The 57,671-nt window shown below is 33.7% G+C and carries 51 protein-coding genes and 1 tRNA gene (1 of these 52 running past the window's edge); 47 read left to right on the top strand and 5 right to left on the bottom strand.

What is annotated here, in order from left to right; all coding sequences use genetic code 11:
- A partial coding sequence (locus BMZ74_RS04825; protein WP_425432338.1) for a transposase occupies positions 1-149 on the bottom strand: 149 nt, incomplete at its 3' end.
- Between the two features lie 208 nt (positions 150-357).
- Here BMZ74_RS04825 and BMZ74_RS04830 point away from each other — a divergent pair.
- The 19 genes from BMZ74_RS04830 (at position 358) to BMZ74_RS04920 (ending at position 22,602) form a co-directional block, all read left to right on the top strand.
- Positions 358-843 (top strand): glucose PTS transporter subunit EIIB, encoded by a 486-nt coding sequence (locus tag BMZ74_RS04830; RefSeq protein WP_245750821.1) that lies wholly within the window; start codon positions 358-360, stop codon positions 841-843.
- A gap of 419 nt (positions 844-1,262) precedes the next feature.
- Entirely contained in the window at positions 1,263-2,120 is an 858-nt protein-coding gene (locus tag BMZ74_RS04835; protein ID WP_089860584.1) for a PRD domain-containing protein, read from the top strand.
- Positions 2,121-2,315: 195 nt separating this feature from the next.
- On the top strand, positions 2,316-3,740 hold the full coding sequence (locus tag BMZ74_RS04840; RefSeq protein ID WP_089860587.1) for a PTS transporter subunit EIIC: 1,425 nt from the start codon (positions 2,316-2,318) through the stop codon (positions 3,738-3,740).
- A 73-nt stretch (positions 3,741-3,813) separates the two neighbouring features.
- Positions 3,814-4,293 carry a PTS sugar transporter subunit IIA gene (locus tag BMZ74_RS04845; protein WP_089860592.1) on the top strand — a complete coding sequence of 160 codons (480 nt, stop codon included), beginning with the start codon at positions 3,814-3,816 and terminating at the stop codon, positions 4,291-4,293.
- A gap of 195 nt (positions 4,294-4,488) precedes the next feature.
- Positions 4,489-5,625, top strand: a complete 1,137-nt coding sequence (proB, locus tag BMZ74_RS04850) for a glutamate 5-kinase (RefSeq protein WP_089860594.1) — start codon at positions 4,489-4,491, stop codon at positions 5,623-5,625.
- The gene (locus BMZ74_RS04855; RefSeq protein WP_089860597.1) at positions 5,615-6,871 is read left to right on the top strand and encodes a glutamate-5-semialdehyde dehydrogenase; all 1,257 of its coding nucleotides are present in this window, start codon (positions 5,615-5,617) and stop codon (positions 6,869-6,871) included. Before proB ends, BMZ74_RS04855 begins: the two co-directional genes overlap by 11 nt.
- A 25-nt stretch (positions 6,872-6,896) precedes the next feature.
- Positions 6,897-7,694, top strand: coding sequence for a pyrroline-5-carboxylate reductase (proC, locus tag BMZ74_RS04860; protein ID WP_089860599.1), 798 nt, complete (start codon positions 6,897-6,899; stop codon positions 7,692-7,694).
- Entirely contained in the window at positions 7,695-8,180 is a 486-nt protein-coding gene (gene tsaE, locus BMZ74_RS04865; protein WP_089860601.1) for a tRNA (adenosine(37)-N6)-threonylcarbamoyltransferase complex ATPase subunit type 1 TsaE, read from the top strand.
- On the top strand, positions 8,161-8,937 hold the full coding sequence (tsaB, locus tag BMZ74_RS04870; protein ID WP_089860603.1) for a tRNA (adenosine(37)-N6)-threonylcarbamoyltransferase complex dimerization subunit type 1 TsaB: 777 nt from the start codon (positions 8,161-8,163) through the stop codon (positions 8,935-8,937). Before tsaE ends, tsaB begins: the two co-directional genes overlap by 20 nt.
- Before the next feature lies 1 nt (position 8,938).
- A complete protein-coding gene (gene tsaD, locus BMZ74_RS04875; protein WP_089860605.1) occupies positions 8,939-9,976 on the top strand; it encodes a tRNA (adenosine(37)-N6)-threonylcarbamoyltransferase complex transferase subunit TsaD in 1,038 nt (345 codons plus the stop codon).
- An 18-nt stretch (positions 9,977-9,994) separates the two neighbouring features.
- Positions 9,995-11,383, top strand: a complete 1,389-nt coding sequence (locus BMZ74_RS04880; RefSeq protein ID WP_089860606.1) for a DUF512 domain-containing protein — start codon at positions 9,995-9,997, stop codon at positions 11,381-11,383.
- Positions 11,384-11,687: 304 nt separating this feature from the next.
- Complete coding sequence (locus BMZ74_RS04885; protein WP_089860608.1) at positions 11,688-11,978, top strand: co-chaperone GroES; 291 nt, start codon at positions 11,688-11,690, stop codon at positions 11,976-11,978.
- A 135-nt stretch (positions 11,979-12,113) separates the two neighbouring features.
- Positions 12,114-13,766, top strand: coding sequence for a chaperonin GroEL (groL, locus tag BMZ74_RS04890; RefSeq protein ID WP_089860610.1), 1,653 nt, complete (start codon positions 12,114-12,116; stop codon positions 13,764-13,766).
- A gap of 448 nt (positions 13,767-14,214) precedes the next feature.
- Positions 14,215-15,024, top strand: coding sequence for a pyruvate, water dikinase regulatory protein (locus BMZ74_RS04895; protein WP_089860611.1), 810 nt, complete (start codon positions 14,215-14,217; stop codon positions 15,022-15,024).
- A 19-nt stretch (positions 15,025-15,043) separates the two neighbouring features.
- Positions 15,044-17,665, top strand: a complete 2,622-nt coding sequence (gene ppdK, locus BMZ74_RS04900; protein ID WP_089860613.1) for a pyruvate, phosphate dikinase — start codon at positions 15,044-15,046, stop codon at positions 17,663-17,665.
- A 148-nt stretch (positions 17,666-17,813) separates the two neighbouring features.
- Positions 17,814-19,352, top strand: coding sequence for a glutamine-hydrolyzing GMP synthase (gene guaA / locus BMZ74_RS04905; protein WP_089860615.1), 1,539 nt, complete (start codon positions 17,814-17,816; stop codon positions 19,350-19,352).
- A gap of 22 nt (positions 19,353-19,374) precedes the next feature.
- Positions 19,375-19,680, top strand: a complete 306-nt coding sequence (locus BMZ74_RS04910) for a YerC/YecD family TrpR-related protein (protein ID WP_089860617.1) — start codon at positions 19,375-19,377, stop codon at positions 19,678-19,680.
- A gap of 45 nt (positions 19,681-19,725) precedes the next feature.
- Positions 19,726-20,976 carry a hypothetical protein gene (locus tag BMZ74_RS04915; RefSeq protein ID WP_089860619.1) on the top strand — a complete coding sequence of 417 codons (1,251 nt, stop codon included), beginning with the start codon at positions 19,726-19,728 and terminating at the stop codon, positions 20,974-20,976.
- A gap of 231 nt (positions 20,977-21,207) precedes the next feature.
- Positions 21,208-22,602 carry an NAD(P)/FAD-dependent oxidoreductase gene (locus BMZ74_RS04920; protein WP_089860621.1) on the top strand — a complete coding sequence of 465 codons (1,395 nt, stop codon included), beginning with the start codon at positions 21,208-21,210 and terminating at the stop codon, positions 22,600-22,602.
- A 94-nt stretch (positions 22,603-22,696) separates the two neighbouring features.
- Here the strand turns inward: BMZ74_RS04920 and BMZ74_RS04925 are convergent.
- Positions 22,697-22,773 (bottom strand) — tRNA-Pro (locus tag BMZ74_RS04925).
- A 208-nt stretch (positions 22,774-22,981) separates the two neighbouring features.
- Here BMZ74_RS04925 and BMZ74_RS04930 point away from each other — a divergent pair.
- The 9 genes from BMZ74_RS04930 (at position 22,982) to hslO (ending at position 33,677) form a co-directional block, all read left to right on the top strand.
- On the top strand, positions 22,982-23,443 hold the full coding sequence (locus tag BMZ74_RS04930) for a redoxin domain-containing protein (protein WP_089860623.1): 462 nt from the start codon (positions 22,982-22,984) through the stop codon (positions 23,441-23,443).
- A gap of 283 nt (positions 23,444-23,726) precedes the next feature.
- Positions 23,727-24,206, top strand: a complete 480-nt coding sequence (locus BMZ74_RS04935) for a DUF456 domain-containing protein (protein WP_089860625.1) — start codon at positions 23,727-23,729, stop codon at positions 24,204-24,206.
- Positions 24,207-24,227: 21 nt separating this feature from the next.
- Entirely contained in the window at positions 24,228-26,207 is a 1,980-nt protein-coding gene (locus tag BMZ74_RS04940; RefSeq protein ID WP_089860627.1) for a hypothetical protein, read from the top strand.
- 2 nt (positions 26,208-26,209) lie between these two features.
- A complete protein-coding gene (locus tag BMZ74_RS04945) occupies positions 26,210-28,435 on the top strand; it encodes an ATP-dependent helicase (protein ID WP_089860628.1) in 2,226 nt (741 codons plus the stop codon).
- On the top strand, positions 28,436-29,233 hold the full coding sequence (locus BMZ74_RS04950; RefSeq protein WP_089860630.1) for a PD-(D/E)XK nuclease family protein: 798 nt from the start codon (positions 28,436-28,438) through the stop codon (positions 29,231-29,233).
- A 31-nt stretch (positions 29,234-29,264) separates the two neighbouring features.
- Positions 29,265-31,598 (top strand): single-stranded-DNA-specific exonuclease RecJ, encoded by a 2,334-nt coding sequence (recJ, locus tag BMZ74_RS04955; protein ID WP_089860632.1) that lies wholly within the window; start codon positions 29,265-29,267, stop codon positions 31,596-31,598.
- A 23-nt stretch (positions 31,599-31,621) separates the two neighbouring features.
- Positions 31,622-32,338: a 2-phosphosulfolactate phosphatase gene (locus BMZ74_RS04960; RefSeq protein ID WP_089860633.1), complete on the top strand. Its 717-nt coding sequence runs from the start codon at positions 31,622-31,624 to the stop codon at positions 32,336-32,338.
- Positions 32,339-32,343: 5 nt separating this feature from the next.
- The gene (locus BMZ74_RS04965; RefSeq protein WP_089860635.1) at positions 32,344-32,628 is read left to right on the top strand and encodes a hypothetical protein; all 285 of its coding nucleotides are present in this window, start codon (positions 32,344-32,346) and stop codon (positions 32,626-32,628) included.
- A 161-nt stretch (positions 32,629-32,789) separates the two neighbouring features.
- On the top strand, positions 32,790-33,677 hold the full coding sequence (gene hslO, locus BMZ74_RS04970) for an Hsp33 family molecular chaperone HslO (RefSeq protein ID WP_089860637.1): 888 nt from the start codon (positions 32,790-32,792) through the stop codon (positions 33,675-33,677).
- Here the strand turns inward: hslO and hflX are convergent.
- Positions 33,674-34,912 carry a GTPase HflX gene (gene hflX, locus BMZ74_RS04975; RefSeq protein ID WP_089860639.1) on the bottom strand — a complete coding sequence of 413 codons (1,239 nt, stop codon included), beginning with the start codon at positions 34,910-34,912 and terminating at the stop codon, positions 33,674-33,676. The genes hslO and hflX overlap by 4 nt on opposite strands.
- A 186-nt stretch (positions 34,913-35,098) precedes the next feature.
- On the opposite strand from hflX, the gene BMZ74_RS04980 reads away from it, so the two are divergent.
- The 14 genes from BMZ74_RS04980 (at position 35,099) to BMZ74_RS05045 (ending at position 51,957) form a co-directional block, all read left to right on the top strand.
- Positions 35,099-35,350 (top strand): (2Fe-2S) ferredoxin domain-containing protein, encoded by a 252-nt coding sequence (locus tag BMZ74_RS04980; RefSeq protein WP_089860641.1) that lies wholly within the window; start codon positions 35,099-35,101, stop codon positions 35,348-35,350.
- A complete protein-coding gene (locus BMZ74_RS04985; protein WP_245750823.1) occupies positions 35,343-37,064 on the top strand; it encodes a [Fe-Fe] hydrogenase large subunit C-terminal domain-containing protein in 1,722 nt (573 codons plus the stop codon). The genes BMZ74_RS04980 and BMZ74_RS04985 overlap by 8 nt, the downstream gene beginning before the upstream one ends.
- Positions 37,065-38,219, top strand: a complete 1,155-nt coding sequence (locus BMZ74_RS04990) for a PP2C family protein-serine/threonine phosphatase (RefSeq protein WP_089860643.1) — start codon at positions 37,065-37,067, stop codon at positions 38,217-38,219.
- A 67-nt stretch (positions 38,220-38,286) separates the two neighbouring features.
- On the top strand, positions 38,287-38,526 hold the full coding sequence (locus BMZ74_RS04995) for an NAD(P)H-dependent oxidoreductase subunit E (protein ID WP_089860645.1): 240 nt from the start codon (positions 38,287-38,289) through the stop codon (positions 38,524-38,526).
- A gap of 12 nt (positions 38,527-38,538) precedes the next feature.
- Positions 38,539-39,984, top strand: coding sequence for a monomeric [FeFe] hydrogenase (locus BMZ74_RS05000; RefSeq protein WP_089860647.1), 1,446 nt, complete (start codon positions 38,539-38,541; stop codon positions 39,982-39,984).
- Between the two features lie 166 nt (positions 39,985-40,150).
- On the top strand, positions 40,151-40,594 hold the full coding sequence (locus tag BMZ74_RS05005) for a GIY-YIG nuclease family protein (RefSeq protein WP_089860649.1): 444 nt from the start codon (positions 40,151-40,153) through the stop codon (positions 40,592-40,594).
- A gap of 57 nt (positions 40,595-40,651) precedes the next feature.
- Positions 40,652-42,805 (top strand): DNA helicase PcrA, encoded by a 2,154-nt coding sequence (gene pcrA, locus BMZ74_RS05010; RefSeq protein ID WP_089860651.1) that lies wholly within the window; start codon positions 40,652-40,654, stop codon positions 42,803-42,805.
- 13 nt (positions 42,806-42,818) lie between these two features.
- Entirely contained in the window at positions 42,819-44,837 is a 2,019-nt protein-coding gene (ligA, locus tag BMZ74_RS05015; protein ID WP_089860653.1) for an NAD-dependent DNA ligase LigA, read from the top strand.
- Positions 44,838-45,020: 183 nt separating this feature from the next.
- Complete coding sequence (gene gatC, locus BMZ74_RS05020; RefSeq protein WP_089860655.1) at positions 45,021-45,308, top strand: Asp-tRNA(Asn)/Glu-tRNA(Gln) amidotransferase subunit GatC; 288 nt, start codon at positions 45,021-45,023, stop codon at positions 45,306-45,308.
- A gap of 25 nt (positions 45,309-45,333) precedes the next feature.
- Positions 45,334-46,776, top strand: a complete 1,443-nt coding sequence (gene gatA, locus BMZ74_RS05025) for an Asp-tRNA(Asn)/Glu-tRNA(Gln) amidotransferase subunit GatA (protein ID WP_089860657.1) — start codon at positions 45,334-45,336, stop codon at positions 46,774-46,776.
- A gap of 20 nt (positions 46,777-46,796) precedes the next feature.
- Entirely contained in the window at positions 46,797-48,242 is a 1,446-nt protein-coding gene (gene gatB, locus BMZ74_RS05030) for an Asp-tRNA(Asn)/Glu-tRNA(Gln) amidotransferase subunit GatB (RefSeq protein WP_089860659.1), read from the top strand.
- Between the two features lie 111 nt (positions 48,243-48,353).
- Positions 48,354-48,974: an NUDIX hydrolase gene (locus tag BMZ74_RS05035; RefSeq protein ID WP_089860661.1), complete on the top strand. Its 621-nt coding sequence runs from the start codon at positions 48,354-48,356 to the stop codon at positions 48,972-48,974.
- 70 nt (positions 48,975-49,044) lie between these two features.
- The gene (locus tag BMZ74_RS05040) at positions 49,045-49,374 is read left to right on the top strand and encodes an ArsR/SmtB family transcription factor (protein WP_089860663.1); all 330 of its coding nucleotides are present in this window, start codon (positions 49,045-49,047) and stop codon (positions 49,372-49,374) included.
- A gap of 60 nt (positions 49,375-49,434) precedes the next feature.
- Positions 49,435-51,957, top strand: a complete 2,523-nt coding sequence (locus tag BMZ74_RS05045) for a CoA-disulfide reductase (protein WP_089860665.1) — start codon at positions 49,435-49,437, stop codon at positions 51,955-51,957.
- Between the two features lie 79 nt (positions 51,958-52,036).
- On the opposite strand, the gene BMZ74_RS05050 is transcribed toward BMZ74_RS05045, so the two are convergent.
- Positions 52,037-53,404: an MATE family efflux transporter gene (locus tag BMZ74_RS05050; RefSeq protein WP_089860667.1), complete on the bottom strand. Its 1,368-nt coding sequence runs from the start codon at positions 53,402-53,404 to the stop codon at positions 52,037-52,039.
- 97 nt (positions 53,405-53,501) lie between these two features.
- Positions 53,502-54,428 (bottom strand): AEC family transporter, encoded by a 927-nt coding sequence (locus tag BMZ74_RS05055; RefSeq protein WP_177181366.1) that lies wholly within the window; start codon positions 54,426-54,428, stop codon positions 53,502-53,504.
- 304 nt (positions 54,429-54,732) lie between these two features.
- Between BMZ74_RS05055 and rlmD the strand changes: the two genes are divergently transcribed.
- From rlmD to BMZ74_RS05080, 5 genes are all read left to right on the top strand, one after another.
- Positions 54,733-56,088, top strand: coding sequence for a 23S rRNA (uracil(1939)-C(5))-methyltransferase RlmD (gene rlmD, locus BMZ74_RS05060; protein WP_089860670.1), 1,356 nt, complete (start codon positions 54,733-54,735; stop codon positions 56,086-56,088).
- Between the two features lie 22 nt (positions 56,089-56,110).
- A complete protein-coding gene (locus BMZ74_RS05065) occupies positions 56,111-56,896 on the top strand; it encodes a nitroreductase family protein (protein ID WP_089860672.1) in 786 nt (261 codons plus the stop codon).
- A 145-nt stretch (positions 56,897-57,041) separates the two neighbouring features.
- Complete coding sequence (locus BMZ74_RS05070) at positions 57,042-57,245, top strand: CsbD family protein (RefSeq protein WP_089860674.1); 204 nt, start codon at positions 57,042-57,044, stop codon at positions 57,243-57,245.
- A 47-nt stretch (positions 57,246-57,292) separates the two neighbouring features.
- Positions 57,293-57,448, top strand: a complete 156-nt coding sequence (locus BMZ74_RS05075) for a DUF1328 domain-containing protein (protein WP_089860675.1) — start codon at positions 57,293-57,295, stop codon at positions 57,446-57,448.
- Positions 57,449-57,609: 161 nt separating this feature from the next.
- Positions 57,610-57,671, top strand: partial view of a hypothetical protein gene (locus BMZ74_RS05080; protein WP_089860677.1) — the beginning only. The gene runs 211 nt beyond the window's last position; 62 of the gene's 273 nt are visible here — the first part of the coding sequence; the start codon lies at positions 57,610-57,612; the stop codon falls past the right edge of the window.

Genomic DNA, 57,671 nt, shown 5'->3' on the forward strand with positions numbered 1-57,671 from the left:
TATTTAGTCTGGAAGTTACGAGAATAATTACCATTGCGGTTGTTGCCAGAGTTTTTACCAGTAACTTCATATTTATCGTAATTTAGAAATTCGGTTAATTCAGACTTAAGCAATTTTTCGAGAAAATTTTTGATCAAATCATTAATCATGTCATCAAAATTCACTTGACCATTGTTGGGTTTTTCAGGTATACTTTTCATGAGGAGTCCTCCTAGTGGTTTGATTTTTTATTTTCGTCGATAAATATATTCAACCACTTAAAGAAGGATTCCTCTTTTTTTATTTTAAAAAAATATCGATATTTAATTTACACAACTTATTGTACATTACTGTCTTTCATTAGTAGTTACTTATATTTTGGGAATTCAACATGGTTTTGGATTTTCAGCTGGAGCAATTGATTATTTCTTAAACTATGGTTTGGCAACAAAACCATTATTAATTATTCCAATTGGAGTAGTTTTCTTTGTTATTTATTACTTGTTATTTCGTTTTGTAATAGAAAAATTTGATATAGCTACTCCTGGTAGGCTTGAATCTGAAGTAGCAGCTGGTGAAACAGAAATGAGTATTATGCCAGAATCACAGCAGAATACTAAATCTGGTGGATCTAAATCACAAGAATATATTAAAGCTCTGGGAGGAGCAGCTAATATTAAACAGATTGAAGCCTGTATTACAAGATTGCGGCTTGAACTTAATGATACTGAGCAAATAGACGAATCAGCTCTTCAGAGACTCGGTGCAACTGGTGTTTTAAAAGCAAATAAAAATAATGCCCAGGTTGTAGTTGGAACTAAGGCTGAAATGATTGCTGACAGTATTAAAAAAGAATTAAAATAGAATTATTTTAATGATTAACTGGTCGAAATATTTCGACCAGTTAATTTAATAATTATAAAAATTTGATTTTTGGGAAATAATCTAAATTGTTTTATTATGTTCCCGGGATATTGACTGGTCTTGGCCTATCAAAAGTTGGCAATGTCAATTAAACAATAGTTAAATTGATTTTTTTATCTATTAAAAGACTTGCAAAATCAAATTAAGACTGGTATTATTAATTAAGTAGTAAATATAATATTAATTTTATAAGAGTGTAACTGTTAAATCAGGCATGATCTGGGAGAAGATAAATTTTAAGTAACAGCAAATAGCTGTGAATTTGTTATCTTTTGCTGGATTTTTTGTTTTTTAATTATATTTAGCAATTAAATAGTTTTAAAAAAGGAGTGGATTAGCTTAGTTTAAAGGAGGAAATTATGGTTGCAGCTGTGAAATTTGAAATTAAAAAAATATTTAATAATAATGTAATTTTAGCAGTAAATCTAAAATCAGATCAAGAATCAATTTTCATTGGCAAAGGAATTGGCTTTTCCCGTCAACAAGGTGATTTAATTGCAAAAGATAAATTTGAATTTGAAAAAGAATTTAGTCCTGTACAGGGGGAAAAAAGAGATAATTATTTTCAGCTTTTAGCTGAAGTTGATAGTGAGATAATTGCTATAACTGAAGAAATAATTACAATGGTTTCAGCTGAGCTGGGAGAAGAGTTGGATCAGCATATTCGAATTGGCCTTGCTGACCATATTGCCTTTTCTTTAAAAAGATTCAAAGAAGGAATTGAAGTAGCTAATCCTTTTTTAGCCGAAACAAGAACTCTTTATAGTCAGGAATATAAATTAGCTGCTCAGGCAGTAGAGATGTTAGAAAAGCATTTTAAACTATCTATTCCTGAAAGTGAGGTTGGCTTTATTACTCTTCATATTCATGGTGCTAGAAACCAGCATGGTGTTTCTAAGACATTAAAAAATACAACTTTAATTAAAAAACTGGTCATGGAAGTAGAAAAAAATTTGGGATCTCAGCTTAGTTATGATAGTTTAAATTATGCTCGTCTAGTTAATCATCTTCGTTTTGCTCTGGAAAGGATAGAGGGTCAGTCTGATAATCCTAATCCGTTGTTAGAAAATATAAAAGAAAGTTTTGCTTTTTCATTTCACCTGGCTGAAAAATTGGCTGTTATTATTGAAACTGAATTTAACTGTCAAGTTCCAGAAGCTGAAAAAGGCTATCTTGCTTTGCATTTACATCGTTTAAAAAGAGATTTAAAAGTTTAAGATTTTAATACAAAACTAAATATAACAGATAGGCGTGTTACTGTTAAATCAGGCAAAAGCTGGTTAGATAATTACCTTTAATCATTAACTGATCAAGGAGGAAATTATTTAAGCAGCTTTTTATAATGTTTATTTTATAAAGTTGGCTGTTCAGCAAATGATTTAACTTTTAATTTATGCGAGGAGGGATCTTTTATGAAAGGATTTAAAAAACTACAGAAAATTGGGAAAGCATTGATGACGCCAGTTTCTGTGCTGCCAGCAGCAGGGATTTTAGTTGCAGTTGGAAGGCTTTTACAGAGCCATACTGGTATTTATGCAAATATTGGTCAGGTAATGTTTAATAGCGGTATAGCTATCTTTGATCATTTACCACTAATTTTTGCACTTGGTGTTGCAATAGGATTTGCAGGAGATGCTGTTGCTGCTCTGGCAGCAGGAGTTGGTTATACAGTTTTTGCAAATGTATTAAATATTATGGCTGATTTAATTAGTATTTCCCAGCAAACCGGAGGCAATATTGAATCAATAAACACTGGAGTATTCGGTGGTATTGTAATTGGGATTATTGCTGCTCAACTTTACAAACGTTTTCATACTACTGAATTGCCCCCTTATCTAGGCTTTTTTGCAGGAAAACGTTTGGTACCTATTGTAACAGCTTTAGGCGCTCTATTGGCCGGGGTTGTTTTATCTTTTATCTGGCCTCCTATCCAGATAAAAATTAATGAATTTGCTCGATTTGCAATGAATTCATCACTGGGACCAGCACTTTATGCAGCTGGGAAGAGGGCTTTAATTCCTGTTGGTCTGCATCATGTTTATTATCCACCATTTTTATATGAATTTGGTCGCTTCACTACTGCTTCAGGTCAGGTGTTAAGAGGAGAAACAGCTCGCTTTTTTGCAGGTGATCCAACAGCAGGACGTTTTATGGCAGCAGAATTTCCGATTATGCTATTTGCTTTACCAGCTGCCTGTCTGGCTATGTATCTCAGGGCAGAAAATAAAGTTAAAGTTGCAGGGATGTTAACAACAGCTGCTGTCACTTCTTTTTTAACAGGAATTACAGAACCGATTGAGTTTTCTTTTATTTTTGTTGCTCCACCGCTTTATGTTTTTCATATAATTGGAGCTTTTATTTCAGGATTATTAACTAACTTTTTTAATATTAGAATTGGTTATACTTTCTCAGCCAGTGCAATTGATTATGTATTAAGTTTATCTAATTTAGGTAATCCAGCTGCTTTCTGGTTGATAGTTGGTCCAGTTATGGCTGTACTTTATTTTACAGTTTTTTATGTAACAATCCCTTTATTTAATTTCCAGACTCCAGGTCGGGAAACAGACACTGGTGAGAGAAAAGAAAATAAGCAGACTGATCAGCTTACAAAAAGACCAGCTAAGATTCTTGCAGCTTTAGGTGGTAGTGAAAATTTAGAAAGTGTTGACGCCTGTATTACCAGGTTGAGATTAGAAGTAGTTGACAATACTAAGATAAATGAAAAGCAGCTTAAAGAACTAGGGGCTTCAGGTGTTATGAAATCTGGTAGTAGTGTACAGGTTGTTTTTGGTCCGGAATCAGATGCTTTAAAAGATAAGATAAAGCAAATTATGTAAGGATTAATTATTTTAAACTGAGACTGGCTAATAAAAAAGAAATATATTATAATAACTTTAAGGAGGAGATAGAATGTTTAATATTTTTAAGAAAAAAGAAGAATATATTACTGCTCCAATTAAAGGGCAGGTAAATGAACTACAGGAGGTGCCTGATGAAGCTTTTGCCCAGAAGATGCTGGGAGATGGTTTTGCAATTACCCCTGAAGAAAATGTAATTAAAGCGCCCTGTGCTGGAGAGATTGTACAGATTTTTTCCACTGGGCATGCTGTTGGCATAAAAAGTAAAAATGGTCTTGAAGTTCTGGTTCATATTGGTATCGATACGGTTAAACTTGATGGAAAAGGATTTACTAAATTGGTGGAAAATGGTGATAAAGTAGAAGTTGGCACTCCTTTGATTGAAATTGATCTTGATTTTATTAAAGAAAATGCACCATCTATCTCTACTCCAGTTATTATCACTAATATGGAAAAGGTTGATAGCCTTGAATTAGTTAAAAAATCTGTAGTAGAAGCAGGCGAAAATGTTTTAAAAGTTCAATTAGCTTAAATTTATAATCAATTTAATAAATCATATAAAAGCAGAACTGCTTAAATTAATTACTGGGGAAATAACTATTTTGTTGATAGTTGTTTCCCTTTTTATCTTGCTTAAAATTTGTTATAATAACTTAAAGCAATTTAATTTAAATAATTATACATAAGATTTAGAAAGAATTTGTAGTAGATTAGGATGATTTTAAATATGAAATATAAAAGAATTGTTGTTAAAGTAGGTAGCAGTACTTTAAGTAATAAAAATGCAAAATTGAATTTTACTAAAATTGATAGTCTGGCCAGGCAATTAGTTGATTTAAAAAATAAAGGTTATGAAGTTATCTTAGTTAGTTCAGGAGCAATTGCAGCTGGAATGGGGGAACTAGGCTATCAAACTAAGCCAACTGCAATCCCAGAGCAACAAGCCTGTGCAGCTGTTGGGCAAGGTCTTTTAATTGGTATCTATAATAAGTTTTTTCGTGAATATGGAGCTAAATGTGCTCAAATTTTGCTAACTTCTAGTGATTTAGAAAATCGAAATCGTTATTTAAATTCATTTAATACTTTAATTACTTTATTAGAAAAAGATGTTATTCCTGTTATTAATGAAAATGATACTATAGTTACTAATGAAATAAAAGTTGGTGATAATGATACTCTTGCCGCCAGGGTGGCTGGCCTGATTGAAGCAGATCTTTTAATTAATTTATCAGATGTAAAAGGGCTTTATAATGCTAATCCAGAAAAAGCTGCTGGGGAGCTAAAATTAATTAATAAGGTTACCGATATTACAGACGAAATAGAGGCTATGGCAGGGGGAAAAGGCAGTTTTGTTGGTACAGGAGGAATGGCAACCAAAATAGAAGCAGCTAAAATAGCAGTTAATTCTGGAATTGATATGGTAATTGGATCTGGTAAAGAAAAAAATTCGCTTTTGAAATTAATTAAGATGGCAGAAAGGAATGAATTTAACTTAGGAACAACTTTTTTAGCTCAACCAGATCGACTTTCTAAACGAAAGCAATGGTTAAATTTTAATCTTCATTCCCAGGGTAAAATCTTAGTTGATCATGGGGCTGCAGCTGCGTTAGTTTGCAGGGGTAAAAGTTTGTTACCTGGTGGGATTAAAGAAATTAAGGGCAAATTTAAAAGTGGAGATTTGGTTAGTATTTATCATTTAAAGGAGCAAATTGCTAAGGGTATTGTTAACTATAATTCAGCTGAAATTGATCAGATCAAGGGTTTACATTCTGATGAAATAGAAACTGTGCTGGGCTATTTTAATAAAAGTGAAGTTGTTCATCGGGATAATATGGTAGTAGGAGGAGATAAAAATGAGTATTAGAGAAGAACTAATTTCCCAGGCGGCGGCAGCTAAAAAAGCAGCTCGAATAATGGCTAAAGCTGATAGTGATCTTAAAAATCAAGCTTTAAATTTAATTGCAGATAAACTAATGGAAAGACAGCAAGAAATTATTGAGATCAATAAACAGGATATGAAAGCCGCCCGTCAAAATGAGATTGGTAAAGCCCTGCTGGACAGGCTTAAATTAACTCCAGCTAGAATTAGTTCTATGGCAGCTGGGTTAAGAGAAGTTGCTGGACAGGCTGATCCAATTGGAGAAGTTCCTGAGATGTGGAAACGGCCTAATGGACTGCAGATTGGTAAAATTAGGGTTCCTCTCGGGGTAATTGGAATTATTTATGAAGCACGTCCCAATGTAACTGTTGATGTAGCTGGTTTATGCTTAAAATCAGGTAATACAGTTATTTTACGGGGCGGTTCAAATGCGTTTAAGTCAAATCAAATCTTAGCCAATATTATTCAGTCAGGTTTAAATCAGGCTGGTTTGCCCGAAGAATGTGTGCAGCTGATTCAGACAACAGATCGTAAGGCTGTTGAAATATTATTTACTTTAAATGATTATTTAGATGTTTTAATTCCCCGGGGTGGTGCTGGTTTAATTCAGCGGGTAGTAAATGAATCTAAGATACCGGTTATTGAAACTGGGGTTGGCAATTGTCATGTTTATGTTAATCAGGCAGCGGATTTAGCTAAGGCTAAAAAAATAGTTTTTAATGCTAAATATTCTCGTCCTTCTGTTTGTAATTCTGCTGAAACTTTGCTGGTTGATCAGGCAGTAGCAGCAAAATTTTTACCTGAAATAGCAAACATTTTTAAAAAGCATCAGGTAGAACTGCGTGGTTGTGAACTGAGCCGGAAAATTGTACCTGATTTACACGCCGCAACAGCAGCAGACTATGCAACTGAATTTTTAGATTATATTATGGCTGTTAAAGTAGTTGAAGACTATCAAGCTGCAGTTGACCATATTTATCAGTATGGTACTGGTCATTCTGAAGCAATTATTACTGAAAATTATACCACGGCGCGTGCTTTTTTAGCTGATATTGATGCTGCAGCAGTTTATGTTAATGCTTCTACTCGTTTTACTGATGGTGGTCAATTTGGTCTGGGCGCAGAAACAGGAATTAGTACACAAAAGCTTCATGCTAGAGGGCCAATGGGTTTAAAGGAATTAACTACAACTAAGTATATAATTATGGGTGATGGTCAGATTCGCGAATAAGTTTAAGAGAAGGGGGTTATTATTAATGAAGCTGGCAATTATTGGATTAGGTAATATGGGGCAGGCAATTTTAGCTGGAATTGCAGAAAAAGAAGTAGTTCCCCTGGATAAAATTATTGTAGCAGATAAAAGAACCACTGTTCAGAATAAATTACAAACAAAATATTCAAATCTTCAATTTACTACTGATAATAAAAAAGCAGCTCAGGCTGATTACATTATTTTGGCTGTTAAACCTCAGGTAATTAGATCTGTTTTAGAAGAAATTAGGGAAGTTAATAATAAACAAATTATAATTTCTATTGCAGCTGGGGTTAAAATGAAACTTTTGAACCGCTATTTAGGGGAAGAAGCTAAAATTATTCGAGTAATGCCTAATACACCTGCTTTAGTTGGAGCTGGGATGAGTGTTTTAAACTTTTCAGCTTCTGTTTTAGCAGAAGAAAAAGATTTTGTTCAGTCAATCTTTGCTGCATTAGGCTTAAGTAAAGAAGCTTCAGAAGAAGATATGGATGCAGTAACTGGTCTTAGTGGTAGTGGACCTGCTTTTGTCTACCTTTTTATTGAAGCACTTGCTGATGCTGGTGTTTTAAAAGGACTTAATCGAGAAACTGCCCTTCAGTTAGCTGCACAGACAGTTAAAGGTAGTGCTGAAATGGTTTTAAAAACAGATAAGCATCCAGCTGAGCTTAAAGATATGGTAACTTCACCAGCAGGTACCACAATTGCAGGAGTTGCTGCCTTAGAAGCAGCTGGTTTTAGATCAGCTGTTATAGAAGCAGTAACTAAAGCGACAGAACGTTCTGAGGAGTTGGGCAAATAAATGGATGAGCTTGAACTTTCTTTTATTAGTAATTCCCCTGTAGAAAGTCAGCAGTTGGCAGAAGAGATTGCCAATTATTTGACAGCACCTCTATTGATTCTTTGCGCTGGAGATTTGGGAACAGGTAAAACATTATTTACTAAATCTCTAGCAGCAGGATTGGGGTACCAAGGAAAAGTTAGTAGTCCAACTTTTAATTTAGTTCAGGAATATCAAGGTTCTCCTGAATTGATTCATATGGATTTATATAGACTGCAGTCAGAAGCTGAACTAGCTACAATTGGGTTTGAAGATTATCTAAATAGAAATGCTATTATTTTAATTGAATGGCCGGAAATTGCTTTTAATTTAATTCCGGCTGATTTTATTTATTTAAAATTGGAAAAATTAGCAGTTGGGCAGAGAAAAATTAGTTTTCAGGCAGAAGGAGAAAGCTGCCAAAACTTGGTAGAAAGGTTGAAAAATAATGTTAACTTTGGCAATTGATACAGCAACAGAAGTTTTAGGATTGGCACTGCTTAATCAGCAGCAGCTAGTCATTGAACATAATTTACATTTACCAAGGCAGCATAGTGAAAAATTGCTGCCTTTAATTGAGTCTATGTTTGAATTAACTGAGTTTGAAGTTGCAGATTTAAGCGGAATTGGAGTAACTGTTGGGCCTGGTTCATTTACCGGGCTAAGAATTGGAATTACTACGGTTAAATTACTGGCACGAATTTTTAAAATACCCGTTAAGGGTGTTTCAAGCCTTGAACTTCTGGCAGCAGCTGTAGAGGGTGAGTATTTACTACCTTTATTTGATGCCAGACGTAAAAGAGTCTATACTGCACTTTATCAAAGACAATTAGGTAAAGTAGCTGAACGACAACAGGCTATTTCAGCCAGTAATAATCTTATCTTTAATTCGCGAAAAGCGATAATTAAACCAGCTGGAATTGAAATTACTAAACTACCAGAAATTTTAGCTGATTACCGGCAGTTTAAATTAACTTTGTTAGGAGAGCCAAAAATTGCAGTGAAAGAAGTTTTGACAGCGGCTGGTTTTAGAGTTGAATTTGCTAATTTAGAAAATGACTTTCCTAGAGCAGCTGTACTAGCAAGATTAGCAGCTCAATATTTAGCAATGGATCAGTCAGATGATATTTATCAGCTTAAACCAGCTTATTTAAAGCAGCCCCAGGCTGAAATTAATTGGCAGCAGAAGTATGGTAAAAAAACTGATTTGGCAGGAGGCAATTAAAATGCAGTTTACTCAAAAAATAAAAAATGAAACAGAGGATATCTTAATTTTGGCTCTGGAGAGTTCTTGTGATGAAACAGCAGCTTCTGTTAATTTAAATGGAACAGAAGTTTTATCAAATGTAGTTTCTTCCCAGGTTAAACTGCATCAAAAATTTGGTGGGGTAGTTCCAGAAATTGCTTCCCGTAAACATTTAGAACTAATTTTACCAGTAATTGATCAGGCATTAGTAGAAGCTGGAGTTGAATTTAGTGATCTTGATGCAGTAGCGGCTACTTATGGTCCGGGGTTGGTAGGTGGATTATTAGTTGGTCTTACAGCTGCTAAAACAATTGCTCTGGCTTTAAAAATACCTTTAATTGGGGTTAATCATATAGCTGGGCATATTTACGCTAACTTTATTGCTAACCCAGACATTGAAAAACCTCTTATTTGTTTGACAGTTTCCGGTGGTCATACAGATTTGCTTTATTTTGCCAGCAGAAGGGGCTATAAAATTTTAGGCTCTACTCAGGATGATGCAGCCGGAGAAGCTTTCGATAAAATTTCTCGTTTTATGGGATTGGGCTATCCTGGTGGACCAGCAATAGAAAAAGCTGCCCAGTCTGGTGATCCATCTGCAGTTGACTTTCCCCGGGCTGATCTAGGCGATAGTTTTAATTTTAGTTTTAGTGGCTTAAAAACAGCTGTAATGAATTATATAAATAATCAACAGCAAAAAGGTAATTTAGTTAATAAAGCAGATTTAGCAGCTAGTTTTCAGGCTGCTGTTATTGACAGTTTGAGCAGTAATTTAATGGCTGCTGTTAAAAAGTATAATGCTAAAAGTATTGTTTTATCAGGTGGGGTAGCTGCTAATCAACAGCTGAGAAAATCAATTAGTAAACAAACAACTGAACTAGGTTTAAAATTATATTATCCGCCATTAGACTTATGTACTGATAACGCAGCTATGATTGGTGCAGTTGCTTATTATCAATATTTAGAAAAAGACTTTGCTGAACTTAGCTTGAGTGCTGATCCAGCTCTTAAATTATAAATTATCAGGTGATTAAGTATGAAAAACAAAAAAACTGGTTCTCGTGAACGCACACGGGAAGAGATACTTTTAAAAACAGTACAAAATGATAATATACTACCAATTACTTCAATCTGCAAATTGAACTGTATTTTTTGCAGTCATAAAAACAATCACCATTCTATAAAAAGCTATAGTTTTGGTCATTTAGAATTTGAATTAATTAAAACTATGATTGAATTTTTAGACCCCGAGCAACCTGTTTATATTGGTGAATCAGCCAGCAAAATTATTGAAGGAGAGCCATTTGCCCATCCTAAAATCTGGCAGATCTTAAAAGAATTAAGAAAAAGATGGCCTAATTTAGAAATTAAAATAACTACTAGTGGTTCATTTCTCACTCCAGATAGGGTTAGTCAATTAGCTGAGCTAGGACCACTAGCTTTAAATATTTCCTTAAATGCTCCCGCTCCTGCTGAACGGGTTTTTTTAATGAATGATTCCCGACCAGATAATGTTTTTAAATTGATTAAAAAACTTACTGAGCACAAATTGCAATTTGAAGCCAGTATAGTTTCAATGCATCATCTAAAAGGACTTGATTACTTAAAAGAAGTTTTTGATTTTTTAGCAGATTATCCTCCCCAAGTTTTGCGTGTTTTCTTGGCTGGTTTTAGTATTTATGCTGATCCAGACTTGTTGGTAGACAAAGCAGCTTATCAGCAGTTGAATTCTTTTATTAAAAAAGAACAGTTCAATTATAATTATCCAATTATAATTGAACCACAATTATTAACTGATCTGCAGGTAGAGGTTTGTGGAATTATCTCAAATTCACCTGCTGACAGTTCAGGCTTAATAGCAGGTGATATTATTCAAACTATTAATAATAAGGAAGTCAGCACGCGAGTGGAAAGTTTTTATAAACTGCAGAAATTAGCTAATCCTGAGCTGCTAATTAGACGTAAAAAGCAAGAATTTAAGCTTATACTTAAAAAGAATGCTGCTGAGAAGTCAGGTTTGATTATGTCCTATGATTTTGAGCTAGAACAGCTTAATAAATTATTAGCTTATGCAGAAGCAGCTAAGACTACAGGGGAGAATATAGCAACTTTAGTCATTACTTCAAGTTTGGCTTATCCATTACTCAATAGTATATTAGCTGAATACTTAGGAGATGATAATTTCAACTTAGATTTGATTAAAACAGAAAATAAATTTTTTGGTGGTTCAATTAAAGCTGCTGGTTTATTAGTTAATTCAGATATCGAATTCGCAGTCAATAATTATCTTATCCAGCCAGATCACCAGAAGATTAATAGAATAATTCTGCCAGCAGTAATTTATGACTATTATGGAGATGATTTACTTGGCTGCAACTATAGTCAATTAGCAGATCAGTTATCAGCAGAAATTATTCTTTTATAAGTAGTTACTTTACTATTTAAATATTTAAAATCTTTTTGATTACAGTCATTAATACTATATATAACAGAACTGTTAAAGATATAACTCAGATATAGATTGTTAATGGTATTTATTTAGAGAATAAAAGACTTAATGTTTCTTAATTGGGTTTTAAAACCTTAAATAGTTATTTAAAACGATAAATAAGATTTGATTTTCCTCATTTTCTTAGGTATTATATTTACAGTGCTTGTTAGCACTCACTCATAGCGAGTGCTAATTATTATAAAAATAAATATAATATTTAGAAGGGGGTTATTTTTAAATGAGTATTAAACCGTTGAAAGACAGAGTTGTAGTTAAATATGTGGAGGAAGAAAAAGAAGAAACAACAAAAGGTGGTATTGTACTACCAGATACAGCTAAAAAAGATGAAAAGCCACAACAAGCTGAAGTTGTTGCTGTTGGGAATAAAATTGCTCCAGAAGGAGAAGAAGCTGAAGTTGCAGTTGGTGATACAGTAGTTTTTGATAAATATGCTGGAACTAAAGTAGAACTTGATTCAGAAGAGTATATTATTCTATCAATGGAAGATGTGCTGGCAGTAATCGAGTAGTCTTTAACAAATTTAAATTAGTTTTTATTTAATTGTAAATTTAGTTATTTAAAAAACTAAATAAGCTTTAATATTTTTATTTATTTACTTATTCTAAAAAAATAACTCAGTTTAATCTATACAGGAGGGATTCAGATGCCAAAAGAATTAAAGTTCGGTGAAGATGCACGCCGTAAATTAGAAAGCGGAGTTTCTCGTTTAGCAAATGCAGTTAAGGTAACACTGGGACCAAAAGGACGTAATGTACTTTTAGAAAAAAGCTTTGGTTCTCCTACTATTACAAATGATGGTGTAAGTATTGCTAAAGAAATTGAATTAAAAGATCATTACGAAAATATGGGAGTTCAAGCAGTTAAAGAAGTTGCTACTAAAACTAATGATGTAGCTGGTGATGGAACAACAACTGCTACTGTTTTAGCAGAAGCAATTTTTAAAGAAGGTATTAAAAATGTGGCTGCTGGAGCTAATCCAATGCTACTAAAAAGAGGTATTTTAAAAGCAGTTGAAAAATTAACTGCTGAAATTGCTTCAATTTCTAAGCCTGTAGAAGGTAAAGAAGCTGTTTCTCAAATTGCTAGTATTTCTGCTGGTAATGATGACGAAATTGGCCAATTAATTGCAGAAGCAATGGAAAAAGTTGGTCAGGATGGAGTTATTTCAGTTGAAGAATCAAAGAGTATGGGAACTTCTTTAGAAGTTGTAGAAGGAATGCAATTTGATCGGGGTTATTCATCACCATATATGGTAACAGATACTGATACAATGGAAGCTGCTTTAGAAGATCCTTATATTTTAATTACAGATAAAAAAATTAGTAGTATTCAGGATATCTTACCTTTATTAGAACAGGTAGCTCAATCAGGTAAAAGCTTAATGATTATTTCTGAAGAAGTTGAAGGTGAAGCTTTAGCTACTTTAGTTGTAAATAAAATTAGAGGAACCTTTAATTGTGTGGCTGTAAAAGCACCTGGCTTTGGTGACCGTCGTAAAGCAATGTTAGAAGATATTGCAGTTCTGACAGGTGGAACTTTAATTACAGAAGATTTAGGTCTTAAATTAGAAAATGCAAGTATTAATGATTTAGGTCAAGCTCATAAAGTTACTATCACTAAAGATGATACTACTATTGTTGAAGGTAGTGGTGATAAAGCTAAAATTCAAGATAGAATTAGTCAGTTAAGAAAACAGATTGAAACTACTACTTCTGATTTTGATAGAGAAAAATTACAAGAAAGATTAGCTAAATTAGCTGGTGGAGTTGCAGTAATTCAAGTTGGTGCTGCTACAGAAACTGAATTAAAAGAAAAACAACATAGAATCGAAGATGCTTTATCTGCTACTAGAGCTGCTGTTGAAGAAGGCCTTGTTGCAGGTGGAGGAACAACTTACCTGAAAGTAATGGCTGCTCTTGATGGACTTGAATTAGAAGGTGATGAAGCAACTGGTGTTGATATTGTAAGAAAATCACTGGAAGCTCCTATAAAACAGATCGCTAATAATGCAGGTTTTGAAGGTTCAGTAGTTGTCGAAAGAATTAAAGAAAAAGAAGATGGTATTGGCTTTGATGCTATGCATGGTAAGTACGTTAATATGATTAAAGCTGGAATTATTGATCCAGCTAAAGTAACACGTTCTGCTCTGCAAAATGCTGCCAGTGCTGCTGCGATGTTGTTAACTACAGAATGTTTAGTAGCTGACAAAGATGATGACGATGATGATAATGGTGGAATGCCCGGTGGAATGCCCGGTGGAATGGGCGGCATGGGTGGAATGGGCGGTATGATGTAAGCCCTTTTCAGTCATTAAAGTTAGTTATTTATACCCAGCCCTTGATCAAGGGCTGGGTTTTTTATATCTAATTTATAATTATACTTTAACTCTGACTGGAGAAAATATAACTAAATTATTGTAAAGCAAAATATATTTTTGATAATATTTTAATTTTTAAAAAGGATTTCTTTTTGAAATAGAGAATTAATTAAATAGTAAGTAATTTGCTAATTATGAAGATTTAAATTAAAGTACCTTTGCTATTTTAAAAATAAAAATACTATTTCTAATCAGATTAGATTAGCCGTTACTAATTATTATTTAGCTTTATTTTAAATTTTCATAATTTTTTGTGAAAAAAAGAGTATTTTTTTAACAAAAATTGAATTATAATACAGGTGGTGATATAATAAAAATTAGAAAAATTAGAAAAACAAATCATAGTTTTGCAGGATAGGGTGATTATATGTTAAAAAATTTTATGGTCTATGTCCTATCAGATTCTGTTGGCGATACTGCTGAGCAGGTAGCAAGAGCAACAGCAGAACAATATAAGAATACTGATTATGAAATTAAAAAATATCCTTATGTTGAAAGCAAAAATAAAGTTGATGATATTTTACAGGGAATTGACTCACAAGCTGTAATAGTCGTTTATACAATAGTTAATGAGGAGCTGGCCAGTTATCTAAAATTAAACTGTCAGCAAAGAAAGATTCCTTATATTGATATTATGGAACCCTGTCTTAATACTTTTACTGATTTTTTAAACCGGCAGCCAGCTCGAGAATCAGGAGTAATTAGAAAACTTGATGAAGATTATTTTAAAAGAGTTGAAGCTGTTGAGTTTGCTGTAAAGTATGATGATGGTAAAGATCCCCGGGGAATTCTTAAAGCAGATATAGTTTTAATTGGTGTTTCTCGTTCTTCTAAAACACCTCTTAGCATGTATCTGGCTCATAAGAATTATAAAGTTGTTAATATACCACTTGTTAAGGGAGCCAAGGTACCAGAGCAGCTGTTTGAAGTTTCCAGACGTAAAATAATTGGTCTAATGATTGATCCTTCCGATTTAATAGAAATTCGCAGAGAAAGAATACGTGTTTTAGGTCTTGACAGCAGTGTTGATTATGTCTCAATTGAAAAAATTATGGAAGAACTTGAATATGCTGAGAAATTAATGAGAAGAATTGGCTGTCCAGTTATCGATATGACTAAAAAAGCAGTAGAAGAAGCCGCTAATTTAGTTATTGATATCATAAATGATCTGAATTAACAAAAGGAGGGGTTTTGTTTTGAAAAAGTATATTTATGCTTTTGAAGAAGGTAAAAAAGAAATGAAGTCTATCTTGGGCGGTAAAGGTGCTAATCTGGCTGAAATGAGTAATATTGGTCTGCCAGTACCTCCTGGATTTACAATTACTACAGAAGCTTGCATTCACTATATTGAAATTGGAGAAAAGTTGGAAGAAAGTTTGCAAGAAAATATTTTTAAATATCTGAAAGATCTAGAAAAGAAAAATGAAAAGAATTTTGGAGATCTTGAAGATCCACTTCTAGTTTCTGTAAGATCAGGAGCAGTTATTTCAATGCCAGGGATGATGGATACAATTTTAAATCTTGGTTTAAATGATAAAAGTGTGGAAGGCCTTGCCAAAAAAACTAATAATCCTCGTTTTGCTTATGATAGTTATCGGCGTTTAATCCAGATGTTTGGTAATGTAGTTTTAGGTATTCCTGGCTATGAATTTGATAACTTTCTGGAAAAAACAAAGGATCAAAAAAACTATGATAATGATACAGATTTAACAGTTGCTGATCTAAAGCAGATCATTAGTGATTTTAAAGAATTAATTAAAGAACGTAAGGACATAGAATTTCCCCAGAAACCAGAGGAACAATTGTTAATGGCTGTCAAAGCTGTATTTAGTTCCTGGAATAACTCTCGTGCTATTTCTTATCGTAATATTAATGATATTCCTCATGATTTAGGAACAGCTGTCAATATTCAAACGATGGTTTTTGGTAACATAGGTGAAAGTTCCGGTACAGGAGTAGCATTTACTCGTAATCCTGCTACGGGAGAAAATAAAGTTTTTGGAGAATTCTTGCTCAATGCTCAAGGTGAAGATGTAGTTGCTGGAATTAGAACTCCTAAAAGTATTAGTGAGCTAAATAATTTAATGCCTGATGTTTATGATGAATTTATGCAGGTTACTAAGACACTGGAAGAACATTATCATGATATGCAGGATATAGAATTTACTATCCAGGAAGGAGATTTGTACTTACTACAAACTAGAACTGGTAAAAGAACAGCTGATGCGGCAGTCAATATAGCAGTTGATATGGAAGAAGAAGGCTTAATCGATAAAGAAACAGCAATTACCAGGATTGATCCAGAAGATATTAGTCAGCTTTTACATCCTAATTTTAAAGAAGATGAATTAGAAAAAGCTGATTTATTGGCTAAAGGCTTAGCAGCTTCTCCTGGTGCTGCTACCGGAAAGGTTTATTTTACTTCTGAAGAAGCTGTAGCAGCTGCTGAGGATGGTGAAGAAGTAATCCTTGTTCGCAAAGAAACTTCACCTGAAGATATAGAAGGAATGGTTAAAGCACAGGGTATTTTAACTTCTCGTGGTGGTATGACTTCACATGCAGCGGTTGTAGCTCGTGGTATGGGTAAATGCTGTGTAGCTGGAGCAGGAGAAATTCAGGTTGATGAAGCAGAAAAGAAATTTTTCGTTAATGATCGAGTGTTTAATGAAGGAGATTATATTTCATTAAATGGAAGTACTGGTGAAGTATATGCTGGAATAGTAGCTACTACAGATGCTAATTTAAGTGACAATTTCAAGATGCTAATGTCCTGGTCTGATGAATATCGTAAATTAGGTGTTTATACTAATGCTGATACTCCTCATGATGCTGAAGTAGCAATCGGTTTTGGTGCAGAAGGGATTGGTCTCTGTCGGACTGAGCATATGTTTTTTGATAGTGAAAGAATAATTTCAGTTAGAGAAATGATTGTAGCTGATAGTAAGAAAAAAAGAGAAAAAGCACTTGCTAAGCTATTTCCTTATCAAAAGGATGATTTTAAAGGTATTTTTAAAGTCATGCAGGATAAAAGTGTTACTATTAGATTATTAGATCCACCTCTGCATGAATTCTTACCACAAACTGATCGAGATATTAAAGCTTTAGCTGAACAGCTGTCTATACCAGTCGAAGAACTAAGAAGAGTTATTGGAGAATTAGAAGAAATGAATCCAATGCTTGGTCACCGGGGCTGTCGACTTGGAATTACCTATCCTGAAATTTATGAAATGCAGGTTAAGGCGATTATTTCGGCTGCTTTAGAAGTTAAAGCTGAGAAAGGTTATGATGTAAAAGCTGAAATAATGATTCCACTTGTTGGCTCTGAAAAAGAATTAGTTATTTTAAGAGAAAAAGCTGAACAAGTTGCTGATCAGCTGATTGCAGAATCTGAAGCTAAAATTAGCTATCGAATTGGAACTATGATTGAAATTCCAAGAGCTGCTTTATTAGCTGATACAATAGCCCGTCATGCTGATTTCTTCTCTTTTGGTACTAATGATTTAACTCAGATGACTTATGGCTTTTCGCGTGATGATGCTGGTAAGTTTATTAGCAAATATCTTGATCAAGAAATATTTGCCAAGGATCCTTTTGCTGTCCTTGATCAACAGGGAGTAGGAAAATTAATTAAAATGGCAGTCAAACTTGGACGTCAGGAAAAACCTGAATTAAAAGTAGGAATTTGTGGAGAACATGGCGGTGAACCAGCTTCAATTGATTTTTGCCACCGCACTAAATTAAATTATGTTTCCTGTTCTCCTTATCGAGTTCCAATTGCTCGACTGGCAGCTGCTCAGTCTGCAATTAAAAATGATTAATTTTAAGTCTAATTAAAGTTGTTTTAAGTTCCCTCACTATTTTAATAGTTTGAGGGAACTTTTTCTTACTAAACTATTCCGCTCAGCTCTTGACAAAGATGGCTTTTCCACTGTATACTTTAGTAAATAAAAGTGGAAGGGGAATTTGATGGATTACGATAAAATATTGATTCTTGATTTTGGGGGTCAGTATAGTCAACTTATTGCTCGACGAGTAAGAGAGTTTAATGTTTATTCTTTGATTAAAGGTCATGATATTTCTCTGGCAGAAATTAAAGCAATTGATCCAGTTGCTATTATTTTTTCAGGTGGTCCAGACAGTGTAACTGCTGTCGGTGCTCCTGGAGTAGATCAAGGAGTTTTTGAATTAGGAATTCCAATTTTAGGTATTTGTTATGGTATGCAGCTAATGGCTCAGCTTTTAGAAGGCGGTAAAGTAGAAAAAGCTGAACAGGGTGAATATGGCAAAGCTGATTTAGAAATTTTTAGTCAGCAGAATCTTTTCAAAGATCTAGAAAACTATTCACAAGTCTGGATGAGTCATGGAGATCATGTTAAAGAAGTTCCGACTGGATTTAAAGTAGTGGCGCAGACTGAAACTACAACTGTAGCAGCAATGGCTGATTTTGAACGTAATTTGTATGGAGTTCAGTTCCATCCGGAAGTGAATCATACAGTACAGGGAAAAAAAATTCTCCATAATTTCTTATTTAGGATAATTAATGCCAGAGCAAATTGGAATATGGCAGATTATATTAATGAGGAAGTTAGTCGAATTAGAAAACAAGTTGGCCAGGGTAAGGTTATTTGTGGACTTTCAGGTGGAGTTGATTCTGCTGTTGCTTCTGCTATTGTTCATAAAGCAATTGGAGATCAGTTAACCTGTATTTTTGTTGATCATGGTTTGCTGAGAAAAGGTGAAGCAGAGCAGGTTAAACGTACTTTTGGTGAAGAATTTAATATTCCGTTAGTTTATGTTGATGCTAAAGCTAGATTTTTAGCAAGGCTAGCTGGAGTTCAGGATCCAGAAACTAAACGTAAAATAATTGGTGATGAATTTATTAATGTTTTTGATGAAGAAGCTGAAAAAATAAAAGATGTCCGCTATTTAGTTCAGGGAACAATTTACTCTGATGTTATAGAGAGTGGGGGTACAGATAAGGCAGCTACAATTAAGAGTCATCACAATGTAGGTGGTCTACCAGAAGAAATGAATCTTGAATTAGTTGAACCACTTCACTTTTTATTTAAAGATGAAGTCAGAAAAATTGGTGAAGTGCTTGGTTTGCCAAGTGAAATTGTCTGGCGTCAGCCTTTTCCTGGTCCGGGACTTGCTATTCGAATTATTGGCCCGGTTGATTGGGATAAATTAGAAATTTTAAGGGAAGCTGATGCAATTGTTCAGGAAGAAATTAGAACAGCAGGTTTGACTAGAGAAATCTGGCAGTCTTTTGCTGTACTGCCTGATTTGCGAAGTGTTGGTGTAATGGGAGATGAACGTACTTATGGTTATCCAATTATTTTAAGAGCTGTAACAAGTGATGATGCAATGACAGCTGACTGGGCACGGCTGCCCTATGAGGTTATGCAGTCTATTTCAACCAGGATAGTTAATCAGGTTAGTGAAGTTAATAGAGTTGTTTATGACATAACTTCTAAGCCGCCTGGAACTATTGAATGGGAATAAAGGCAGAAGAGAGGTGTCAACTTTGTCCAGAAATTTAAAAGATAAATTTACTGAACAGTTATTTGAGGCAATTTTACTGCTGCAGAATAAAGCAGAGTGTTATGATTTTTTTCAGGACATTGCAACAATCGGTGAAATAAAGGCACTTGGTCAGCGCCTGGAAGTTGCCCGAATGTTAAAAGCTGGTTTTACTTATGATCATATTGTAGAAGAAACTGGAGTGAGCACAGCAACTATTAGTCGGGTTAAACGCTCACTTGAGTATGGTGAGGATGGTTATAATTTAATTTTAGCTCGTCTGGAGGCAGGAAATAACTTAACAGAATAACTGCTTTAACTAGTCAGTTGTTATGAGACAAACAAGGGGGAAAAAATGAATAAAAAAACTCTGCATATCTTATTGCTATTTTTATGTCTAATTATGCTTGCAACGCAAAGCTCATTAGCTGCTCTGGATGCTGAGGCAATTGGAATAGGAGCTGACTTTTCTACTTTAACTGGTGAATCTGCTTATTATTCAAATCCGGCTGGACTATCTCTGAGAGATAATAATTTTACAATTAAAGCTAATTTTGGTTTTTCAATCTGGAATAATGTTTTCAAAAATGATGAATTTAGTGATGAAGATTTTACAGCTAAACTATCAGATGAGGATTTGCTCGTTGGAGGAATGGCTGCTGCTGGAACTCAAATTTTTTATAAAAACTTTACAATTGGTATTAATGCTCGTGGTGAAGGGATACTAACTGCTGATAGTGATGCAGCTGGTATTATTGCTGGTGATGAACCAGAAATTGAATTTGAGTCTGGAACTGATAGTGCATCAGTTACTGCTGATCTTGGCCAGACAGCAGGTGGTGCAGTAAACTTAACTGATCTTTCGTTAAGCTATGCTAGAGAAATTGGCACAGCTATGACAGCTAAATCTGAATTAGTAGAAGCTTTGTATTTTGGTGCAACTTATCATTATTTGGAGGGGGATATTTATAGTTATTCTGGTGGAGGTAATATTACTGCAACTCTCTTGCCAGATGGTACCGTAACTTATAGTTCAACCAGTTCACCAGAATTTTACGCTGATCGTAATGATTCAGAAGCAACTGGGAATGCTTTTGATTTAGGATTACTTTTTAAGCTGAGAAATAATTATAGTCTTGCCTTTAGTGTTATGAATATCGGAAAATTAACAGCTGATGATTATTATCGAGACGGAGTTCGCTATACTATAGTTAGTTCTAGTACTAAACTAGAAGAAGAAGATTTTGAGGGAACTGTGATTGAAGATGAGCTTGAGTATGATCTGCCGCGTATAGTAAGGTTAGGTCTTAAACTAGATTATAGCCCCAATACAGTATTTTATGCTGATTATGAAAGAATTAACTATGATGGTGGTCAGGATGAAAATATTTATTCACTGGGCAGTCAGTTTAGAAAAACTAAACTGATTCCTCTACGGCTGGGAATTAATTATTCAACTTTGCGGGAAAGTGTTGAATTGGCAGCTGGTTTGGGAATTAATATTAATAATAGTTTCAAGATTGATTTTGGTATAGCTGATTTATTAGCCTTAACTGATAATGCTAAAGGAGTTAAGTTTGGTCTTGCTACTACCATTAAATTCTAAAAATTATAGCTGAATTAATGAATAAAAAGGCTGGTGCTATTTTAAATAAGCACCAGCCTTTTTAGTTTACCCTAGTTAAATATAAAAAATTTTTGCTTGAAAAATCTATAATTTTAATTAAAAAAAGTAAAATAAAAAAAGGATTTTGGCTTATTGTCCAGAAATATACATATTGGTTTGCCTAAAAAATATTATTTTAGACAGTATTAAAACCTGGAGGTTTAAAAATTAATGAGTAAAAAAGATTATGATGTGATTGTTATTGGTGCCGGTCCAACTGGAATATTTACTGCCCTGGAATTAATTAAACAAAAAAGTGGGCTGGATATTTTAATTTTGGAGAAAGGGACAGATCTTAAGCGTAGAGTTTGTCCAATGAAAGAAAATCCTGGCACCAACTGTGTTAACTGCCCTAGTTGTGCAATAGTTTCCGGATGGGGTGGAGCAGGTGCCTATAGTGATGGTAAATTATCACTTTCACCGGATATTGGTGGTAATCTTGAAAATTATATAGGTAGACAGGCTTTAATTGAAAATATTAGTTACGCCGATGAGATTTATTTAGAATTTGGTGCTCCTGATAGGATTTTTGGAGTTACTGATGATAAAAAGAATGAATTTCGTAAAAAGGCTGTTAAAGCAGAACTTAAATTTATTCCCGCTAGTTTACGTCATTTGGGGACAGGGTATAGTCAGGTAGTTCTGCAGAATATGCAGGATTATTTAGTTGAAAATGGGGTTGAAATTAGATTTGGAGTCAATGTTAAAAAATTATTAATTGAATCTGATCAAATAAAAGCAGTTGAAACTGCTGCTGGTGAAAAAATAACAGCTGATTATGTAATGGCAGCAGCTGGTCGTGAAAATGCTGAATGGCTGACTAAAGAAGCTCAAAATTTAACTATAGAAACTGCTATTAATCCAGTTGATATTGGAGTTAGGGTTGAATGCCCAGCTGCTGTTACTGAATATATGACAGACAATCTTTATGAATCAAAACTTATTTATCATACCCCTACCTTTGATGATAAAGTTAGAACTTTTTGTATGTCTCCTTATGGAGAAGTAGTTAGTGAAAATAACCAGGGGCTGGTTACTGTTAATGGACATAGTCATTCTGATTTTAAAACTCATAATACAAATTTTGCTTTATTGGTAAGTAAAACATTTACTGAGCCTTTTCATGAGCCTATAACTTATGGTAAAGATATTGCAAAACTGGCTAACTTACTAGCTGGAGGTGTACTGGTTCAGCGTTTAGGTGATCTGCTGGCTGGGAGAAGAACTACTAAAGCAAGATTGGAAAGATCAGTAACTGAGCCTACTTTAAAAGGAGCTACTCCAGGTGATTTATCTTTAGTTTTACCGCACCGACACTTAACTGGAATTATTGAAATGTTAAAAGCGCTCGATAAAATTACTCCTGGTATTTATGGTAGAGATACTCTTTTATATGGGGTAGAAGTTAAATTTTATTCATCACGTCTGGCAGTTAAAGATAATTTGGAAACTAAAATAGAGAATTTATTTATGGGTGGAGATGGAGCTGGTATTACAAGAGGGTTAATGCAGGCTTCTGTTTCTGGTCTGGTAATTGCTCGTTCTATTATGGAAAAAATAAATTAAACAGTAATTTTTATTAAAGAAAAAGCCGGCCAGGTTAACTGGGCGGCTTTTTCATTATTATGCATAGGAGAGTAAAGCTGTAAATAATAAAAAATGGTCTGGCTGCGGGGATTTGAACCCCGGACCTCTTCGTCCCGAACGAAGCGCGCTACCAAGCTGCGCTACAGCCAGTCAAATCAATCAACTAAAAAATATTATAACATAATTGCTAAAATCAGTAAAGAACTTTCTTAATGATCAACTTTAAATACTTTAATTTTAATAAATTGAATTAATTATCTGTGATTTGTAAAATTATAACTTGATATTTATTATCAATAAAGATACACTATAATTAGTTGATTAAGATAGTTAACATTTTAAATAGGAGGCGCTGCAAATGAAATTTGAACAAGGCGAAAAAATTCCTGAATTTAAATTAAAAGATCATACTGGAAATGAAGTTAGTTTATCTGATTTTACAGGTAAAAATGTTTTGCTATCGTTTCATCCTTTGGCCTGGACAAGTGTCTGCCGAAAACAAATGCAGTCATTAGAGGATAATTATGCTGATTTCACAGCAAATAATACAGTTCCATTGGGACTTAGTATTGATCCAGTACCAAGTAAAAAGGCCTGGGCAGAAAAACTTGAATTTGAAAATCTAAAAATGCTTTCTGATTTCTGGCCCCATGGTGAATTTGCTGAAAAACTGGGTATATTTATCGAAAAAAGTGGAACTTCAGGTCGAGTTAATATATTGATTAATGACCAGGGAGAAATTCTCTGGAGTAAAGAATATGAGTTAGGAGAACTCCCTGATATAGAAGAAGTTTTAGAGCAGGTAAAGGATAATAGTTAAAATTTAATAAATTTGAGTTTCCCTAAAATGCTATTTAGTTTAAACTTAAAGTAAAAAGTTCACAACTTATTTCATAAGATTAAACTTAATAGAATGTGATGTTTTAAATAAGAGCAAGCAAATTCCCTGTTTAAATAAATAGGGTTTTTTGCTTGCTTTTAATAGTTTATGATATAATTCATTTAAACATATTTTAAATTTAATTTATTTTTACTCTAGTTAATAAATTATTCAGATAGATGTACTAAGGCTAGAATTAAAAGCAGTTTAAGGGGGTCAGCTAATGGATATATTTTTAATAATTTTGGTTTTGATTTTGTTTAGTTTAGAAATTATTGCTATTTTTTTACCGGTTTTACCAGAAGGAGTTTTTTTCTGGTTGGCAATTATTCTTTATAAATTTATAAAAGTTGATTTAAGCTATTCGATTTATTTCTGGATTGCAGCTATTATAGTGACTATTTTATTATTTTTAGCAGATTATCTTGCTGGAGCCTATTTTATAAAAAAAAGAGGTGGTAGTAATAAAACTATTTTAGCAGCAGGAATTGGAATAATTTTAGGTGCTTTATTTTTAGGACCATTGGGTTTTATTATTGGACCATTTTTAACAATTTTTATTTTAGAATTTTATTTGAGCAGGAATAAAAATAAGTCATTTCAAATTGCTTTAAGCAGTATATTTGCTTTAATAACAGGGACAACAGCTAAACTAATTTTAGAACTATTTTTAATGATCTGGTTTTTATTTATAATATTTTAGGTAGAGCAGGGAGGCCAGCAGATGTATACAATATATCAAGGAAATACTGGGAGTGGAAAGACTACCAGGATTAAGAAAAAATATCAGCAACTAGCAGCAGAAGTTGGCAGTGAAAAAATCCTGCTTTTTTTGAATAGTGCCCGAGCAGTTAGTAAATTTAGAGAAGATTTAGCTTTAAATCGGAGTGGTAATTTATCAATATTTACTTATTTTGGTTTTATAAATCAGGAATTAAATCGTAATTGGCCGGCAGTTGAAAAAAAATATAGTGGTCAGCAGCAGACAATTGAGCCTACTTTTATGAATATTGAAACTTCTCATTTTTTAATGAGTAATTATGTTGATCGGTATCGTAAAGCCAAATCTTATTTTCTTAACATTAAAGCTAGGCCAGTTCAAATTGCTGTTCAGCTGATTGATAATTTGAATCTTGCTGCTTTTAATTTGCTTGACTTAGAAGAACTAAAAACAAGGCTATTTAGCTGGTGTGGTGATGATGAAGAACGCCAGGAATATGCTCAACAGTCCCTGGATATTATGCTGACTTTTCGTAAATTTTGTCTTAAGTATAGATTACTTGATTATTCAGCGGCAGTTACTATGTTTAATGATAATTTATTATTTGATAGCAAATATCAGAATCTGCTTAAAAATAAATATCAGTATTTATTAATTGATGACTTAGAAAAACTTATTCCAGCTGGTCAAAAATTGGCAATTCAATTATTAAAAGTTGGTCTGGAAGGCTATTTTGCCTTTAATCAAAATGGAGGTTTTAATCGTTTTTTTGGGGGAGATCCGGCTGCAGCTAAACAGAACTTTTTTCCTGGGGCAGCTGAAATAATTGAACTTAAAAACAATTATACATCCAGTTCACTTAATAGTGAACTAGCTGTTGATATTAAAAAAGTTATCAAAAATAGAAAAGCAAATTTTATTACTTCTAAACTATTTATAGCTGAAATTGATAGTGAACTGAGAGGAGAAATGTTAATTAAGGTTGCTCAACAAGTAGTTGCTTTACTTAAAAAGGGAGTAAAATCTGATCAGATAGCTATTGTTTCTCCTCAAATAGATAAAGTATTAAGCTTTAGTCTGGAAAAGATATTAACGAAAAATGGATATCAGTTAAGTAATTTTAATCGTTCTAAACGCTTAATTGATATTCCTTTTGCACGAGCTTTGTTAATTCTTTATCTTTTCTATGTCGATAAAACAGCAGCAATTGGAGTTTCTTCACTGCAGCAGGGATTATCCTTATTATTAGATTTAGATCCATTAAGATCTTATCTCTTGGCTCGAGAAATTGCAGCTTCTGGAATGAGACTAATTGATTTAGAGCAGGCTAATTTAAGAACAAAAATTGGGTTTGCTGCTTCTGAAAAGTATGATTATTTGAAAGATTGGTTGCTAGAAAAGAAAACAGAAGAGCTTGCAATTCAGATTTTTTTTCAGGCAGTTTTTAGTGAAGTTTTAGCTCCTCTTACTCCTTCCCAAGAAGATATTTTTGCCTGTCGCCAGATGATAGAATCAGTAGCCAGATTTCAGCAAACTGTAGAAAATTTTCATGTTTCAGATCAAGATTTAAGTGAGCGTTATTTAAATATGATTTATGAAGGTACTTTAGCAGCAGAAACTATTTTTAAAGGTCAGACTAAAGAGCCAGGTGTAATTTTAGCTTCTCCTTATAAATTTCTTTTTTCACCAGAACTTAAAGGAATAGAATATTTATTTATACTTGATATTTCTAGTTCTGACTGGCTGCAGAGCATTGCTAAAGAATTAGTTAATCCATATATTTATACGGAACAGTGGCAGCAAAATCAAGCCTGGCATGATCAATTAGATCAAGAAATTAGGCTTAATCAATTGAGTGATTTTTTAATTAGTTTAATTTACAAGGTTAAAAGTGGTATTTATTTAGCAGATAGTTTTTTTAATAGCAGTGGAAGAGAACAGGAAGGCCCTCTTTACCGCTGGTTAAATGTTAGGAGAGATTAAAAATGGATTTTAGACCAAGACCTGGGCAAAAAGAAGTGCTTGCTTATCGGGGTGGGCAGCTTGCCGTGCCAGCTGTTCCTGGAGCAGGAAAGACAACTGTGCTGGCAAAATTAGCAGCCGACTTAATTATAGAACAATTAAATCCTGATCAAAAAATATTAATTGTAACTTATATGAATTCTGCTGTAGCTAACTTTAGAAAAAGAATTGGTGATTTTTTAGCTGAGCAGGGTTTACCCCGTAGTAGAGGCTATAGTGTCAAAACACTTCATTCATTAGCCCTTGGTATAATTAAAGAAAAGCCTGCTGCTAGATTAATTAATCAAGAGTTTGAATTAATAGATAGCAGTCGCCGCTATTATTGGATTAGAGATTTATGCAGGCAGTGGTCAGCTGCTAATCGTGACCGTTTAGTTAATTACTTTAATTTGGAAAAAAACAACTATCAATTTGATAAATATTTTAAACGATGGCAAGAAGATGATTTTCCTTCCTATGTAGCAGCAATGATTGCTTATTTTAAACTTAATTTACTACAGGGAGAAGAATTAAAAAATATGGTTAAATATTCAAATTTACGTTCCCATAATATTTTAGGGCCAGCTGCAGAAATTTTTGCTGAATATGAAGCTAGAATGAATCAATCTGGTCTGCTTGATTTTGAAGATCTTGTTCAGCATAGCTTGAAATTACTTAAAGAAGACGCGGAATTTGCCAGTAGGATTGCCGATCAATATACTTATATTTTTGAAGATGAAGCTCAGGATTCTAACCAAGCTCAAGAAGAAATGCTCTATATATTATCGGGACAGGATAATAATTTGGTTAGAGTTGGTGATAGTAATCAGGCTATTACAGGTACTTTTACTTTATCTGATCCTCAAATTTTTCGTTCCTATTGTCAGCAAAAGTCTGTTGAAGTAGAAACAATGGCTATTTCAAGTCGGAGCAGTCAGGATATTATTGACTTAGCAAATTATTTAGTTGATTGGAGTCAGCAAGAATTTGGTGATCGTGGCATAGAGCCGCTAGAAAAAAAACATATTAAAGCTACGCCAGCTTCTGATCCAATTTCTAATCCTGAACCAGTGGGTTATCGAATTGGTAGTCAGCTTTTTGATGATTGGCCAGCAGAAAAAAAATTCCTGGCAGCTCAGGCAGTGAGAAAAGCTCGTGAAAATAATCAACAGACAACAGCTGTTTTAATGCCGACTGGTCGTGAATTAGAAGAGATAGCAGCTGAAATCACGAAATTAGGTGGTGAATATCAACTTGCAGGGAGCAGTTCTAGAGATAGTTTTTTAACGGAATTAGAAATTATTTTAAAATTTTTAACTGAACCAACTGCTGAAAATAACTTTCGACTTTTATTTAACGAAATTTTTACCGATCAGACTGAAAATAGTGATTTAGAAGAACTTCTGGATAAAGTGCTGAATGAAAAGTCATTGCAGAATTTAATTTATCCTCTAGCAGGTTTAAATAGTGATAGTTTCGATTTAGAAATCAGAAAGTTTGCTAGTTTTAATTATTTTTTAAACAGCTTAAAGAAAATTCAGGGCTGGTTGGAAGCTGGTTTAGAATTGCCACCCGATGAGCTGGTTTTATTTTTAGCAGAAAGAGTTGAGTTAAGTGGTAAAAAATTAGCTTTAGCTCAAAACTTGGCACTTGAGTTTGGTCGGCTTTTACAGCAGAATCCAGCCTGGCAGCTCGATCAATTAACAGCAGAAATGCCGGCAATTAGAGATCGTTTACGTCAATTTGCAGAAACTTTAACTGAAATGGAAGGCTTTGAAGAATCACCTGATTTAGTTAGTCTTTCTACACTACATAAAGCAAAAGGAATGGAGTGGGATACTGTTTTTATTGGAGGTATTACTTCAAGTCAATTTCAATATGATGATGACGATTATTTTATGGGAGAAAAATTTTATTTAACTCCTGAAGTTAGAAATCCTGAAGCTGCCGCCCGGGCTGAATTAGATTATTTGCTGCATGAAAAAAAAGCAGTTGATCCAGACCGTAAAGCTCGTCAGGAACTAATTGCCGAAAGAATTAGATTGTTATATGTAGGAATAACCAGGGCACGCGAAAACTTATTTTTAAGCGCTCATGCCAAAAAAAATGGTTGGGATAAGGATCCCGCCTATGTATTTATAGCTTTAAGTAATTTTATTGAAAGCGCAGCGGCTGCAAAAGCCAGCTTGAGCTCAGAGGAGGCTAATTAAATGGCTGTTTCAGAATTGAAAGAGCTTTACTTTTCTCAGTCATCACTAGCTATTTTTCAAAGCTGTCAAAAAAAATTCTATTATCGTTATTTAGCTGGGTTATATTGGCCAGCAGAGTGGGGAATGAACGAAGAAATTAGACAGGATCTCAAGCTAGGTCAGCAGTTTCATTTGTTAGCCCAGAGATATTATCAACCTACTTTAGAAGAAACAACTTTGGTTAGTAAACAACCTCTACAGGCCTGGCTGAATAGGCTAAAAAGATTCTGCTCGGCAGTTGACATAATTGCTGCTGAACAAGAGTTGCGTTTGAGAGAAGCTGAGTTTAAGCTATTGGCTAAATATGATTTACTTAAATATGATAGTTCTCAGGCAAGAATCATTATCTATGATTGGAAAACTGATAAAAAAGATTTTAAACAGAAAGATATTAAAAGTTCAATGCAGACTCGTTTTTATCTTTATTTAATGGTAAAGGCTGGTTACAAATATTTTGCTCAAGATTATAAATTGGAGACAATGCCTTGTTTAATTTACTGGAATCCCCGTTATCCAGGTCAGCCAGTTAGCCTAAAATATGATAAAAAGAGTTTTGAGCAAGATCAAACTTTTTTTGAAGAATTATTGAAGGAAATTCTAACTAGCAGTGAGTTTCCGCTGACTGAAGATATAAATAAATGCAGATTTTGTGAATATAGACCAATTTGTCGTGGAAAAAGAAGTGAAGCTATAGAGGTTTTTGAAGAAGATCTCGATCTAAATCTTGATTGGGAATCAGTTGAAGAATTTGAATTTTAATTTATTATAAGCAGGGGTGACTGAATAAATAATGATAATAAAAAAAGCAGCTGAGTTTGAACCTGCTTCTGAGCTAGTAAAGTATTTTAAAAATAAAAAGCTGGCCTGTCTTGCTGTCAAACGAGGTCTAGATAGTTATCAAAAAATAAGTGAATTTATTGAGCCAGATAAATATATTCCGCTAAGTTTTAATAAGTTCCCTAAACTTGACCAAATCGTTAAATTTATTGCTGATCATATCAAACATAAAAATAGAATTTTAATTTATGGAGATTATGATGTAGATGGAATAACTTCAACAGCAATACTAGTAGGGGCTTTAAAGGATTTAGGAGCAGATGTGATTTATCATCTGCCAGATAGATTTAAAGAAGGTTATGGTCTTAATCAGACTGTTCTGGCTGGCTATCAGTCAAAAGTTGATTTAGTTATTAGTTGTGATTGTGGAATTACCAATTATGCTGAAGTGAAATTTGCGAAAGAGATTGGTTTAGATTTTATAGTTACTGATCATCATGAATTACCAGATAGGCTTCCACCAGCTGATTATGTTATTTCACCCCGAATGTTAGGAAAAGACAGTCAGGGCTATTGGCTCCCTGGAGCTGGTATGGCTTATTATTTAGTTAAAGCACTTTATAATTTAGCTGGAGATGAGAAAGCTGCTGAAGATTTTCTGGATTTACTTCTTTTAGCTATTATTGCTGATGTAGTTCCTCTGCAGGGGGAGAATCGCTATTTGTTTAAAACTGGTCTGGCAAAGTTAAGGCAAACTGATCGAATTGGACTAACAGCTCTTTATAATGAATTAGAACTTAATCGATCTGAAATAAATGAAAAAACTCTTGGCTTTCAAATTGGTCCTTTACTTAATTCAGCGGGCCGAATAGATAGTGCTGAAAAAGGACTTAAACTTTTGCTAGCTGAAGATAGGCGGACAGCTGCTGTTCTGGCAGCAGAATTAAAGTCATTAAATGAAAGAAGAAAAAAAATTAGCCAGCAAATTTATCAACAATTGGTAGAAACTTTAAATAGTGATAGCCCGCAACCAGTTGTTAGTTATAACTCTGATTGGCATCAAGGCGTAATTGGTATAGCAGCAGGCCGAGTTGTGGAAAATTTTAATTGTCCAGCCGTTTTAATGACCAATAGTAGAGCAAATGATCTAATTACTGGTTCTGCTCGTTCAATTACAGGGATTAATATTAATCAGCTAATTAATAAGTGTGCTGATCTTTTAGAAAAAAATGGTGGACATGCAGCAGCAGCAGGATTTTCACTTAAAAAAGCTAACTTAGAAAAATTCAAATTAAGATTACAAAGATTGTTGGTAGAAGCTTTAAATAACCAGCAGATTAAACCTACTATTAAGGCTGATCTCAACTTAGAATTTGCTGAGCTTAATAATAATTTTTATCAGAAACTAAGATTATTTGCTCCTTTTGGTGAAGCCAATCCTGAACCGATTATTTATTTAGAAGGAGAGATTATCAGCAGCAGAGAGATTTCAGCTGGTAAACACAAAAAATTTGTGTTAGGTTCTAGTAAAAGTTCAAACAGCAGCAGAATAACAGCACTCTGGTGGTGGGCTGGAAATACAGATAATAATTATCGACAGCAAATAGCTTGTAATTTAACTGAAAATATTTATCAAGGTAGAAAAAGCTTACAGCTTGAAATTAAAGCTCTTGTTAGCTGTCAAAATGAAATATCTCAACTAACTGAAGCTAATAATTCTGCTTCAAAATTCGATCAGATGAAGGTTGAGCTAATAGACTGGCGCCAAAAAGATCTTGAACTTTTGAAATCAGGTCAACCTGAAACAGCTTATTTTGCTGAAGGAAGTGGAAGTTTTAAATTAAATCTATATCCTATTTTTAATCGAAACTATTATCGACAGGTTAAACAACTTGTTATCTTGACAATTCCACCAACTCCTGCTATTTTAAAAGAAGTAATCTTGCTTACTGAATGTGAACGGTTAATTTTAGTAAACTATAGACAACAGGGAAAAAAAGAAAAATTTATTAATTTACTAATGAAACGTTTAAAATATTGTTTTGAGCAGGAAAATGGAATTTTTAATTTAAATCAGGCTGCTCTTGATCTTGCTACTACAGTGCTAACTGTTAAACGAGGGATTGACTATTTGGCAGCTGCCGGGAAACTAAACTATGAATTTATTGCTTATCAAGAAATATTAATAACTAAAAATGGCGAAGTAAATCGTGGTCAAAAAAATTTGCGAGGTTCTGAATTAACAAGACTACTTAGCTCCACTGCTGCTTTTAGAAGGTTTATAAAAAATAAGCCAATCCAACAGTTGCAGAAATTTATCGATAATTTGTTAAATAGAGAAATTTAGTTTTATAAAGGAGATAGTTAAGAGTGGAAATAAGAAAGAGTCATTATTTACAGGGAGCAGCTGATGCAGTTGGATTGACGGTTATTATTGATGTTTTTCGAGCTTATACAACAGCTGCTTATATTTTAAACCAGAATCCTACTGCTTTATTCATAGTTAGTCAGGCAGAAACAGCTTATAAATTAAAAGATAATTATTCTGATATTATTTTAGTAGGAGAAAGAAAAGGTATTAAATTAGCTGATTTTAATTTTAATAATTCACCTTATTTTATTTCCCGGGAAAATTTAACTAATAAAATAGTAGTTTTGAGTACAAGTGCAGGAACGAAAGGAATTATTGCGGCTGCCCAAGCAGATACAATTTTAACCGGTAGTTTTGTCAATATTTCTGCAGTAGCAGAATATATTAAATATAAAAATCCTGCCACTGTATCTATAGTAGCAATGGGCAATAATGGTGCTACACCAGCGGCTGAAGATGAATTATATCTTAAATTATTAAATGAATTGTTAACTAAAAAGATCAAATTACCACAGGTAGAGCAGTTAAAAGCAGAATTACGTTCACCAGCAGGTGATCGCTTTTTTAATCAGATAACTCAGCAAGAAATGCCAGCTGAAGACTTTGACTTTTGTCTAGAGATAGATAAATTTGACTTCATTATTCAAGCTGATAAAATAAAAACTGACATTTACCAATTAAAAAAGATTGACAATTATTTAACTCAGGACAGGTGATAAAAATGAAAAGAGGATCTTCTTTACTTTTAATAATTTTAATTTTGCTTGTATTTGCTGCTGTTATGAATCCAACTCGGGAAGAGTTTATTGACTGGGGAGTAAATGAAATTCAAAATCAGGCAGAAAATGACTTTACAAGAGTTTTAGGAGGCGCAGTGGCAGGGCCAATGCTTGAAATGCAGACTGAAGCACATGATTATGTGTTTTTTTCAACTTTTAGTTTACAAAAGGCTGATCGTGAGATAACTTATTTAGGTGTTTTTAATACTTTTATTACTTTCGATTAATAAAAATAGCTTATCTTTAGGGAAATTGTTGTTAAATTATTTAGCTTTAATAGCTTAACTGTTTGACAGAACTAAATAGGCTCAGTTTAAGTAAAAAACTTAAGCTGAGCTGTTTTAGTGTTGAATAAATTTTTAAAAATTTGATTCTGGAGGAGATTGAAATGGAAGATTATTTAGTTCGGGCAATGACAACTAATAAAGAGCTGCGTATTCTAGCTGCTAGCTCAACTAACGTAGTTGCTGAAGCTCAACAAAAACATCAGACAACCCCTGTTGCTACCGCTGCCTTAGGTAGGACAATTACCGGTGCTCTTTTAACTGGATCTTTAGTTAAGTCTGGAGATGAAGTAGTGCTTAAGATTGATGGTGATGGACCAGCAGGTAAAATTATTGCTGATGCTAATCAAAAAGGAGAAGTTAGAGGATATATTCAAAATCCTCAGCTTGATTTTTATAAAAATTCACAGGGGAAATTAGATGTGGCCCGTGCAGTTGGTAAAGGCCAGCTTTCTATAACTAAGATAATGAGTTTAAAGGAACCATATACTGGTAGTGTTCCGCTTATTTCTGGTGAAATTGGAGAAGATTTGACTTATTATTTTACTGCTTCTGAGCAGGTTCCCTCAGCAGTTGGATTAGGAGTATTAGTTGATACAGATTTAAGTGTTAAGTCAGCTGGAGGATTTTTAATTCAACTTTTACCTGATGCTTCTGAAGAAACAATTACTCTATTGGAAAAAAATTTGGCTAAATTAAATTCAGTTAGTGCTTTGATTGAAGATGGACTAAGTCCAGAAGAGATTATTGAATTATTAGTCGGGGAATTAGATTATAGAGTTATGGCCCGGAAAGAAATCAAATTTAAATGTCGCTGTAGTAGGGAAAGAAGCTATACCCTTGTAGCTGGGTTAGGTAAACAGGAAATTGAGGAAACACTTGCTGCAGAAGGAAAAATAGAAGTTCGCTGTCACTTCTGTAATGAGAGTTATGTTTTTTCGGGGCAGGAAATCAAAAAATTACTAGCGGAACTAGATGAGCAGGAGAATTAAGTAATCCTCCTGCTGTATTTTTTAAGTTTATTAGCAATTTTGATTGGTAATAATGCTTCTAGATAAACTTTGTCCTGCTTATATTTTTCATTTTTTACCTCTCCCTGCTGATGAATTTCAGCTATCCAGCCAGCTTGTTCATAAGGAAGTAGAAGTTCAACTTTTGTTAGCTGTGGTTTTAATAGTTCTGTTAACTTAAACTTTAAAATTTCTAAGTTTAAAGACTGTTCAGCGGAAACAAATAAAGCGGTTGGATAAATTATTTTTAGATCAGCTAACTCTGCTTTACTTAACATATCTATTTTATTAAAGACTTTAATTACTTTACTTTTTTTGTTTTTTAATTTTTTCAATTCCTGTTCAACTACTTTGATTTGTTTTTCTTTTTCCTGGCTTGCACTATCTATGATGTGTAGAATAATTTTGGCATTAGAAATTTCAGCTAAAGTTGTACGAAAAGAAGCAACTAATTGGTGGGGCAATTTATCAATAAAGCCAACAGTATCAGTTAAAATAACCTGATTTTTCCCCTTATCTAATTGCAGCTGGCGCATTTTGGCATCTAAAGTTGCAAAAAGTTGATCAGCAACTAGAGTGTTGGCTGCAGTTAATTTATTAAGCAAAGTTGACTTGCCAGCATTTGTATAACCAACTAATGCTACTAGGGGATCTTTTCTATTGCTTTTTTGTACTTCTCTCTGTTCAGCTATAGCAGTTAATTCTGTTTTGAGACGATGAATTCTATCTTCAATTCTTCTGCGGTCAACTTCTAATTTGCTTTCTCCAGGACCTTTGCTACCAATTCCCCCGGCTAGTCTTGATAAAGAATTTCCCTGCCCCTGCAGACGTGGCAATCTGTATTCAAGTTGAGCTAATTCAACCTGAATTTTACTTTCTTTACTATGAGCATGATGGGCAAAAATATCAAGAATAACTTGAGCTCTGTCAATAACTTTTTTTGCTATTTTATTTTCTAAATTACGCTGTTGAACAGGTGAAAGAGGATAATCAAAGATAATTAAATTAGCTCCTTTATTATTAGCAATTTCTTTAATTTCTTGTGCTTTACCACTACCAATATAAAATGCAGCATTGATTTGACGAGGTTGATAAGCAATTGTTGAAATTATTTTAGCTCCAGCAGTTTCAGACAGCATTTTTAATTCAGTTAAACTTTCTGCCTGCGGGCCAATTAAAAGGGCTTTTTCTACTAACTCATTTTTAATTTGATACAAATTGTTTTCTTTTTTAAGGTTAAGATTATTTTTAATGTTATCATCTCCTTTATAATTACATTATAACATTTTTGGCAAAAATCTAAAAAATCTTTTATTTGACAATTAGAGTTTTTTTATTTAAAATTATTGTGAAGATGTTCACAATAATTTTAAATATTATTATTTGAGTTAGGGGGAGGCAAAATGCAAAAGGTTCTAATTTGTGTGGGCAGCAGCTGTCATCTTAAAGGAGCAGAAAAAGTTGTTGCAATTTTTAAAGATTTAATTGAAAAATATAAATTACAGAATAGTATAGAATTATCTGCTAGTTTTTGTCAGGGGAATTGTACCGAAGGAGTAAATATTGCTATTAATGGGAATAAAATTGCTGCAGTTAATGAGGAGAATGCTGCTGCCATTTTTGCAGCGCATTTACTGCCTGATCAAAATGAATAATAGTCCTTTAGTAGTTCAGCCTGCCAGCTGTAAGGATTGTCATAAATGTTTAAGAGAATGTCCAGTTGCTGCGATTGGCTTTAAAGATAATCAGGTTTTTATTATTGAAGAGAAGTGTATTTATTGTGGTAATTGTATTAAAACCTGCCCTCAAGGAGCTAAAAGTGCTCTATTTGAAAAAGAAAAATTAAAAGCTTTTCTTGCTTCGGATAGCTTTTTAATTGCTTCAGTAGCTCCATCATTTACTGCAGCTTTTCCAGGAATTAAGCCCGGCCAGCTGTTTACCGCTCTACGAAAAATAGGTTTTAACTATATTGCAGAGACAGCAGCAGCGGCAGCTGAAGTAGTAGAACAGTTCAAATTAGAAATAAAAAAACTTGATAAACCTTTAATTACCTCCTGCTGTCCAGCAGTAGTTAATTTAATTGAAAAACATTTCCCTGAATTGCTGCCACAGTTGGCACCAGTTTTATCACCTATGATGCTACAGGCAGCTGAATTAAAAGCTAATTTTTCTAAAGCAAGGGTAGTATTTATCGGCCCTTGTCTTGCTAAAATAGAAGAAGCAAATCAGGAAAAACGGCGTCATTATAAACCAGATATTGTAATAACTTTTACTCATTTAAAAAAATTATTTGCTGAGGCCGGGATAAATTTAGCAGAACTTTCTACTGCTGGAGTTGATCTGCCAACCCCTCTGATTACTGCTGATTACGCATTATCCGGAGGAGCGGTTAAAGCTGCAGAAATGTTAAAAGCTGATCCAGGCTGTGGTTATCAGGCTCTTCATGTTAGTGGTCTAGCTAATATAATTAATTTTTTAGCAGATCTCAAAAAAGAAGCAATGTCTGTTGAGATGGTAGAATTACTGGCCTGTCCAGGAGGCTGTATTTCCGGGCCAGCAATTGACAATAATTTGAGCATACCAGTACGAGAAATGAAAATTCATAGCTATTTAAATAATAAAAGGTTAAGTAATGAACAAGCTATTAATTTAACTAAACTAAACTCACTTAAAAGAAATCATAGTGATCAGAAAATGAAATTACCAATTCCACCAGAAAGTGAAATAAAAAAAATCTTGGCCTCAATTGGTAAAGAACAGCCAGAGGATGAAAAAAATTGTGGTGGTTGTGGCTATTCTAGCTGTAGAGAAAAAGCCATTGCGGTTTATCATGGATTTGCAGAAAGAAAAATGTGTATCCCATATATGAAATCAAGAGCTGAATCTCTTTCTCAGATAATTGTTGAATCATCACATAATGCAATTATAGTGGTAAATAGTGAGATGGAGATCCAGAAATTTAATCCTTTAGCTAGAAAACTTTTTAGCCAGCGAAACCGTAAATTAGCAGGGCTTAAACTAGATAAAGTTATGGATAGTCAGATGTTTAAGCAGGCCTGGCAGTTTGAACAGCGGATTATTCATCAAAAATATTCTTATAAAAATGAAACAATTATTGTTGATCAAACAATATTTGCTTTACCTGAACATAAAGTAATAGTTGGAATTTTGACTGATATCACTGAACAGGAAAAACAGCGTCTTGAAGTTCAAAAAATGAAAAGACTAGCAGTTGAAAAAACTAATTCTGTAGTCAATAAGCAGATGCAGATTGTCCAAGAGATTGCTGGTTTACTTGGTGAAACAACAGTTGAAACTAAAGCTGCTCTCACAGATCTAGCAGATCTGCTGCAAGCAGGTGATCATTAAATGGAGCTAGTTTTTGAAGAATTTTATCAGTCGATTCCCAAATTTGGACAGGAAGTTTGTGGAGATAATGTTGAGATTATCAAAAAAGAAAATAAAACAATAATTGTACTTTCAGATGGATTAGGAAGTGGAATTAAGGCTAATATTCTCTCAACTTTAACTTCCAAAATAGCTTCTGGATTGATAGCTAAAGAACTACCTTTACAGGAAATCTTATCAACAATTTTAGCTACTTTGCCTGTCTGTGAAATTAGAGGAATTGCTTATGCAACTCTAGCTTTCCTGGTAATTGATAGCGAGCATAATCTACGCTTAATTGAAATTGATAGTCCAGCTGCTTTTTTATATAGAGATGGAAAAGTAGTAAAACTTAATTATCAAGAATATGAGTTAGAAGACAAAAAGATTAGAGAAGCCAGGTTTAAATTTAGAAAAACAGATCGCTTATTTTTAGTTAGTGATGGGGTAACTCATGCTGGTATTGGAGGTTTATTAAATTTTGGCCTTGGTTGGGAAGGTGTAGCACGGGAAATTTGTCGAGTGGTAAAACAAAATCCAGCTGATTTAAAATATGCAATTAATAAATTAGTTAAAATTTTCAATACTTTTTATAATGATAAAGCTGGTGATGATTTTACTATTATTGGAATGAGATATCGGAAAAAAAGAACTGTTAACATTTGGAGCGGGCCACCACTTGCTCAAGAACATGATAAATATCTTGCTCAAAAGATTGCTGGTCTGGAAGGACAAAAAATAATTAGTGGTGGAACTACAGCTCAGATTGCGGCCCGGGAGTTAGGACTTGAGCTTAAAACAAGTCTTAATTATTATAAGAGAGATGTTCCTCCAATTAGTCAGTTAGCTGGATTTGATCTTGTGACTGAAGGATTATTAACTTTAAATAAAGTACTTGCCACTTTAAAGCAATATAAGCCAGGTCAGATTCCTGTAAATGCTCGAGATGGAGCTTCACTTTTTACTAAATCATTATTAGAAAGTGATAGTGTTCGCTTTTTTGTTGGACGAGCTGTTAATGAATCACATCAAAGTTTAAATTTACCCATTGATTTAGGGATTAGAAGCCAGATAATTAGCCAGATAGCAGAACAGTTACGTCGCCTAAAAAAAGAAGTTACTATTGCCTGGTTTTAAATAAATTTTGATTGCTGGCTAAATAATATTAAACTTTAATAATTTAATTGAATTGAGGTGAAAACAGTTGGCAAAGAATAAGTTAGAGATCTGTATCGGTACTCCCTGTTATTTAATGGGAGCAGCTGATTTAATGGATACCTTTAACAGTCTGGAAACAGAGTTGAAATCAGCTATTGATTTTAAAACATGTCACTGCCTTGCAGAAGAATGTGAGCAGGCTCCTGTGATCAGTTTTAATGATAAAATATATCATGATATTAATCCGGAAAAACTATATAAGATTATAAGAGAAAATATAAGATAGGAGTGGACTAATTTGAGTAATAAAACTATTTCTGAGGTAGTAAAATTAAAGCGGCGTTTATATGTAGAACTGGTTAAACTCACAGCTGCTGGTAAATTAAGTGAAAAAATAAGTGAACTTCCTTTTCAGATGATAACTAAAGATAGTCCTCGTTACCGTTGCTGTGAATTTAAAGAACGGGCAATTTTTACAGAAAGGATTAAAGCAGCACTTGGTTTTAGTCCTGCTGATACAGAAAGTGTTAAGCTGTCTGAGCTGGCTGAACAGTTGCTAGCTGATCAGCTACCTAAACAGGAGTCAATAGTTGAGGTAATTGCTACTGCCTGTGACAGATGTCCAATTGACAAATATTTTGTGACAGATGCCTGTCGGAATTGTGTTGCTCATAAATGTGTTAATGCCTGTCCAGCTCAAGCAATAGTAATTATTCAAAATAAAGCTTTTATTGATCAAAATAAATGCATAGAATGTGGCCGCTGTGCTGCTGCCTGTTCTTATAACGCTATTTTAGAGAATCAACGTCCCTGTGCAAGAGCATGTGCCGTCAACGCTATAAAAGCTGATAAAAATAGACAGGCTAAGATTGATTCTAATAAATGTGTAAGCTGTGGTAGTTGTATAGAAGCCTGCCCTTTTGGTGCTATAGCTGAAAAAAGTGATTTGGTAAAAGTTTGTCAGCATTTAATTAATCCTGCAGAAAAAGTAATAGCAATGCTGGCGCCATCTTTTGTCGGTCAGTTTGGCTTTAAGGTATCAGCTCCCCAGATAAAATATGCTCTTAAAGAGCTTGGGTTCAATGATGTAGTTGAAGTAGCTCGAGGTGCTGATCTGGTAGCAGCAGCAGAAAGTAAAGAGTTAACAGAAGCAATAGAAGCTGGTCAAGTACTTTTAAGCTCTTGCTGTACTGCTTTTAAAAATATGGTGAAAAATGATTATTCAGAATTAGCAGCTAATCTATCACAAACAAACTCGCCAATGGCAGTAGCTGCGGCTGAATATCAAATAATTGATCCAGCTGCAAAACTTGTTTTTATTGGTCCCTGTACAGCTAAAAAAGCAGAAGCACTCAATAATCCTGATTTAGATTATGTACTGACCTTTGAAGAACTAATCGCTTTAGTCAGTGGTTTTGAAATGAATTTAGCTACAGTTACTGGTAAAGAAAAAATTGAAGATGCCAGCAAACTGGGCAGACAATTTGCTTATGCAGGTGGTTTAGAGAATTCACTGGCTGAGTTAATTGAAATTAATTATAAAAGTAAGCAGGCAGATGGATTAGCTAATTGTCAGCAGGAGCTGGCTCTTATTAAGGCTAATCGGCATGATTACAGTTTTTTAGAGGGGATGGCCTGCTCAGGTGGCTGTGTTGGCGGTCCAGCTGCTATGATTAATCAAAAAGCAGCTAAAAAGTTTGTGAATGACTTTGCTATAGAATCTAATTTAGATCCAGCTAAGTAACTGCTCTTAATTTTTTGAATTTGATATTAATTGATAAAAATAGTTAAATATATTATAATTAAAATGCTGGGATCCCAGCATTTTTCTTTATTTTAATTAGCAGAAAAACTGAAATAAAAATTGAAAAGTTGGGCTGGAACTGAAATAATAGAGAGTAGTGATCTTAATGAAGAACTATCCAGAAAAGGGTGTTTATTTATTAGAAATAAAACTTACCAGGTCAGCTGAAATTATAATTGGTGCTCTAGGGGAAAAAACATTTCCAGCTGGTTATTATTTTTATGCAGGAACAGCACAGCGAACACTACCAGCTAGATTAAAAAGGCACTACAGTAAAAATAAAAAATTTCACTGGCATATAGATTATTTGCTTGCTGTAGCTGATTTAGAAGCTGATTTAGTTTTTACTCTTCCCAAAACAGGAGAGTGTTTATTGAGTAATCAATTAATAAAGATAGGTGGAAAAGTTATAATTAATGGATTCGGGGCCAGTGACTGTAACTGTGACACGCATTTGATTTATTTTCCGTTGACATCTGATTTAACAAAAATAAAAGCTGGCTTATTAGAAAATAAAAAATTATCTAAACAGCTTAGCAATAAAAATTAATTTTATAAGGAGTAGTATATTGAATAAATTTAGTTTATTATTTGAGGAAGTGATTATGTGGAAATAGCTGAGATTCTGGAAAATTTGAATAGAGAACAGGAACTTGCAGTTAAACATAAAAATGGGCCACTGCTTGTTTTAGCTGGAGCAGGTAGTGGTAAAACCAGAGTCTTAACCAGAAGAATTGCTTATTTAATTAACAATTATCAAGTTTCACCTTTTAATATTTTAGCAGTTACTTTTACCAATAAAGCAGCTAATGAGATGAAAGCAAGAGTAGAAAAATTAGTTGGTGGTTTAGCAAGGAATCTTCTGGTTAGTACTTTTCACTCTTTTTGTGTGCGTATTTTAAGGAGAGAAGCAGCAAAATTAGGTTATGATAGTAATTTTGTTATTTTTGATAGTATTGATCAACAAAAATTAATTAAAGAAGTTCTGAAAGCTAAAAATATTGATCCTAAAAAATTAAAACCACGTTCTATTTTAAATCGGATTAGCAGTGCTAAAAATGAATTACAGGAACCAGAAGAATTTATGGCTTATGCAGGCAGTTTTTTTGATAAGAATGCAGCTGATATTTATCAAGAATATCAGAAACAACTGCAGGCTAATAATGCGATGGATTTTGATGATTTGATTCAGCAGACAGTAAAATTGTTTCGGGAGTTTCCTCTTGTTTTAGAATATTATCAAAAGAGATTTAAATATATTATGGTAGATGAATATCAGGATGTTAATCATGCTCAATATGAATTAGTAAATTTGTTGGCTGCTCAGAGCAAAAACATTTGTGTAGTTGGAGATCCTGATCAGGGTATCTATGGATTTCGGGGAGCTGATATTAGTAATATCTTAAATTTCGAAGATGATTATCCTGAAGTTCAAACCATCAGACTTGAACAAAATTATCGTTCTCGGGGCAATATATTAAAAGCAGCTCAGGCTGTGATTAAAAATAATAGTTCTCGTAAAGAAAAAGAATTATGGACAGATAAAGGAGCAGGTGAAAAGATAGAAATTTATACTGCTCAAGACGAAAAAGAAGAAGCTGATTTTGTCTGCAGAACAGCTAAAAAATTAACTAAAACAGGTGAGTTAACTTATGCTGATCTGGCAGTTCTTTATCGAACTAATTCGCAATCAAGAGCCTTTGAAGATATGCTGATGAAATATGGAATTCCTTATCAAATTGTCGGAGGAGTTCGCTTTTATGAAAGACTTGAAATTAAAGATATTATGGCATATCTACGGTTGATTTATAATCCAGTTGATGATATTAGTTTTTTGAGAATAATTAACCGACCAAAAAGAGGAATTGGCCAGGGTACTTTGGCTAAAATACAGCAATTTGCCAGTGCTAATAGTCTTTCTCTTTACGAAGCAGCGCTTCGATCTGAAGAAAATCCAGCTTTAAGTGGAAGCTATCAAAAAAGAGTACTTGCTTTTACTAAAATTATTGAAGAACTAAGAGCAGAGCAGGATCAACTGGCTCTGGCCCGTTTAACCGAAAAATTACTTAACAAAAGTGGCTACCGAGCAGAACTTGAAGCTGAAAAGACTACTCAGGCAGAAAGCCGCTTAGAAAATATTGAAGAGCTTTTTTCTGTAATTAATGAATATATGAAAAATAATGAAGAAAACACATTAGCTGGCTTTTTAGAAGAGGTAACTTTAATGTCAGATATTGATTCATTGGCTGAAGAACAGTCTGTTCTGACTTTAATGACAATTCATTCTGCAAAAGGACTTGAGTTTCCTGTTGTTTTTCTAGTTGGCATGGAAGATGGTATTTTTCCTCATTCTAATTCATTATTTGAACAGCAGGGACTTGAGGAAGAGCGAAGACTTTGTTATGTTGGTATGACCCGGGCAGAAGAAAGATTGTTTTTAAGTAGAGCTCAGCTCAGGCTAAGATTTGGAGAACGTCAGATTAATCCTCCATCCCAATTTTTAGATGAAATCCCATCTGATTTAATTAAAGACGAAACAGCTTTTGCTGCTGAGATCTTTGCTGAAGAAGCTGAACCAGCTAGTCCCCAGGCTAAAACTTCTAGCAGCTATAATGTGGGTCAAAAAATTGTTCATCCTCGCTGGGGGATAGGAGTTATTTTAGCAGTTAAAGGTGAAGCTAATCCAGAACTTAAAATTGCTTTTGAAGAAGGTAAAACGAGGAATCTATTGGCAGAGTTTGCTCCGATTCAGAAAGTTTAGGTAGGTGTTAATTATGAAAAATTTAGAGCAAGAACAAGCTGAACAAAAAATTAAATCTTTACGAGAAAAAATTAGGGAACACGAATATAATTATTTTGTCCTCGATGATCCGCGTATTTCAGATGCTGAATTTGATCAATTAATGCAGCAGTTAATTAAATTAGAGTCTGAATTTCCGAGCTTAGTAACCTCTGATTCACCAACCCAACGAGTTGGAGGAGAAGTTTTAGACGAGTTTGAAAAAGTTGAACATTCCACAACAATGCTCAGCCTTGATAACGCTTTTAATCCAGCTGATTTGCGTGAATTTGATCAGCGAATTCAAAAAAATTTAACTGGACAGACTTATCAATATGTAGTTGAACATAAAATTGATGGTTTATCAGCTGTGATGAGATATGATCAAGGCAGTTTTCAATTAGGAGCAACTAGAGGAAATGGTGAAATTGGAGAAGATATTTCTAAAAATATGAAAACCATTCGTTCTTTACCTTTAAAAATATCTGATCAGGCAAGCTTTGAGCTTCGTGGAGAAATTTATCTTAGTAAAAGCGAATTTGCCAGAATTAATAAAGCAAGGCTAGCCAATGATGAGGCTACTTTTGCTAATCCCAGAAATGCAGCAGCGGGTTCCATAAGACAGCTGGATAGTAAAATTGCTGCTAATAGAAATTTATCAATTTTAGTTTATGATTTGATTTCTCATTCAGAAAAAGAATTTAAAACTCATCTGGAAGTTTTTGCTTATTTAAAAAACCAGGGATTTAAAGTTAACTGGCATCAATCAGCTGAAAATATTGAGCAGGTAATTAAAATTTGTCAGCAGTGGCATGAAAAGAGAGAAGAACTTGACTTTGAAATTGATGGTTTGGTAATTAAGCTTAATAATCTTGCTGATCGACAAAAGCTGGGAGCTACAGCTAGATCACCGCGCTGGGCAATTGCTTATAAATTTCCTGCTCAGCAAAAAACTACTAAAATAAAAGATATTGAAATCTCAGTTGGCAGGACAGGCGCTTTAACTCCAACTGCTGTATTAGAGCCAGTCGAACTAGCTGGTTCTACAGTTAGCCGGGCTACACTGCATAATGAAGATGAAATTGAACGTAAAGACATTCGAATTGGCGATACTGCTTTAGTACAAAAAGCTGGTGATGTGATTCCAGAAGTAGTTAAAATTATTAAAGCTGAACGGACAGGCAAAGAACATCAATTTATAATGCCAGAACACTGTCCTGTTTGCGGCAGTAAAGTAATTAGACCAGAAGATGAAGCTGTAACGAGATGTACAAATATTAGCTGTCCTGCCCAACGTAAAGAGGGAATCCTGCATTTCGTTTCTCGGAATGCAATGAATATAGATGGAATTGGTCCTGCCTTAGTAGAACAATTACTCAGTAATAATTTAATTGAAGACTATGCTGATCTATATTTTCTTAAGGTATCTCATTTAGCTGATTTAGAGAGGATGGGCCAAAAATCATCGCAGAATGTTATTACAGCTATTAAAGATAGCAAAGACCGTGAATTTTTTCGGGTTCTTTATGCTCTAGGAATTAGACATGTCGGGATTGGAGCTGCCCGTATATTAGCTGATAATTTTACTTCAATTGCTGAATTAGAATCAACTTCCGTGGAAAAATTAGTGGAAATTGCTGAAATTGGTCCTGTAATTGCTGAAAGTATTGTAGGTTTTTTTCAGGAAAGACATAATCAAGACTTAATCTGTCGTTTAAAACAGGCTGGTATTAAGCTAGCAAGAAAAGCTGAACAAAGTGATAAGTTTCTGGCTGGCTATAAATTTGTTTTTACTGGTTCACTGGAAAATTTTACTCGTTCAGAAGTGAAAGATTTAGTTGAAAAGGCTGGAGGGAGAGCTGTTAGCTCAGTTAGTTCACAAACAGATTTTTTAGTTAGTGGTAAAAATCCTGGTTCTAAATATAAACAGGCAACTGAACTTGGTGTGGAAATTTTAACTGAGGCTGAATTTGAAAAATTACTTGCTAAAGAGAAAACTGTAACTAAAAAATAGCTATTTTGACTAAATAGATAAGTTTTTTTATGTTATAATAGATAATATGGTTTTGGATAATATTTCAATTAGCTATTTTATAGTCCAGAATTGCTCTGCTGCTTGAAAATTTTAGTTTGAAGTCTGTTTTATTACTTTAGAACAGGCAAATTTAAATTTAACTAAGAGTGAGGAGGAAAAGAAATGATTGATAAAAAAGATGTTGAATACGCCGCTGGTCTGGCGCAATTAAAACTTACTGAATCTGAAAAGGAAAAATATACAGAACAGATTGGTCAAATTCTTAATTATGTTGATAAGTTGGGTGAGTTGGATACAGAAGGAGTAGTACCGACTGCTTATACTGTGCCGATGAAAAATGTACTCAGAGAGGATAAAGTTACTGAGTCACTTCCGAGAGAAAAAACACTTGCCAATGCCCCTGACCAAAAAGATGGTCAATTTAGAACACCAAAAATCATGTCAGATTAAGTAGTTGAGGAGGTAGTTAATTAAAATGAATATTTTTGATTTAACAATTCACGAATTAAAAGATAAATTAGCAGCCGGAGAATTAACAGCTGCTGAAATTAAAGCAGCTTTTAGCGATCGGATTGCAGAAGTTGATCCCCAGGTAAAATCTTATTTAACAGTAACTGATGAACTTTCTGAAAAGCAACTGGCAAATTATGATTCAGCTAAAGAAGCAGCTCTAGCAGGAATTCCTATTGCAGTTAAGGATAATATGTCAACTGATGGAATTACAACCACTTGTGCTTCAAAGATGCTGGAAAATTATCGTCCCCCCTATAATGCTACAGTAGTAGAAAAGCTTAATCAAGCTGGAGCAGTAATTATGGGTAAAACTAATATGGATGAATTTGCAATGGGATCTTCAACTGAGAATTCAGCTTTTTTTAATACACATAATCCCTGGAATTTAAATCATGCTCCAGGAGGTTCCAGCGGAGGATCTGCAGCTGCTGTAGCAGCTGGAGAATGTGCTGCTGCCCTGGGTTCAGATACAGGTGGCTCAATTAGACAGCCTGCATCTTATTGTGGTGTAGTTGGTTTAAAACCAACTTATGGTTTAGTTTCTCGCTATGGATTAGTTGCCTTTGCATCTTCTCTGGACCAAATTGGCCCAATTACTAAAGATGTGGAAGATACGGCAATTTTAATGAATGTTATTGCTGGTCATGATGAAAAAGATTCTACTTCAGTAAAGCGGGAAAAAGAAGATTATACAGCTTATTTAAAAGAAGATGTTAGTCAGCTAAAAATTGGAATACCAGCTGAATATTTTGAACTTGACTTTGATCAAGAAGTAAAGGATAGTGTTCTGGCAGCTGTCGAAAAATTAAAAGAAGCAGGAGCAACAGTTGAGACAGTACATATGACAGATGCCGCCTATGCTCTAGCTGCTTACTATGTAATTGCTCCTGCAGAAGCAAGTTCTAATTTAGCTCGTTATGATGGAGTTCGTTATGGTCTGCGCAGCGAAGAAACAGCTGATGTAACAACTATGTTTACCAATACTAGATATCAAGGGTTTGGGGATGAAGTAAAAAGAAGAATTATGATTGGGACCTATGCTCTGAGTTCAGGTTATTATGATGCCTATTATTTAAAGGCTCAAAAAGCTAGAACTTTAATTAAAGATGATTTTGACCGCATTTTTAATGATTTTGATTTAATCATTACTCCAACTGCTCCTAATACAGCAATTGAGTTAGGATCTAAAAGTGATCCTCTAGAAATGTATTATACAGATATTTTCACAGTACCGATTAATATTGCTGGAGTTCCAGCTATGTCAATTCCCTGTGGCTTTGATAGTAATGAAATGCCAATCGGTCTGCAGTTAATCGGGCCTCATTTTGGAGAGGGCAAGATTATTCAGGCTGCTTATACTTTAGAAAAATTATTGGCTTTAAAAAATAAACGGGCAGAACTATAAATTTTAGGAGAGGTGAAAAAATGTCTACTAAATATGAAACAGTAATTGGTCTGGAAGTCCATGTCCAATTAGCAACAAAATCAAAGATTTTTTGCGGCTGCAGCACAGAATTTGGTAAAGCTCCCAACGAAAATACCTGTCCTGTTTGCCTGGGATTACCTGGTACTTTGCCAGTATTAAATAAAAAGGCAGTTGATTATGCAATTATGGCTGGTTTGGCTCTTAATTGTGAAATAGCTGATTACTCTAAATTTGATCGTAAAAATTATTTTTATCCTGATCTTCCAAAAGCTTATCAAATTTCACAATTTGATTTGCCAGTTGCTCAAAATGGTAAAATAAAAATTGAAACAGAAGCTGGTAAATTTGAAATTGGTGTAACTAGAGTTCATCTGGAAGAAGATGCTGGTAAATTAATTCATGAAGGTAGTATAGATAATTCAAAAGGTAGTTTGGTTGACTATAATCGGACAGGAGTTCCTTTAATTGAAATAGTTAGTGAACCAGATATGAGAACTCCTGCTCAGGCTAAAGCTTATTTAACAGAATTGAAACTGATTATGGAATATCTAGCTATTTCTGATTGCAATATGGAAGAAGGTTCTCTACGCTGTGATGCTAATATTTCTTTAAGACCAATTGGCCAGGAAGAATTTGGCACTAAAGCAGAATTGAAAAATATGAATTCTTTTAGTGCGGTTGAAAAAGGTCTGACTTATGAAGTTAAAAGACAAAAAGATATTTTAGAATCAGGCGGAGAGGTTGTTCAGGAGACAAGGACCTGGGATGAAGCATTGGGTCGTACTATATCAATGCGTGGTAAAGAAGAAGCTCATGACTATCGTTATTTTCCTGAACCTGATTTAGTGCCTTTAGAAATTAGTCAGGAGTGGAAAGATCAGATGCAGGCTCAATTACCGGAACTTCCCCGGGCTAAATATCAACGTTTTGTAACTGATCTAGGCTTACCTGAATATGATGCAGGCGTTTTAACTGGAGACAGAGAACTGGCTGAATTTTTTGAAGCTGCTTTAAAAGATTATAATGATCCCAAGAATTTAAGTAATTGGATGATGGGAGAGTTTTTACGACTTTTAAATGAAAACAATCAAACTCCTTTAGATTCTGGAATTACAGCTCAAAATTTAGCTAAAATGTTAACTATGATAGATCAGGATGTAATTAGTGGTAAAATAGCTAAAGAAGTTTTCGAAAAAATGTATACGACTGGTAATGATCCTGAGAAAATTGTTGAAGCAGAAGGATTAAAACAAATTAGTGATCAAAGTGAACTAGAAGATATTGTAGCAGGAGTTATTGCAGATAACCCTGAAGCAGTAGAAGATGTTCAGAATGGAAAAGATCGAGCTATTGGTTATCTTGTTGGTCAGGTAATGAAAGAAACTAGAGGAAAAGCTAATCCTGGCATGGTTAATCAGCTTTTAAGAGAAAAACTAAAAAGTTAAATTAGTTAAATTTTTTTGAACTAGTCTGTCAGTTAATTATCTGCTGACAGCTAGTTCAATTAATTGATATTTTTTAAATTTTCTGCAATTTAGCTACAGGAGGAGATTAGAATGCTTAATTTAGATCAGATAGCAGTCAAAATTAAAAATAGAATACCCGGACCGATTCGTCTCCAGAGGTATTTTTCTGTTTTAATCCCCTTGCTTGAACTACAGGGAGAGCTACATTTAGTTTATGAAATGCGGTCTGCTAACTTAGCTACCCAGCCAGGTCAGATTTGCTTTCCCGGAGGTGGAATTGAAAAAGGGGAAGAATTCTCTGAGGCAGCAATTAGAGAATGTAGTGAAGAATTATTAATCCCATCTACTAAAATAGAATTGTTGGGTGAAAGTGATTATTTGCTTACTCCTTTTAATTTTACTATTTATGCTTTTGTTGGCCGGCTTAAATTAAACTCTTTAACTGAAATAAAAGCTAATAGCTACGAGGTTGCAGAAGTTTTTACTGTTCCGTTAAAATATTTTTTAAATAATCCAGCTGAAAAATATACTGCAGTTTTAAAAAGTGAGTTTGATTCTGATTTCCCCTATCATCTGCTCCCTCAGGGAAAAAAATATAATTCACGGCGTGGTGATTATCAAATTTATTTTTATCGGTATCAGGACAAAATAATTTGGGGTATAACTGCTGAACTAACTAAAAAATTTATTGATATTATTAGATCTGAATAAAGACTTGACATTTTAGCAAGTATATCGTATTATTTAAATAAAGCAATATAATAGAATTGGAGGAATTCAAATGCCTTTTTTCACAAGTGAACAAGGAAAAAAAATTCTGGAAGCTAATTTTAAGGTTCTAGAAACAGAAGCAAATATATTAAAAGCAATAGCCCATCCAATTAGGCTGGCTATAGTTAAAGGCCTGCTGGCAGAAGAGGGCTGTAATGTTTCAGAAATGCAAGATTGCCTTGATATTCCCCAGTCTACACTTTCACAGCATTTAGCTCGACTTAGAGAGGCAGATATTTTAAGTAGTGAAAGAAATGGACTAGAAAGAAATTATTACGTTGTGAACAAAAAAGCTCAGCAGATAATCGGGGTTTTGAGTAAATTTAAATTAGAAAAATAACTTTGCTTAGCCGATAATTTTAAAATAGATTAAGTTAATTATTGACAGGAGGAATTCAAAATGGCTAAAAAAATTGTAATAATAGGTGGAGTTGCTGGTGGAGCAAGCACAGCAGCCCGCCTGCGTAGAATGGATGAACAGGCAGAAATAATTATTTTGGAAAAAGGAGAGCATATATCTTTTGCCAATTGTGGGTTACCTTATCACATTGGAGACGTTATTCCAGAAAGAGAAAAATTACTAGTTCAGACACCAGAAGCAATGAAAGCTAGATTTAAAATTGATGTTAGAATTAAAAATGAAGCATTAAAAATTAACAGACAGCAAAAAACTTTAGATATTAAAGATTTGGCAACTGGAGAAACTTATCAGGAAAGCTATGATAAACTTGTTTTATCACCTGGAGCTAGACCAATAAAACCACCTTTACCTGGACTTGATTTTGATCAAGTATTTACTTTAAGAAATATTCCAGATACTGATCAGATAAAAAATTATCTAGATCAGCACAAACCAGATCGTGCAGTAGTTGTGGGCGGAGGATTCATTGGCCTTGAAATGGCAGAAAATCTTCATGAAAGAGGTCTTGAGGTTTCACTTGTTGAAATGATGGATCAGCTGATGGGAGCACTTGATTATGAAATGGCAGCTCAGTTGCATAATCATCTGCGAACCAAAGGGATTGATTTACAGCTTGGTGATGGAATAACAGGAGTTGAAGAGGCTGGTTCACGTAAATTAGTTAATTTGCAGAGTGGGAAAAGTATTAAAACGGATCTAGTTATTCTGGCAATTGGTGTAAAGCCAAATACAGAGCTAGCTGCTCAGGCTAATTTAGAAATTGGACCAACAGGTGGAATTAAAGTAAATGAATATCTTCAAACTTCCGATCCAGATATTTATGCAATAGGTGATGCAATTGAAGTAAAAGATTTTGTGAGTGAAAATCCAACTATGGTACCATTAGCTGGACCAGCTAATAAGCAGGGCAGAATAGTAGCTGATAATATTTCTGGGCGCCAGGAAAAATATCAGGGAACTCAGGGTACAGCTATTGCTAAAGCCTTTGATTTAGCAGTTGCTTCAACTGGTTTAGCAGAAAAAAAGCTGCAGGAGCTGGGAATAGATTACCATACAGTTCATATTAATTCTAATAACCATGCTGGCTACTATCCAGGAGCAGTTCCAATGTTTATAAAATTGCTCTTTTCTCCAGAAGGAACTGTTCTGGGAGCTCAAATTGTCGGTTATGAAGGTGTTGATAAAAGAATAGATATATTTGCAACAGCTGTCCGTCATAAGTTTAGTATTTATGATTTACAAGAATTAGAGCTTGCTTATGCACCGCCTTATGGTTCTGCTAAAGACCCAGTTAATATGGTAGGATTTGCAGCTGGCAATTTACTGCAGGGTGAGGTAGAAAATACTTATTGGCAGGAATTAGAAGATATTGATCCTGTTAAAACTGTGTTACTTGATGTACGGGAAGAAGTAGAGACACAGCTTGGTGTAATTAAAAATTCAATTAATATTCCTTTAAATGAATTAAGAGATCGTCTAGTTGAACTTGACCAAGATAAAGAATACATTAGTTATTGTGCAGTAGGATTGAGAGGTTATATAGCTGCCCGAATTTTAAGTCAACATGGTTTTAAAGTTAGTAATTTAAGCGGTGGATATAAATTATATAAAGCGGTTAAAGATGATCAAGAAAAAGTAATTGAAGCCCCAGATGAAGCTAACTATAATTCAGCTTCTAATCCTGAAGAAGCAAATCAAATTGGACTTGATATGCTGAAAAAAGGACAAGGTAAATTACTTGAACTTGATGCTTGTGGTCTGCAGTGTCCTGGACCAATTATGCAGGTTTATAAGAAAATGGAAAAAATGAAGCAGGGTGATATTCTCGAAGTAAAAGCAACTGATCCTGGTTTTAAACAAGATATCAGAGCCTGGGCCAAAAATACTGGTAATACTGTTTTAAGTATCGAAGAAGAAGCTAAAATAATTAAAGTTACTCTTTTAAAAGGAGCACTAGAAAGCTCAGATTCTCAAGCTGTACAAACAACACCGGGAACGGGAAAACAAGCTAATTTGGCTGTTCAACCAACTAAAAAAGGTAAAACAATGGTAGTTTTTAGTGGTGAGCTTGATAAAGCAATTGCATCTTTTATTATTGCAAATGGTGCAGCAGCAATGGGTAATGATGTGACTTTATTTTTTACTTTCTGGGGCTTAAATATTTTACGTAAAGATGGCCCAATTAGTTCAGAAAAAAATGTAATGGAAAAAATGTTTGCTAAAATGATGCCACAGGGAAGTAAAAAATTGCCGCTTTCGAATATGAACATGCTGGGAATTGGGCCTAAAATGATTCGTGGAATTATGGACAAAAAAGGTGTTGATTCACTGGAAGAGTTGATAAGTCAAGCCCAAGATAATGGTGTTCGACTTGTTGCCTGTCAAATGACTATGGATATGTTAGGAATAAAAAAAGAAGAACTGCTGCCTGGTGTTGAAGTTGGGGGAGTTGCAACTTTTCTGGGAGCAGCAGATGAATCTAATATGAGTTTGTTTATCTAAAATTAATTGAATTTAACTTTTTAAATGTAAATATAAAGGGCTGCCTATTAAGGCAGCCTTTATATTTATTAAGATGTATTTAAATAGAATTTCTGTTTTCAAGTTTACTATAAATATGTTTAAATTTAAAATAGATCCAGATAACTGCTGGAATTAAACTAGCTGCTTCTGAAATAGGAAAAGCAAACCAGAGTTTTTCTAGTCCAAACCATTGCCCCAGCAAGTACATAACAGGTAAAAGAACAATTATTTGACGTAAAAATGAGAAAAACAAACTAGGAAATCCATTACCAAGGGCCTGAAAAGTAGTAGAAATTATAATAGCTGGTCCAATAATGGGAAATGCAATACTAATTATCCTGAGCGCATTTTCTCCAATAGCAAGCAGCTGTGGATCATTATTAAATAATTTAATTAACAAGTCAGGTATAGTTTGAAAAATAACAAAACCAGTTGTAGTAAAAATAACAGCAACTAAAAGGGTTGATTTAAATGTTTTTTTCATTCGATCAGGATTATGGTGTCCATAATTATACCCCATAATCGGCATAAAGCCTTGATTTAAACCAAATACTGGCATAAAGACAAAGGACTGCAGTCTAAAATAAATTCCAGCTGCAGCAATTGCTGTGCTACCAAAACCAGCTAAAATTCTATTCATACCTCCCAGCATAAAACTGGCCAGGAATTGCATTACCATAGCAGGAAAACCTACAATATAAATTTCCCGAATAATTGTGAAGTCCAGCGAGAAGTCACGAGGGGAAATCTGTAGTTCATTTTTATCACTAAATAAAATGTAAATCAGGAAAAAAGTACTAATTATTCTTGCTATAACTGTTGCTAAAGCAGCACCAGAAACCCCCATAGCAGGGAAAAAACCAATTCCATAGATAAGAAATGGATCAAATATAATATTAAGTATTGAACCGATTAACATTGCTACCATAGGAGTAAAAGTATTACCTTCTCCCCGTAAAACATTATTAGTGATCATCGGGAAAAAAAGTGCTATAGAACCTAATAAAATAATTTCTATGTAATCTCCCCCCATTTGAATTAAATTCCTTTCACTAGTAAATAAATTAATAATTTGATCAGAAAAGAAAAATCCAAGTAGAGCTACAATAATTCCATAAATAAAAGCCAGTAAAATACTATGTTCAGCCGCATTAATAGCTGCGTGTCTGTTATTTTCACCTAAACGTCTAGAAATTAAAGAACTTGCTCCAACTCCAGTTCCTACCCCAATCCCCAATAAAATTATTTGAATGGGAAAAGCAAGTGAAAGTGCAGAAAGAGCATCAGTACTTATTCTTCCAACATAAATACTGTCAACTACATTATAAAGAGCTTGGATTGCCATAGCTATAATTGAAGGAACAGATAATCGCATTAAAAGCGGAATAATTGGTTCTGTTCCCAGTTTTTTTGATTTGCTTTCCATAAACATACCTCCTAATATTAATATTTTGCTGTTGATAATGTATCATAAAAATTTAACTTTTTTAATTAGCTGTTTAAACTTATGTAATTATTCTAATTTAAAAAATAGTTGATAAGTAGGAAATTAAAGGAATACTTAAAGCAGCCAGCAAAGTGGATAAAAAGAGACTTTCGGCAGCAAATATATAATCTCCTCCATATCTTTCAGCAAAAATAACACCGTTTGCTGAAGCTGGCATGGCTATTTGAATAACTAAAATAGTTCTGATTGGATCAGCAACGTTAAAATAGCTTAGTATTAATAAAGCAGTAATTGGGATTAAAAGCAGTTTTAAAAAAGAGTAAATAAATATATTTATATCTTTAAAAATACCGGCAAAATTTATTTCTGCCAGACCACAGCCAATTACAAGCATAGAAAGCGGAAAGGTAGCTTCTGCCAGCATATCAACAGCAGACATAATGGTAGTTGGTAATTTGATACCAGTTATCATTAATCCTACTCCAATAATAATTGCTATAACACCGTTATTTAAAACCTGGCGCAGATCAAACCCTTCTTCCTGCTTGCTCCGTAGAAAAAGATTGATTCCATAAGTCCAGATTAACAGATTAAAAATAATTACCCCAATTGAACCGAAGAAAAGTCCTTTTTCCGGAAAAATAACATTAATAACTGGCAGACCCATATAACCAACATTACCAAAAATTAAAAAGAATTTAATCACAGTCTTTTTTGCTTTATTAACAGGAAATAATTTGGCAATTAAACTGCCAATTATAATTAAGACTAAATAAAAAGCAATCCAGTAAAGAAATAGTTTTTTAAAATTACTTAACATACTGGCTGTGATCTCTATTTGAAGTGAAGAAATTAACATTGCTGGTATTACAAGATCTAATAATATTTTTGAGATTGCGCCAGTTTCTTTTTTATCAAGATGATTTGTTTTTCTTAGAAGATAACCCAGCCCAATTAAGATAAATAAAGATATAATTTGCTTAATAACAACTGTAAAATTCAAAAATCTGCCTCCCAATTTTAATTTAAGCCCCAATGATTAATTGCGGCTTGTTAGATAATAATATTTATAATTGTTAACCAATCTATCAACCAATTCTACCATAGAAAAAAAAATCTGTAAAGCTTGCTCTGACTAGCTGAGCTTAGATTATTTGCCTAAAAGTTAAATTTTATGTTAAACTAAGCTTAAACTTAAGCTCTAAAATATTTTAAAGAAAAGCTGGATTATAGTAAAATAAAAATTATATTTAATTAATAATATATTTAAAGATTATATATAGTAGATTATAAGAGGAGTGCCTATTTTGAAAAAAGGAAGTATTCTTAAATTAAAAATTCACGATCTTGCGCATGGTGGAGATGGAGTTGCCAGAACTGACTCAGGACGAACTGTTTTTATTTCTCGCACAGTACCAGGTGATTTAGTTGAGGCTAAGGTTACTAAAATTAAAAAAAACTATGCTTTTGCCAATTTGAAAAAAATAATAAAGCCGGCTGCCAATAGAATAGAACCTCCCTGTCCTGTTTTTCAGACATGTGGAGGATGTCAGCTGCAGCAGCTTGATTATCAAGCAGAGTTAGAACTTAAAACTAACAATATTAAACAGTTAGTTAATCGTATTGGTGGGATTAATAATTTTAAATTAAATCCTGTTCAGGCAGCTGCAGCAGAATTTCGTTATCGAAATAAAGCTCAATTTCCGCTGGCAATTAATAAAGCAGGAAAAATTACAGCTGGATTTTATCAGCGGGGAAGTCATAAAGTAGTACCTTATCATGATTGTTTAATCCAGCATCCTTTAATTAATCGTATTTTGAAAGTTACGCTAGCTGAACTAAATAAAGCAGAACTTACAGTCTATAATGAACACACTTTACAGGGACTGCTCAGGCATCTTGTGATTAGAGTTGGCTTTTGTACTAATCAGGCATTATTGGTTTTAGTAACTAATCGACTAGAATTTAAAGAAAAAAAAGCAATTGCTCGTTCTTTGATGAAACAGATTCCAGAACTAAAAGGAATTATGCAAAATGTTAATTCTGCTAATACCAATGTGATTTTTGGTCAGCAAGACCTTTTGTTAGCAGGTAAAGCTAAAATTAAAGAATATATTGGAAAGACAGTTTATTCCATTTCTGCTCGTTCATTTTTTCAGGTTAATACAATGCAGGCTGAAAAACTCTATAGTAAAGTTGTCAGTTATTTGGAAGCTGCTTCAGCTGAAAATGTTATTGATGCTTTTTCTGGTACAGGCAGCATAGCACTTTATCTGGCTGAAAAAGTTAAACAAATTTATGCTATTGAATCACTCCCTCAGGCAGTTACAGATGCGAAATTTAATGCTGAGTTAAATCAAATTGAAAAAATAAAATTTATCCAGGGACAGGTCGAAAAAGAATTACCTGCTTTAGTTGCCGAAAATGAGATTGATACAATTATTTTTGATCCTCCGCGCAAAGGGCTTGCTGCAGAAACACTAGAACTGTTAAAAAATGTTAATATTGCTACTTTAATTTATATTTCCTGTAATCCTGCTACTCAGGCACGAGACTTAGCGATATTAAAAACAGATTATAATTTAGTTGAAATTCAACCAGTTGATCTTTTTCCCCAGACTTATCATTTAGAATCAATTGCCTTATTGAAAAGCAAAAAATGACTTTTTAATAGAGCAGGAGAGGATGAAAAAAGTGAATAAAACAATTGATTTGATTGAACAAAGAGTATCTTTGAGAAAATTTGCTGATCGCAAAATATCATGTCAAGTTAAAAATCAGATTTTACATAGTACTTTGAGGGCACCAACAGCAGGAAATATGATGCTGTATTCGATTATTGATGTTGTTGATCAGCACAAAAAAGAAGTATTAAGCCGTAGCTGTGATAATCAACCTTTTATTGCTAAAGCTCCGCTTGTTTTAATTTTTTTAGCTGATTTTCAACGATGGTATGATTATTACAAACTATCAGATGTAAAAGATTATTGTAAACAAAACGGTAAAGAATTTATTGGACCTACTGAAGCTGATTTAATGTTAGGCTGTAGTGATGCTTTAATTGCAGCCCAGACTGCTGTGCTGGCTGCTGAATCATTAGAGATTGGTTCTTGTTATATTGGCGATATTATGGAAAATTATGAAACACATCGTGAATTGTTTGAACTTCCTGAATGGACATTCCCAGTTACAATGTTAGTTATGGGCTATTATCCTGATAACAGGCCTACTCCACGGCCTCGCTTTAATCAAGAATATATAGTCACAAAAGATATTTATCATAAATTAACAGATGCTGAATTGCAGGATTTGTTTGCTGAACGCAGCCAAAGATTTAAGCCTGATAATAGTTTAGCTGCTCAAAATTTTGGTCAGTTTATGTATGGGCGTAAAACAGGTGCTGATTTTTCAGCTGAAATGGCACGCTCTGTTAAAAAATTTCTAAAACACTGGCAGGGGGAAAAATTATAATCTTTTAGTTTATTCTAAATAAATTTAAAATCCTTTTTAAGAAGCGTTAAATGGCTTACTGAATTTTAATCTCTAAACTGTAATTATTTAATTAAGCTAAATAAAAAGTATGTATTGATTAATTTATTTAGAGGAGGTTTAAGTTATGGATAAGCAACAACTTAAAAGTGATTGGGATGACTTAAAAGATTCAGTTCAGCAAAAATGGGATGAATTAACAGACCAGGATTTCTCTGAAATTAAAGGAGATAAAGATAAATTAATATCTCACATTCAAGATAAATATCAACAAAGTAAAGAAAAAGCTACTCAAGAAGTTAATAAGTGGCTTGCTAAATTTGATAAATAATATTATTTATTATAATTTTTGTAATCTGATTCGCGAAAGGAGTAATTATGCTTGATTATGCTTTAATATTTTTAATCATTGCTTTAATTGCTGGTTTTTTTGGATTTAGAGGAGTGGCCAGTACTTCAAAGTCAATTGCTAAAATATTATTTGGTATCTTTTTAGTTTTCTTCTTACTTTCTTTAATCTTTGGTCGAGCATGATAGATTAATAATCTTATATTTAATTTAAGCTATTGTAAGAGCCATCATTAAAAGATGGCTCTTTAATTTGATAAATTGTTTGCCAAATCAGGTAGCTTTATGATATATTGTTATAGAGATAGAATTTAAAAAATACTCCGTTTAATGAAAGGGGTAAAATTGTGAATTTTGTACTATTAATTGTCTTTATTATCGTCGGTATAGCTGGCTTAGTATTTAAAGT

Source organism: Halanaerobium salsuginis, from assembly GCF_900114545.1.
Lineage (GTDB): Bacteria > Bacillota > Halanaerobiia > Halanaerobiales > Halanaerobiaceae > Halanaerobium > Halanaerobium salsuginis.

Excerpts from the sequence above, each read along its gene's own strand:
- BMZ74_RS04835 (WP_089860584.1), top strand. The coding sequence starts at position 1,263 with ATGGTTGCAGCTGTGAAATTTGAAATTAAAAAAATATTTAATAATAAT.
- BMZ74_RS04840 (WP_089860587.1), top strand. The coding sequence starts at position 2,316 with ATGAAAGGATTTAAAAAACTACAGAAAATTGGGAAAGCATTGATGACG.
- recJ (WP_089860632.1), top strand. The coding sequence starts at position 29,265 with ATGATAATAAAAAAAGCAGCTGAGTTTGAACCTGCTTCTGAGCTAGTA.
- BMZ74_RS05065 (WP_089860672.1), top strand. The coding sequence starts at position 56,111 with ATGAAAAAAGTGAATAAAACAATTGATTTGATTGAACAAAGAGTATCT.
- BMZ74_RS05045 (WP_089860665.1), top strand. The coding sequence starts at position 49,435 with ATGGCTAAAAAAATTGTAATAATAGGTGGAGTTGCTGGTGGAGCAAGC.
- BMZ74_RS04845 (WP_089860592.1), top strand. The coding sequence starts at position 3,814 with ATGTTTAATATTTTTAAGAAAAAAGAAGAATATATTACTGCTCCAATT.
- proC (WP_089860599.1), top strand. The coding sequence starts at position 6,897 with ATGAAGCTGGCAATTATTGGATTAGGTAATATGGGGCAGGCAATTTTA.
- tsaB (WP_089860603.1), top strand. The coding sequence starts at position 8,161 with ATGTTAACTTTGGCAATTGATACAGCAACAGAAGTTTTAGGATTGGCA.
- tsaE (WP_089860601.1), top strand. The coding sequence starts at position 7,695 with ATGGATGAGCTTGAACTTTCTTTTATTAGTAATTCCCCTGTAGAAAGT.
- gatB (WP_089860659.1), top strand. The coding sequence starts at position 46,797 with ATGTCTACTAAATATGAAACAGTAATTGGTCTGGAAGTCCATGTCCAA.
- BMZ74_RS05035 (WP_089860661.1), top strand. The coding sequence starts at position 48,354 with ATGCTTAATTTAGATCAGATAGCAGTCAAAATTAAAAATAGAATACCC.
- BMZ74_RS04885 (WP_089860608.1), top strand. The coding sequence starts at position 11,688 with ATGAGTATTAAACCGTTGAAAGACAGAGTTGTAGTTAAATATGTGGAG.
- BMZ74_RS05005 (WP_089860649.1), top strand. The coding sequence starts at position 40,151 with ATGAAGAACTATCCAGAAAAGGGTGTTTATTTATTAGAAATAAAACTT.
- tsaD (WP_089860605.1), top strand. The coding sequence starts at position 8,939 with ATGCAGTTTACTCAAAAAATAAAAAATGAAACAGAGGATATCTTAATT.
- BMZ74_RS04980 (WP_089860641.1), top strand. The coding sequence starts at position 35,099 with ATGCAAAAGGTTCTAATTTGTGTGGGCAGCAGCTGTCATCTTAAAGGA.
- BMZ74_RS05050 (WP_089860667.1), bottom strand. The coding sequence starts at position 53,404 with ATGGAAAGCAAATCAAAAAAACTGGGAACAGAACCAATTATTCCGCTT.
- BMZ74_RS04990 (WP_089860643.1), top strand. The coding sequence starts at position 37,065 with ATGGAGCTAGTTTTTGAAGAATTTTATCAGTCGATTCCCAAATTTGGA.
- BMZ74_RS05070 (WP_089860674.1), top strand. The coding sequence starts at position 57,042 with ATGGATAAGCAACAACTTAAAAGTGATTGGGATGACTTAAAAGATTCA.
- BMZ74_RS04940 (WP_089860627.1), top strand. The coding sequence starts at position 24,228 with ATGTATACAATATATCAAGGAAATACTGGGAGTGGAAAGACTACCAGG.
- BMZ74_RS04950 (WP_089860630.1), top strand. The coding sequence starts at position 28,436 with ATGGCTGTTTCAGAATTGAAAGAGCTTTACTTTTCTCAGTCATCACTA.
- BMZ74_RS04895 (WP_089860611.1), top strand. The coding sequence starts at position 14,215 with ATGTTAAAAAATTTTATGGTCTATGTCCTATCAGATTCTGTTGGCGAT.
- gatA (WP_089860657.1), top strand. The coding sequence starts at position 45,334 with ATGAATATTTTTGATTTAACAATTCACGAATTAAAAGATAAATTAGCA.
- gatC (WP_089860655.1), top strand. The coding sequence starts at position 45,021 with ATGATTGATAAAAAAGATGTTGAATACGCCGCTGGTCTGGCGCAATTA.
- ligA (WP_089860653.1), top strand. The coding sequence starts at position 42,819 with ATGAAAAATTTAGAGCAAGAACAAGCTGAACAAAAAATTAAATCTTTA.
- BMZ74_RS05075 (WP_089860675.1), top strand. The coding sequence starts at position 57,293 with ATGCTTGATTATGCTTTAATATTTTTAATCATTGCTTTAATTGCTGGT.
- BMZ74_RS04965 (WP_089860635.1), top strand. The coding sequence starts at position 32,344 with ATGAAAAGAGGATCTTCTTTACTTTTAATAATTTTAATTTTGCTTGTA.
- BMZ74_RS04935 (WP_089860625.1), top strand. The coding sequence starts at position 23,727 with ATGGATATATTTTTAATAATTTTGGTTTTGATTTTGTTTAGTTTAGAA.
- proB (WP_089860594.1), top strand. The coding sequence starts at position 4,489 with ATGAAATATAAAAGAATTGTTGTTAAAGTAGGTAGCAGTACTTTAAGT.
- BMZ74_RS04855 (WP_089860597.1), top strand. The coding sequence starts at position 5,615 with ATGAGTATTAGAGAAGAACTAATTTCCCAGGCGGCGGCAGCTAAAAAA.
- BMZ74_RS04945 (WP_089860628.1), top strand. The coding sequence starts at position 26,210 with ATGGATTTTAGACCAAGACCTGGGCAAAAAGAAGTGCTTGCTTATCGG.
- guaA (WP_089860615.1), top strand. The coding sequence starts at position 17,814 with ATGGATTACGATAAAATATTGATTCTTGATTTTGGGGGTCAGTATAGT.
- hslO (WP_089860637.1), top strand. The coding sequence starts at position 32,790 with ATGGAAGATTATTTAGTTCGGGCAATGACAACTAATAAAGAGCTGCGT.
- BMZ74_RS04930 (WP_089860623.1), top strand. The coding sequence starts at position 22,982 with ATGAAATTTGAACAAGGCGAAAAAATTCCTGAATTTAAATTAAAAGAT.
- BMZ74_RS05040 (WP_089860663.1), top strand. The coding sequence starts at position 49,045 with ATGCCTTTTTTCACAAGTGAACAAGGAAAAAAAATTCTGGAAGCTAAT.
- BMZ74_RS04920 (WP_089860621.1), top strand. The coding sequence starts at position 21,208 with ATGAGTAAAAAAGATTATGATGTGATTGTTATTGGTGCCGGTCCAACT.
- BMZ74_RS04915 (WP_089860619.1), top strand. The coding sequence starts at position 19,726 with ATGAATAAAAAAACTCTGCATATCTTATTGCTATTTTTATGTCTAATT.
- BMZ74_RS04985 (WP_245750823.1), top strand. The coding sequence starts at position 35,343 with ATGAATAATAGTCCTTTAGTAGTTCAGCCTGCCAGCTGTAAGGATTGT.
- groL (WP_089860610.1), top strand. The coding sequence starts at position 12,114 with ATGCCAAAAGAATTAAAGTTCGGTGAAGATGCACGCCGTAAATTAGAA.
- BMZ74_RS04880 (WP_089860606.1), top strand. The coding sequence starts at position 9,995 with ATGAAAAACAAAAAAACTGGTTCTCGTGAACGCACACGGGAAGAGATA.